This window comes from Psychrobacillus antarcticus, from assembly GCF_029533155.1.
GTDB lineage: Bacteria > Bacillota > Bacilli > Bacillales_A > Planococcaceae > Psychrobacillus > Psychrobacillus antarcticus.
Genome location: NZ_JAIZDB010000001.1, coordinates 1 through 56,652, shown reverse-complemented (window position 1 = coordinate 56,652; position 56,652 = coordinate 1). Strand labels below are relative to the sequence as shown.

General features: G+C 38.8%; 71 protein-coding genes, 1 rRNA gene and 2 other annotated features (1 of these 74 only partly in view). Of the genes, 70 read left to right on the top strand and 2 right to left on the bottom strand.

Going from position 1 to position 56,652, the window contains the following annotated elements; genetic code table 11:
- The 68 genes from radA to LDK52_RS00025 all read left to right on the top strand — a co-directional run.
- Window positions 1-587: the final stretch of a DNA repair protein RadA gene (radA, locus tag LDK52_RS00360; protein WP_277583966.1), read on the top strand. Its footprint begins 784 nt before the window's first position; the window shows 587 of its 1,371 coding nt (coding positions 785-1,371); its start codon lies off the left edge, out of view; its stop codon occupies window positions 585-587.
- Window positions 588-784: 197 nt separating this feature from the next.
- A complete protein-coding gene (locus tag LDK52_RS00355; RefSeq protein WP_277583965.1) occupies window positions 785-1,873 on the top strand; it encodes a PIN/TRAM domain-containing protein in 1,089 nt (362 codons plus the stop codon).
- A 66-nt stretch (window positions 1,874-1,939) separates the two neighbouring features.
- The gene (gene ispD, locus LDK52_RS00350) at window positions 1,940-2,632 is read left to right on the top strand and encodes a 2-C-methyl-D-erythritol 4-phosphate cytidylyltransferase (RefSeq protein ID WP_277583964.1); all 693 of its coding nucleotides are present in this window, start codon (window positions 1,940-1,942) and stop codon (window positions 2,630-2,632) included.
- 1 nt (window position 2,633) lies between these two features.
- Entirely contained in the window at window positions 2,634-3,113 is a 480-nt protein-coding gene (gene ispF / locus LDK52_RS00345) for a 2-C-methyl-D-erythritol 2,4-cyclodiphosphate synthase (RefSeq protein ID WP_277583963.1), read from the top strand.
- A gap of 129 nt (window positions 3,114-3,242) precedes the next feature.
- Window positions 3,243-4,706 (top strand): glutamate--tRNA ligase, encoded by a 1,464-nt coding sequence (gltX, locus tag LDK52_RS00340; RefSeq protein WP_277583962.1) that lies wholly within the window; start codon window positions 3,243-3,245, stop codon window positions 4,704-4,706.
- A 60-nt stretch (window positions 4,707-4,766) separates the two neighbouring features.
- Window positions 4,767-4,984, top strand: a binding site (T-box leader).
- Between the two features lie 53 nt (window positions 4,985-5,037).
- Window positions 5,038-5,694 (top strand): serine O-acetyltransferase, encoded by a 657-nt coding sequence (cysE, locus tag LDK52_RS00335; protein WP_277583961.1) that lies wholly within the window; start codon window positions 5,038-5,040, stop codon window positions 5,692-5,694.
- Window positions 5,691-7,091 carry a cysteine--tRNA ligase gene (gene cysS / locus LDK52_RS00330; protein ID WP_277583960.1) on the top strand — a complete coding sequence of 467 codons (1,401 nt, stop codon included), beginning with the start codon at window positions 5,691-5,693 and terminating at the stop codon, window positions 7,089-7,091. Before cysE ends, cysS begins: the two co-directional genes overlap by 4 nt.
- Window positions 7,092-7,095: 4 nt before the next feature.
- Complete coding sequence (locus LDK52_RS00325; RefSeq protein ID WP_407081770.1) at window positions 7,096-7,518, top strand: Mini-ribonuclease 3; 423 nt, start codon at window positions 7,096-7,098, stop codon at window positions 7,516-7,518.
- On the top strand, window positions 7,515-8,285 hold the full coding sequence (gene rlmB / locus LDK52_RS00320; protein ID WP_277583959.1) for a 23S rRNA (guanosine(2251)-2'-O)-methyltransferase RlmB: 771 nt from the start codon (window positions 7,515-7,517) through the stop codon (window positions 8,283-8,285). Before LDK52_RS00325 ends, rlmB begins: the two co-directional genes overlap by 4 nt.
- Before the next feature lie 4 nt (window positions 8,286-8,289).
- Window positions 8,290-8,799: an NYN domain-containing protein gene (locus LDK52_RS00315; RefSeq protein WP_277583958.1), complete on the top strand. Its 510-nt coding sequence runs from the start codon at window positions 8,290-8,292 to the stop codon at window positions 8,797-8,799.
- Window positions 8,800-8,867: 68 nt separating this feature from the next.
- Entirely contained in the window at window positions 8,868-9,509 is a 642-nt protein-coding gene (gene sigH, locus LDK52_RS00310; RefSeq protein ID WP_277583957.1) for an RNA polymerase sporulation sigma factor SigH, read from the top strand.
- 74 nt (window positions 9,510-9,583) lie between these two features.
- Window positions 9,584-9,730 (top strand): 50S ribosomal protein L33, encoded by a 147-nt coding sequence (gene rpmG, locus LDK52_RS00305; RefSeq protein WP_277583956.1) that lies wholly within the window; start codon window positions 9,584-9,586, stop codon window positions 9,728-9,730.
- A gap of 43 nt (window positions 9,731-9,773) precedes the next feature.
- Window positions 9,774-9,959: a preprotein translocase subunit SecE gene (gene secE / locus LDK52_RS00300; RefSeq protein WP_277583955.1), complete on the top strand. Its 186-nt coding sequence runs from the start codon at window positions 9,774-9,776 to the stop codon at window positions 9,957-9,959.
- Between the two features lie 102 nt (window positions 9,960-10,061).
- Window positions 10,062-10,595 (top strand): transcription termination/antitermination protein NusG, encoded by a 534-nt coding sequence (gene nusG, locus LDK52_RS00295; RefSeq protein WP_277583954.1) that lies wholly within the window; start codon window positions 10,062-10,064, stop codon window positions 10,593-10,595.
- A 171-nt stretch (window positions 10,596-10,766) separates the two neighbouring features.
- Window positions 10,767-11,192: a 50S ribosomal protein L11 gene (gene rplK, locus LDK52_RS00290; RefSeq protein ID WP_277583953.1), complete on the top strand. Its 426-nt coding sequence runs from the start codon at window positions 10,767-10,769 to the stop codon at window positions 11,190-11,192.
- Between the two features lie 127 nt (window positions 11,193-11,319).
- Window positions 11,320-12,015 (top strand): 50S ribosomal protein L1, encoded by a 696-nt coding sequence (gene rplA, locus LDK52_RS00285; RefSeq protein ID WP_277583952.1) that lies wholly within the window; start codon window positions 11,320-11,322, stop codon window positions 12,013-12,015.
- Window positions 12,016-12,054: 39 nt separating this feature from the next.
- Window positions 12,055-12,198, top strand: a sequence feature (ribosomal protein L10 leader region).
- Between the two features lie 32 nt (window positions 12,199-12,230).
- Complete coding sequence (gene rplJ, locus LDK52_RS00280) at window positions 12,231-12,731, top strand: 50S ribosomal protein L10 (RefSeq protein WP_277583951.1); 501 nt, start codon at window positions 12,231-12,233, stop codon at window positions 12,729-12,731.
- A gap of 70 nt (window positions 12,732-12,801) precedes the next feature.
- Entirely contained in the window at window positions 12,802-13,164 is a 363-nt protein-coding gene (rplL, locus tag LDK52_RS00275; RefSeq protein ID WP_277583950.1) for a 50S ribosomal protein L7/L12, read from the top strand.
- A gap of 77 nt (window positions 13,165-13,241) precedes the next feature.
- Window positions 13,242-13,862, top strand: a complete 621-nt coding sequence (locus LDK52_RS00270; RefSeq protein WP_277583949.1) for a class I SAM-dependent methyltransferase — start codon at window positions 13,242-13,244, stop codon at window positions 13,860-13,862.
- 209 nt (window positions 13,863-14,071) lie between these two features.
- Window positions 14,072-17,629: a DNA-directed RNA polymerase subunit beta gene (gene rpoB / locus LDK52_RS00265; protein WP_479687882.1), complete on the top strand. Its 3,558-nt coding sequence runs from the start codon at window positions 14,072-14,074 to the stop codon at window positions 17,627-17,629.
- A 139-nt stretch (window positions 17,630-17,768) separates the two neighbouring features.
- A complete protein-coding gene (gene rpoC / locus LDK52_RS00260) occupies window positions 17,769-21,371 on the top strand; it encodes a DNA-directed RNA polymerase subunit beta' (RefSeq protein ID WP_277583947.1) in 3,603 nt (1,200 codons plus the stop codon).
- A gap of 136 nt (window positions 21,372-21,507) precedes the next feature.
- Window positions 21,508-21,756, top strand: a complete 249-nt coding sequence (locus tag LDK52_RS00255; protein ID WP_277583946.1) for a ribosomal L7Ae/L30e/S12e/Gadd45 family protein — start codon at window positions 21,508-21,510, stop codon at window positions 21,754-21,756.
- Between the two features lie 98 nt (window positions 21,757-21,854).
- The gene (rpsL, locus tag LDK52_RS00250) at window positions 21,855-22,277 is read left to right on the top strand and encodes a 30S ribosomal protein S12 (protein WP_277583945.1); all 423 of its coding nucleotides are present in this window, start codon (window positions 21,855-21,857) and stop codon (window positions 22,275-22,277) included.
- Between the two features lie 41 nt (window positions 22,278-22,318).
- Window positions 22,319-22,789, top strand: coding sequence for a 30S ribosomal protein S7 (gene rpsG / locus LDK52_RS00245; RefSeq protein ID WP_277583944.1), 471 nt, complete (start codon window positions 22,319-22,321; stop codon window positions 22,787-22,789).
- Between the two features lie 62 nt (window positions 22,790-22,851).
- Window positions 22,852-24,930: an elongation factor G gene (fusA, locus tag LDK52_RS00240; RefSeq protein WP_277583943.1), complete on the top strand. Its 2,079-nt coding sequence runs from the start codon at window positions 22,852-22,854 to the stop codon at window positions 24,928-24,930.
- Window positions 24,931-25,046: 116 nt separating this feature from the next.
- Window positions 25,047-26,234 carry an elongation factor Tu gene (gene tuf, locus LDK52_RS00235; RefSeq protein ID WP_277583942.1) on the top strand — a complete coding sequence of 396 codons (1,188 nt, stop codon included), beginning with the start codon at window positions 25,047-25,049 and terminating at the stop codon, window positions 26,232-26,234.
- A 92-nt stretch (window positions 26,235-26,326) separates the two neighbouring features.
- A complete protein-coding gene (locus LDK52_RS00230; protein WP_277583941.1) occupies window positions 26,327-27,016 on the top strand; it encodes a response regulator transcription factor in 690 nt (229 codons plus the stop codon).
- A 176-nt stretch (window positions 27,017-27,192) separates the two neighbouring features.
- Window positions 27,193-28,044 carry a sensor histidine kinase gene (locus LDK52_RS00225; protein ID WP_277583940.1) on the top strand — a complete coding sequence of 284 codons (852 nt, stop codon included), beginning with the start codon at window positions 27,193-27,195 and terminating at the stop codon, window positions 28,042-28,044.
- Between the two features lie 98 nt (window positions 28,045-28,142).
- Complete coding sequence (locus tag LDK52_RS00220; protein ID WP_277583939.1) at window positions 28,143-28,904, top strand: ABC transporter ATP-binding protein; 762 nt, start codon at window positions 28,143-28,145, stop codon at window positions 28,902-28,904.
- Entirely contained in the window at window positions 28,894-30,867 is a 1,974-nt protein-coding gene (locus LDK52_RS00215; RefSeq protein ID WP_277583938.1) for an ABC transporter permease, read from the top strand. Before LDK52_RS00220 ends, LDK52_RS00215 begins: the two co-directional genes overlap by 11 nt.
- Before the next feature lie 133 nt (window positions 30,868-31,000).
- Window positions 31,001-32,317: a Na+/H+ antiporter family protein gene (locus tag LDK52_RS00210; RefSeq protein ID WP_277583937.1), complete on the top strand. Its 1,317-nt coding sequence runs from the start codon at window positions 31,001-31,003 to the stop codon at window positions 32,315-32,317.
- 370 nt (window positions 32,318-32,687) lie between these two features.
- Window positions 32,688-32,996, top strand: a complete 309-nt coding sequence (gene rpsJ / locus LDK52_RS00205) for a 30S ribosomal protein S10 (protein WP_067204744.1) — start codon at window positions 32,688-32,690, stop codon at window positions 32,994-32,996.
- Window positions 32,997-33,041: 45 nt separating this feature from the next.
- Complete coding sequence (gene rplC, locus LDK52_RS00200; protein WP_277583936.1) at window positions 33,042-33,671, top strand: 50S ribosomal protein L3; 630 nt, start codon at window positions 33,042-33,044, stop codon at window positions 33,669-33,671.
- 26 nt (window positions 33,672-33,697) lie between these two features.
- Window positions 33,698-34,321 (top strand): 50S ribosomal protein L4, encoded by a 624-nt coding sequence (rplD, locus tag LDK52_RS00195; RefSeq protein WP_277583935.1) that lies wholly within the window; start codon window positions 33,698-33,700, stop codon window positions 34,319-34,321.
- Window positions 34,321-34,605: a 50S ribosomal protein L23 gene (gene rplW, locus LDK52_RS00190; protein WP_277583934.1), complete on the top strand. Its 285-nt coding sequence runs from the start codon at window positions 34,321-34,323 to the stop codon at window positions 34,603-34,605. The genes rplD and rplW overlap by 1 nt, the downstream gene beginning before the upstream one ends.
- A 42-nt stretch (window positions 34,606-34,647) precedes the next feature.
- The gene (gene rplB, locus LDK52_RS00185; protein ID WP_277583933.1) at window positions 34,648-35,478 is read left to right on the top strand and encodes a 50S ribosomal protein L2; all 831 of its coding nucleotides are present in this window, start codon (window positions 34,648-34,650) and stop codon (window positions 35,476-35,478) included.
- Between the two features lie 60 nt (window positions 35,479-35,538).
- Window positions 35,539-35,817 carry a 30S ribosomal protein S19 gene (gene rpsS, locus LDK52_RS00180; protein ID WP_277583932.1) on the top strand — a complete coding sequence of 93 codons (279 nt, stop codon included), beginning with the start codon at window positions 35,539-35,541 and terminating at the stop codon, window positions 35,815-35,817.
- Window positions 35,818-35,837: 20 nt separating this feature from the next.
- Window positions 35,838-36,182, top strand: coding sequence for a 50S ribosomal protein L22 (gene rplV / locus LDK52_RS00175; protein ID WP_093537857.1), 345 nt, complete (start codon window positions 35,838-35,840; stop codon window positions 36,180-36,182).
- A 3-nt stretch (window positions 36,183-36,185) separates the two neighbouring features.
- Entirely contained in the window at window positions 36,186-36,842 is a 657-nt protein-coding gene (rpsC, locus tag LDK52_RS00170; RefSeq protein ID WP_090567835.1) for a 30S ribosomal protein S3, read from the top strand.
- A gap of 1 nt (window position 36,843) precedes the next feature.
- On the top strand, window positions 36,844-37,278 hold the full coding sequence (rplP, locus tag LDK52_RS00165; RefSeq protein WP_277583931.1) for a 50S ribosomal protein L16: 435 nt from the start codon (window positions 36,844-36,846) through the stop codon (window positions 37,276-37,278).
- Window positions 37,268-37,468, top strand: coding sequence for a 50S ribosomal protein L29 (gene rpmC / locus LDK52_RS00160; protein ID WP_093537854.1), 201 nt, complete (start codon window positions 37,268-37,270; stop codon window positions 37,466-37,468). The genes rplP and rpmC overlap by 11 nt, the downstream gene beginning before the upstream one ends.
- A gap of 18 nt (window positions 37,469-37,486) precedes the next feature.
- Complete coding sequence (gene rpsQ, locus LDK52_RS00155) at window positions 37,487-37,750, top strand: 30S ribosomal protein S17 (RefSeq protein ID WP_277583930.1); 264 nt, start codon at window positions 37,487-37,489, stop codon at window positions 37,748-37,750.
- Between the two features lie 43 nt (window positions 37,751-37,793).
- Window positions 37,794-38,162 carry a 50S ribosomal protein L14 gene (gene rplN, locus LDK52_RS00150; protein ID WP_277583929.1) on the top strand — a complete coding sequence of 123 codons (369 nt, stop codon included), beginning with the start codon at window positions 37,794-37,796 and terminating at the stop codon, window positions 38,160-38,162.
- A 35-nt stretch (window positions 38,163-38,197) separates the two neighbouring features.
- Entirely contained in the window at window positions 38,198-38,506 is a 309-nt protein-coding gene (gene rplX / locus LDK52_RS00145; RefSeq protein ID WP_277583928.1) for a 50S ribosomal protein L24, read from the top strand.
- A gap of 23 nt (window positions 38,507-38,529) precedes the next feature.
- Window positions 38,530-39,069: a 50S ribosomal protein L5 gene (rplE, locus tag LDK52_RS00140; RefSeq protein ID WP_093537853.1), complete on the top strand. Its 540-nt coding sequence runs from the start codon at window positions 38,530-38,532 to the stop codon at window positions 39,067-39,069.
- Window positions 39,070-39,087: 18 nt separating this feature from the next.
- Entirely contained in the window at window positions 39,088-39,273 is a 186-nt protein-coding gene (locus LDK52_RS00135; RefSeq protein WP_093537852.1) for a type Z 30S ribosomal protein S14, read from the top strand.
- Between the two features lie 30 nt (window positions 39,274-39,303).
- Window positions 39,304-39,702: a 30S ribosomal protein S8 gene (rpsH, locus tag LDK52_RS00130; protein ID WP_090567854.1), complete on the top strand. Its 399-nt coding sequence runs from the start codon at window positions 39,304-39,306 to the stop codon at window positions 39,700-39,702.
- Between the two features lie 30 nt (window positions 39,703-39,732).
- A complete protein-coding gene (gene rplF / locus LDK52_RS00125; protein WP_277583927.1) occupies window positions 39,733-40,272 on the top strand; it encodes a 50S ribosomal protein L6 in 540 nt (179 codons plus the stop codon).
- Window positions 40,273-40,302: 30 nt separating this feature from the next.
- Window positions 40,303-40,662 (top strand): 50S ribosomal protein L18, encoded by a 360-nt coding sequence (rplR, locus tag LDK52_RS00120; RefSeq protein WP_277583926.1) that lies wholly within the window; start codon window positions 40,303-40,305, stop codon window positions 40,660-40,662.
- Between the two features lie 21 nt (window positions 40,663-40,683).
- Window positions 40,684-41,184: a 30S ribosomal protein S5 gene (gene rpsE / locus LDK52_RS00115; RefSeq protein ID WP_277583925.1), complete on the top strand. Its 501-nt coding sequence runs from the start codon at window positions 40,684-40,686 to the stop codon at window positions 41,182-41,184.
- Between the two features lie 15 nt (window positions 41,185-41,199).
- Window positions 41,200-41,382 carry a 50S ribosomal protein L30 gene (gene rpmD / locus LDK52_RS00110; RefSeq protein WP_093537848.1) on the top strand — a complete coding sequence of 61 codons (183 nt, stop codon included), beginning with the start codon at window positions 41,200-41,202 and terminating at the stop codon, window positions 41,380-41,382.
- Between the two features lie 32 nt (window positions 41,383-41,414).
- A complete protein-coding gene (rplO, locus tag LDK52_RS00105; RefSeq protein WP_277583924.1) occupies window positions 41,415-41,855 on the top strand; it encodes a 50S ribosomal protein L15 in 441 nt (146 codons plus the stop codon).
- Window positions 41,855-43,147, top strand: coding sequence for a preprotein translocase subunit SecY (secY, locus tag LDK52_RS00100; RefSeq protein ID WP_277583923.1), 1,293 nt, complete (start codon window positions 41,855-41,857; stop codon window positions 43,145-43,147). The genes rplO and secY overlap by 1 nt, the downstream gene beginning before the upstream one ends.
- A gap of 65 nt (window positions 43,148-43,212) precedes the next feature.
- Window positions 43,213-43,866 (top strand): adenylate kinase, encoded by a 654-nt coding sequence (locus LDK52_RS00095; RefSeq protein WP_277583922.1) that lies wholly within the window; start codon window positions 43,213-43,215, stop codon window positions 43,864-43,866.
- Window positions 43,867-44,304: 438 nt separating this feature from the next.
- Complete coding sequence (gene infA, locus LDK52_RS00090; protein ID WP_016429904.1) at window positions 44,305-44,523, top strand: translation initiation factor IF-1; 219 nt, start codon at window positions 44,305-44,307, stop codon at window positions 44,521-44,523.
- A 40-nt stretch (window positions 44,524-44,563) separates the two neighbouring features.
- Entirely contained in the window at window positions 44,564-44,677 is a 114-nt protein-coding gene (rpmJ, locus tag LDK52_RS00085) for a 50S ribosomal protein L36 (RefSeq protein WP_003247619.1), read from the top strand.
- A 23-nt stretch (window positions 44,678-44,700) separates the two neighbouring features.
- A complete protein-coding gene (gene rpsM, locus LDK52_RS00080) occupies window positions 44,701-45,066 on the top strand; it encodes a 30S ribosomal protein S13 (RefSeq protein WP_277583921.1) in 366 nt (121 codons plus the stop codon).
- A gap of 25 nt (window positions 45,067-45,091) precedes the next feature.
- Window positions 45,092-45,481, top strand: coding sequence for a 30S ribosomal protein S11 (gene rpsK / locus LDK52_RS00075; protein WP_277583920.1), 390 nt, complete (start codon window positions 45,092-45,094; stop codon window positions 45,479-45,481).
- A 134-nt stretch (window positions 45,482-45,615) separates the two neighbouring features.
- On the top strand, window positions 45,616-46,560 hold the full coding sequence (locus LDK52_RS00070) for a DNA-directed RNA polymerase subunit alpha (protein ID WP_277583919.1): 945 nt from the start codon (window positions 45,616-45,618) through the stop codon (window positions 46,558-46,560).
- Between the two features lie 53 nt (window positions 46,561-46,613).
- Entirely contained in the window at window positions 46,614-46,994 is a 381-nt protein-coding gene (rplQ, locus tag LDK52_RS00065; protein WP_277583918.1) for a 50S ribosomal protein L17, read from the top strand.
- A 447-nt stretch (window positions 46,995-47,441) separates the two neighbouring features.
- Window positions 47,442-48,290, top strand: coding sequence for an energy-coupling factor ABC transporter ATP-binding protein (locus tag LDK52_RS00060; protein ID WP_277583917.1), 849 nt, complete (start codon window positions 47,442-47,444; stop codon window positions 48,288-48,290).
- The gene (locus LDK52_RS00055) at window positions 48,266-49,135 is read left to right on the top strand and encodes an energy-coupling factor ABC transporter ATP-binding protein (RefSeq protein WP_277583916.1); all 870 of its coding nucleotides are present in this window, start codon (window positions 48,266-48,268) and stop codon (window positions 49,133-49,135) included. Before LDK52_RS00060 ends, LDK52_RS00055 begins: the two co-directional genes overlap by 25 nt.
- Window positions 49,135-49,932, top strand: coding sequence for an energy-coupling factor transporter transmembrane component T family protein (locus LDK52_RS00050; protein ID WP_277583915.1), 798 nt, complete (start codon window positions 49,135-49,137; stop codon window positions 49,930-49,932). The genes LDK52_RS00055 and LDK52_RS00050 overlap by 1 nt, the downstream gene beginning before the upstream one ends.
- 15 nt (window positions 49,933-49,947) lie before the next feature.
- Entirely contained in the window at window positions 49,948-50,697 is a 750-nt protein-coding gene (gene truA / locus LDK52_RS00045) for a tRNA pseudouridine(38-40) synthase TruA (RefSeq protein ID WP_277583914.1), read from the top strand.
- Between the two features lie 166 nt (window positions 50,698-50,863).
- Window positions 50,864-51,301, top strand: coding sequence for a 50S ribosomal protein L13 (gene rplM, locus LDK52_RS00040; RefSeq protein WP_277583913.1), 438 nt, complete (start codon window positions 50,864-50,866; stop codon window positions 51,299-51,301).
- 22 nt (window positions 51,302-51,323) lie between these two features.
- The gene (rpsI, locus tag LDK52_RS00035; RefSeq protein WP_277583912.1) at window positions 51,324-51,716 is read left to right on the top strand and encodes a 30S ribosomal protein S9; all 393 of its coding nucleotides are present in this window, start codon (window positions 51,324-51,326) and stop codon (window positions 51,714-51,716) included.
- A gap of 182 nt (window positions 51,717-51,898) precedes the next feature.
- Window positions 51,899-52,612, top strand: a complete 714-nt coding sequence (locus LDK52_RS00030) for an N-acetylmuramoyl-L-alanine amidase (RefSeq protein ID WP_277584095.1) — start codon at window positions 51,899-51,901, stop codon at window positions 52,610-52,612.
- Window positions 52,613-52,690: 78 nt separating this feature from the next.
- Window positions 52,691-53,743 (top strand): Mrp/NBP35 family ATP-binding protein, encoded by a 1,053-nt coding sequence (locus LDK52_RS00025; protein ID WP_277583911.1) that lies wholly within the window; start codon window positions 52,691-52,693, stop codon window positions 53,741-53,743.
- Window positions 53,744-53,773: 30 nt separating this feature from the next.
- On the opposite strand, the gene gerD is transcribed toward LDK52_RS00025, so the two are convergent.
- Window positions 53,774-54,358 (bottom strand): spore germination lipoprotein GerD, encoded by a 585-nt coding sequence (gene gerD / locus LDK52_RS00020; RefSeq protein WP_277583910.1) that lies wholly within the window; start codon window positions 54,356-54,358, stop codon window positions 53,774-53,776.
- A gap of 133 nt (window positions 54,359-54,491) precedes the next feature.
- Between gerD and LDK52_RS00015 the strand changes: the two genes are divergently transcribed.
- Window positions 54,492-55,169, top strand: a complete 678-nt coding sequence (locus LDK52_RS00015; RefSeq protein WP_277583909.1) for a KinB-signaling pathway activation protein — start codon at window positions 54,492-54,494, stop codon at window positions 55,167-55,169.
- 49 nt (window positions 55,170-55,218) lie between these two features.
- Here the strand turns inward: LDK52_RS00015 and LDK52_RS00010 are convergent, their stop codons facing one another.
- Complete coding sequence (locus LDK52_RS00010) at window positions 55,219-55,878, bottom strand: hypothetical protein (RefSeq protein ID WP_277583908.1); 660 nt, start codon at window positions 55,876-55,878, stop codon at window positions 55,219-55,221.
- 297 nt (window positions 55,879-56,175) lie between these two features.
- Between LDK52_RS00010 and LDK52_RS00005 the strand changes: the two genes are divergently transcribed.
- Window positions 56,176-56,652: ribosomal RNA gene (locus LDK52_RS00005) — 16S ribosomal RNA — on the top strand; the annotation flags it as partial.

Below are 56,652 nucleotides of genomic sequence, written 5' to 3'. Positions count from 1 at the left end.
AAATTGCCATTTTTGAAATGGTTCAATCTGGATTAAAAGAAGTACTGAATCCATCTGAATTATTTTTGCAGGAGAGATCTCATGGGGCGGCAGGTTCCGCAATTGTTGCCTCTATGGAAGGTACTAGACCTATTTTAGTAGAGATTCAAGCGCTATTGACACAGTCTAGCTTTAATTATCCGAAACGTATGGCTACTGGCATTGATCAAAATCGTGTTTCATTATTAATGGCGGTACTGGAAAAACGCATGGGGTTACTGCTCCAAACGCAAGATGCTTATATAAAAGTGGCGGGAGGGGTAAAATTAGACGAACCTGCAATCGATTTAGCCGTCCTAGTAAGTATCGTATCTAGTTTCCGAGATACAGGGGTTACACCGACAGACTGTTTTATCGGTGAAATTGGTTTAACTGGAGAAGTGAGAAGGGTGTCTAGGATTGAACAGCGTGTGCAAGAGGCTGCCAAGCTAGGCTTTAAAAGAGCAATTATTCCCGCTTCTAATTTAGGTGGTTGGGATTATCCCAAAGGTATTCAAATTATAGGAATTGAAACAGTTAACGAAGGGATGAAAGAGGCATTTTCTTAATAAAAACCTGAGTAAATGTTTTACCGTCTAGTTTCAGTGCCCAGCCCTTCGCGTGCTTTAGAATTGTAATAAAGGCAGAGAACACCTATATTACAATTCTTTTGTCACTTGAAAGGGCTTGAATGGGCATCTGTGCTTGTCTGATTAGACTTATTGTGAAAGATGGAAGTATAATAAAATAAATGGAGGTGGCATACTTGTTAAAATGGATTATTCAAATTGCTTTTGTGTTAATAGGTGGAACATTGGGTTTACTATTCTTACCGCACTTATACGAGCTTTTTAATTTATCTAACAACCCTTGGATTCACAATCCGTATATATCTGTTTTAATTGGAGCGATTTTGTTATATGTTACTGCGTTATTCATGACCGACTACTTAGTTAACTTTATCAAGTGGATGGAAGAACGGTTATTAAAAGCGCCAATTGGAGACTTGCTATTCGGAACGCTAGGTCTAGTTATTGGATTAATCGTTGCCTTTTTCCTTGGTTCTGCGGTTAATAATTTCGCTATACTGGGTATTGGATCGGTTGTGCAGGTATTATTGTCTATCGTTTTGGGATACTTAGGTTTCCAAGTCGGTTTTAAAAAGCGAGACGAGCTTCTTCAAGTTTTTACTCCTTCCAAACAGAATAGCAGTAAAAAGAAAACGGTGGATGAGGATAACCAAGAATTGAGTCTAGGAACATATAAATTGTTAGATACTAGTGTTATTATAGATGGCCGTATCGCTGATATTTCGGTAACAGGATTTATCGAAGGAGTTTTTGTCGTTCCTCAATTCGTTTTGACTGAGTTACAGCATATTGCCGATTCTTCAGATACGCTTAAGCGTACAAGAGGACGCCGGGGATTAGATGTCCTTAAAAAACTACAAACGGAACGAGCTTCTGCCGTGTTAATCGTGGAAGAAGACTTTGAAGACATCCAAGAGGTCGATTTAAAACTAGTTCGTCTAGCTAAAAAGATGAATGGGATCGTTGTAACGAATGACTTCAATCTAAACAAAGTTTGTGACCTACATCAAGTACGGGTTTTAAATATTAATGACTTAGCTAATGCGGTAAAACCTGTCGTTATTCCCGGGGAAATAATGCATGTTGTTGTTATTAAGGATGGTAAAGAACACAATCAGGGCGTCGCATATCTAGATGATGGAACAATGATTGTTGTGGAAGGCGGTAAAGCATATATTGGACAGGCTATAAATGTAGAGGTGACAAGTGTACTTCAAACGTCGGCTGGTCGGATGATATTTGCAAAACCACAAGACTCGAAATAACGAAGAGGGGTTGTTTCCTTTGCAAAAGGAATACGCCCTTTTTCTATGTGATGGAGGTTCATTAACATGGAATATACTGTTTTATTGCCAGCTGCAGGAAGTGGAAAACGAATGGGTGCTAGTCAAAATAAGTTATTTTTAGAACTGCGTAATATTCCTATTTTGATACATACTTTACGAGTATTCGACAGAGATCCTAATTGTGAACAAATAGTATTGGCCGTGAAAAAGGAGGAACAAATATTCATTGAACAGTTACTAAATGAATATCGCATTACAAAAGTTGCTGCAATTGTAGAGGGTGGTGACGAGCGTCAGCATAGTGTATATGCTGCATTAAAAGCTGTTACATCTAAAGGGATAATACTCGTTCATGATGCTGCACGGCCATTTATTCATCAGGAAGTAATCCAACAATTAGCCGAAGTTGCAAATGCTACTGGAGCAGCGGTTGCAGCGGTCCGGGCAAAAGATACGATGAAAAAAGTGGATAATGGTATAATTCAAGAAACGGTCGATCGGGAAAGTTTATGGATCATTCAAACGCCCCAAGCATTTCATTATGCATTATTAGAAAAAGCAGAAAGATTAGCGAAAGCTGAAGACTTTCTTGGGACAGATGAAGCAATGCTTGTAGAAAGATTAGGAGAGCAAGTTCATATTGTTGAAAGTACCTATGATAATGTGAAAATGACAACGGGTGAAGATCTTCTTTACGGAGAGGCTATATTAAATAAGCGGGAGCAGGAGGAACAATAAGATGATGCGAATTGGACAAGGATTTGATGTACATGAGTTTGCGGATAACCGTCCGTTAATAATAGGGGGTATCGAGATTCCTTACGAACGAGGGTTAATTGGTCACTCAGATGCAGATGTACTTCTACATACAATTACAGATGCGGCCTTGGGAGCGATTGGAGAAGGGGATATCGGCAAACATTTCCCAGATACAGACCCAGATTTTAAAGATGCAGATTCAGCAAAGCTACTGGAGCATATTTGGAAACTAGTAGATGCTCGTGGATATAAATTAGGGAATATTGATTGTACAATTATTGCGCAAAAGCCTAAAATGGCCCCATATATCGAAACGATTCGTACGCGTGTAGCTGAGTTACTTCAAGCAGATGTTTCTCAGATAAATGTAAAAGCTACAACAACTGAGAGACTTGGATTTACAGGTCGCGAAGAAGGAATAGCTTCAATGGCGACCATATTGCTTCTAAAGAAGGACTAACTTTAAAAAACATATAGGCAATGGTAGAATGAATAAAGTTTACACATAATTCGGCAAGCTCAATTCAAAGTCTGGATACAAACTTTCCAAGGCGAATTTGAATTGAATGAAAACTAGGAGGAAATACTTATGACACAAGAAGTTCGCGTACGCTACGCGCCAAGTCCAACAGGATTTTTGCATATTGGAGGAGCACGCACAGCATTATTTAACTACCTATATGCACGTCACCATAATGGTAAATTTATCGTTCGTATTGAAGATACCGATATTGAGCGTAATGTAGAAGGTGGCGAGTCATCGCAACTTGAAAACTTAAAGTGGTTAGGAATCGACTATGATGAATCTGTAGATATTGGTGGGCCTTATGCGCCTTATCGTCAAATGGAACGTCTAGATATATATACAAAGCATGCAGAAGAAATGTTGGAAAAAGGACATGCCTATAAATGTTTCTGTTCTTCAGAAGAGCTAGAAGTGGAACGTGAAGTACAAAAAGAAAAAGGTATTGCAGCTCCTATGTACAATGGTAAATGTCGTCATTTGTCGAAAGAAGAAGTACAAGCAAAAGTAGACGCAGGGCAAGGCTACACGGTTCGTATGTGTGTACCAGAAAATGTGACGTATACATTTGAAGACTTAGTTCGTGGGTCGGTTACTTTTGAATCTAAAGACGTTGGTGACTGGGTGCTAGTGAAAGCTAATGGGATTCCAACTTATAACTACGCGGTAGTATTAGATGATCACTTTATGGAAATCTCTCATGTATTCCGCGGGGAAGAACATTTATCAAATACACCAAAACAATTAATGGTCTTTGATGCATTCGACTGGGCCTATCCTAAATACGGTCACATGACATTAATCATCAATGAAAATCGTAAAAAACTTTCAAAACGTGATGAGTCAATCATCCAATTTATTACACAATACAAAGATCTTGGTTATTTACCGGAAGCGATGTTTAATTTCTTTGCATTATTAGGTTGGTCTCCTGAAGGGGAAGATGAAATCTTCACTAAAGAGGAATTCATTAAAACATTCGATGTGTCACGTCTTTCTAAATCACCATCGATGTTCGACAAACAAAAACTTACTTGGATGAACAACCAATATATTAAACAGCTTCCACTTGAAAAAGTAGTAGAGCTAGCACTACCACATTTACAAAAAGCAGATTTACTACCAACAGAACTATCAGAAGACAAACTTACATGGGCAACAAAGCTTATTGCGCTTTACCATGATCAAATGAGTTTTGGCGCTGAAATCGTCGAATTATCTTCATTATTCTTTGATCACGAAATTGCATATACTGAAGAAGCGACAGAAGTGTTAGCTGGAGAGCAAGTTCCTGAAGTAATGGCTGCATTTAAAGCGCATCTAGAGGGATTAGAAACATTTGAAGCGACTGAGATTAAAGCTTCCATTAAAGCAGTGCAAAAAGAAACAGGACATAAAGGGAAAAACCTTTTCATGCCAATTCGTGTAGTAACAACTGGTCAAATGCACGGTCCAGAATTAGCGGATGCAATCAGTTTGATCGGTAAAGAGATAGTAATCGCTCGCGTTGCCAAATTTGCAAAACAATAAGATTGACTTTCCCCTAACTAGGTGTGAAAATGGTGTTACAAATTCGAAAACAAAATGAATAGCAAAGCGAAGACGAGGAGAAGTAAGTAACGCACGTTCTTTAGAGAGGACCATCACCGGCTGAAAGTGGTCTGAGCCCATGAGTTACTGAATTGCACCTTTGAGCGTCATGCCGAACTTTTAAGTAGGCTGAACGAATCATCTGCGTTAAAGATGATAAGTGGGAAAGTATTCGTACTTTCCAATCAGAGTGGAACCGCGCTAATTGCGTCTCTGTCTATATTTATAGACAGAGACTTTTTTTATGTGGAAAAAGGAAGGGGGCAATTTTGTGTTCAAACGGATGAAAGAGGATATTGCAGTAGTATTTGAACAAGATCCAGCAGCAAATAGCAAACTAGAGGTAGTATTAACATACGCAGGCCTACATGCAATTTGGAGTCACCGTATTGCACACGCATTATTTAAAAAGAATTTCTTTTTCTTAGCGCGTGTCGTGTCACAAGTTAGTAGATTTTTTACAGGTATCGAAATTCACCCAGGGGCAACAATTGGGAGAAGATTTTTTATCGACCATGGTTCAGGTGTTGTCATCGGAGAAACGTGTGAAATTGGAGATGATTGCACGATCTACCAAGGTGTCACACTAGGTGGTACCGGGAAAGAAAAAGGCAAGAGACATCCCACTCTTCACAATAATGTGCTAGTTGCTACAGGAGCAAAAGTATTAGGATCGATTACAATTGGCGAAAATAGCAAAGTTGGAGCAGGGTCGGTTGTATTAAAAGATGTACCCACGAATTCAACTGTTGTTGGTATTCCAGGTGTAGTCGTAATTCAAAATGGTGTAAAGGTGAAGCGGAACCTTGATCATCAGGACCTACCTGATCCGTTTGCTGATCGATGTAGAGAAATGGAAGCTAGAATAGAAGTGCTTCATAAAGAAATCGACCGTTTAACGAAAGAAAAGGAGAGAAATTGGTCATGACAATCCAAATTTTTAATACATTAAAGCGTGAAAAAGAACCATTTATTCCACTTGAAGAAGGCAAGGTCAAAATGTATGTATGTGGACCAACTGTTTATAATTATATTCATATAGGAAACGCCCGACCTGTAATTGTATATGATACGGTAAGAAAGTATCTGCAATATCGTGGGTATGATGTCACATACGTTTCTAACTTCACAGATGTGGATGACAAAATTATTAAAGCGGCAAATGAATTGGGAGAAGAGGTCTCCGAGCTTACAGAACGTTTTATTAGCGCCTATTTTGCAGATGTGGAGGCACTTGGTTGTAATCGAGCAGATTCACATCCCCGCGTAACCGATCATATGGATCAAATTATTGAATTTATAAAAGTATTAGAGGAAAAAGACTATGCATACGAATCACAAGGAGACGTATATTACCGGACGAGAAAATTTGATGGATATGGTAAGCTTTCTCATCAATCTGTAGACGATTTAAAAGTCGGAGCAAGAATTGAAACAGGCGTGAAAAAAGAAGATGCATTAGATTTCGCACTTTGGAAAGCAGCAAAACCAGGAGAAATCTATTGGGAAAGTCCTTGGGGGAAAGGTCGTCCAGGATGGCATATAGAATGCTCTGTGATGGCGCGCGAAATACTAGGAGATACGATTGATATTCATGCAGGAGGACAGGATTTAACCTTCCCACACCATGAAAATGAAATTGCGCAGTCAGAAGCTAGAACCGGTAAGACATTTGCGAGATATTGGATGCATAATGGATATATAAATATAGACAACGAAAAAATGTCGAAATCACTCGGAAATTTTGTATTAGTGAATGATATTCGTCAGCAAATCGACCCGCAAATTCTACGTCTTTTCATGCTAAGTGTTCATTATCGAAACCCGATTAACTACTCAAAAGAATTGGTGGAGCAAGCGGAAGCAGGTTTGGATCGTATACAAACTGCTTATGATAACTTAGTTCATCGCTTGAGTACGACTGCGAACTTAGGAGATCACGATGATATTTGGTTACAAAAAATTGCTGATGTAAAAGTACAATTTGAAACAGCGATGGATGATGACTTCAATACAGCAAATGGAGTCGCAGCTATTTTTGAGTTGTCGAAACTTGCGAATACGTATTTACAAGAAAAGCAAACTACTGAAGCTATATTGAAACAATTTATCTCCGTTATGGATGTACTAACGGCTATCCTTGGACTAACGTTTGCTAAGGAAAAAGAAGTGTTGGATGAAGAAATTGATGCATTAATTGAAGAACGTAATCAGGCACGAAAGGATCGTAACTTTGCCCGTGCCGATGAAATTAGAGATCAATTAAAAGAGCTAAATATTATTTTAGAAGATACTGCACAGGGTATCCGATGGAAAAGAGGATAAACTTGTGGGAAATTTTAAAATATCCGATGTAAAACAATTAAATTCTTTAGCGCTGGCCTATATGGGTGATGCTGTTTTCGAACAAGTTGTTCGGGAACACCTCATCCGCTCAGGGCGGGTTCGACCAAATATTTTACACAAAGAAGCTACTAGCTATGTATCGGCAAAAGCACAAGCAATGATTGTAAGAGAAATGCTAGATAAAGAGTTTCTTTCAGAAGATGAACAAGCAATCCTTCGAAGAGGGCGTAATGCAAAGTCAGGGTCAGTCCCAAAAAACACAGATGTTATTACTTATCATCATAGTACAGCGTTTGAAGCGGTCGTTGGGAGTCTATACTTGAGTGATCAAACGGAGCGTTTACAAGAAGTGTTACAGTTTTCGATCAGCTTTATCGATGAACAGAAAGGGGCGCAAAATAAATGATAGAGAAAAACGATCAAACAGAGCAAACTGGAGAACTTATCGCGGGTAAAAATCCAGTAGTCGAAGCCCTACGTGCGGGTAGAGATATGAACAAGGTTTGGCTTGCGGAAGGTATTCAAAAAAGCGGCGTAAAAGAAATTATCCAATTAGCTAAAGATGCTGGAATAATTGTGCAGTTCGTACCAAACAAAAAGCTAGATAACTTAACCGATGCAAACCACCAGGGGATAGTAGCTTCCGTCGCCGCTTACCGTTACGCGGAATTAGACGATTTATTTGATCTTGCAGCTAGTAAACAAGAGGATCCTCTTTTCATTATTTTAGATGAACTTGAAGATCCTCATAATCTTGGCTCTATTATGCGAACTGCTGATGCGGTAGGGGCGCACGGAATTATTATTCCGAAAAGAAGAGCAGTAGGCCTTACAGCGGTAGTTGCAAAAGCATCCACGGGAGCAATTGAACATATTCCAGTCTACCGTGCGGTTAACTTGGCACAAACGGTCGATGAGCTTAAAGAGCGTGGTGTTTGGATTGCGGGAACGGACGCAACGAAGTCTACTGATTATCGAAATATGGATGCGACACTTCCACTTGCCCTTATTATTGGTAGTGAAGGAAAAGGAATGAGTCGACTGTTAAAAGAAAAATGTGATTTTCTTTACTATTTGCCAATGGTCGGTCATGTAACGAGTCTGAATGCATCGGTAGCGGCCTCGGTTTTGTTATATGAAATATGGCGCGTAAGAAATCCTTTAAAAGGGTAAGAAGATGCAAATTCTACTTGTCGATGGATATAATATCATCGGCGCATGGAGCGAGTTAAGGGAATTAAAGGAAGTAAAGTTACTAGAAGCTAGAGACCGCTTGATTGAGCTGATGGCAGAATACAAAGCATATACAGGTGTCCGAGTGATTGTGGTCTTTGATGCGCACTTAGTACCTGGAATTGAAAATAAACAGAAACGATACGACGTAGAAGTTATTTATACGAGAAAAAATGAAATTGCAGATGAACGTATTGAAAAGTTAACGAAAGAATTGAGTAGTAGAAGAGTTCAAATTTACGTAGCTACATCCGATCTGACCGAGCAGCGGATTATATTTGGTCAAGGGGCACTAAGAAAATCAGCAAGAGAATTGGAAATAGAGATGTTGACAATTTCCTCCAAGATAACAAAAAAAGTGAAGAGTATTCAAGATGATAAGCCCGTTTCTAATATTCCATTAACAGCAGAAATTGCCGAAATTTTCGAAAAATGGCGACGGGGAATGAAATGATTCATTGACGCTATAAAATTCCTTCCTGTATACTTGGAATAATATTCTTGTTAGCTGAGGTGACTTCATTGGAAAAGACAGAGCAGAATCTACAATTAGATAGTTTACTAGATGAAGAGCTTGTGGAGTTAGTTCATCAAGGAAACACTGAAGCGCTAGATTTTTTAATAACAAAGTACCGTTCTTTTGTCCGTATGAAAGGGAGATCATACTTTTTAATAGGGGCCGATAAAGAAGATATCCTTCAAGAAGGCATGATCGGATTGTATAAGGCGATTAGGGATTTTAGAGAAGAGAAACTTACTTCTTTTCGAGGGTTTGCAGAATTATGTATTACTCGACAAATAATAACCGCTATTAAAACTGCTACCCGTCAAAAACATATTCCGCTAAATTCCTATGTCTCATTGGACAAACCTATATATGATGAGGAATCTGATCGAACATTGATGGATATGATTGCTGGGTCGGTTATAGATGATCCTGAGGAATTAATCATCAATCGAGAAGACTTTGATTACATGGAAGGTAAGATGGCCGAGATACTAAGTGAGCTTGAAAAGCAGGTACTCGCTTTATATTTAGATGGTCAATCTTATCAAGAGATTTCCATAGAATTGAATCGTCATGTAAAATCAATTGACAATGCACTGCAACGAGTGAAGCGTAAACTAGAACGCTATATGGAGATTGGTAGTCATTATGCATAACTGGGATTTTGTTGACATGATCTGTGTAAGATGATAATCTTTAAAAAGACTTATACACTAAAAAAGGTGATAATATGGCAAAGAAGACTGTGTTAAGCTGTGTTCAATGTGGCAACCGTAACTATACGATTCCTGCATCTAAAGAGAGTGAAATTCGAATTGAACGTAAAAAGTATTGTTCATATTGCAATGCACATACACTTCATAAACAAACAGTGTGAATAGGAAAGTAACATAGATATTTTGTGTGGGGGTTTAGCTAAAATGGCTAATGTTGGTGGTTTTTTTAAGAATGTAATGAGTGAAATGAGAAAAGTAAGTTGGCCTAGACGTAAAGAGCTTACTAAATATACTGTAATTGTAATTGCTACTGTCGTAGCGGCAGCAATATTTTTTACTGTAGTAGATTTAGGTATCTCTGAGTTGTTCCGTTGGTATTTAGCGTTATAATAAGTAGCATGTAAATATTTGAAAATAGCCCGTCTTATTAAACGAACGGGTTTTTTTATTTGTCTTGAGAAAAGGAGGCGACGGACGATTAGTCCTGACACTATGGAAAAAAATTGGTATGTTGTTCATACGTACTCTGGGTATGAAAACAAAGTAAAAGCAAACTTAGAAAAACGAGTAGAAACAATGGGTATGTCGGATAAAATATTCCGTGTATACATACCTGAACAAGAGGAAACGGATTTTAAAGACGGCAAAAAACGTGTCGTTGTTAGAAAAACATTTCCTGGATATGTTTTTGTAGAACTTATCATGACAGACGATGCTTGGTATGTAGTTAGAAATACACCGGGTGTAACTGGATTCCTTGGTTCTTCTGGTGGCGGAACAAAACCAACGCCTTTAGCTCCGGAAGAAGTACAATCTATGCTGAAACAAATGGGAGACGCTGATCGTGTCGTAGAAGTAGACTTTACGGTTGGAGAATTGGTTGAAGTATTAGAAGGCCCATTTGCCCACTTCCAAGGTAAAGTAGAAGTGATTGACATAGATAAAGGTAAAGTAACTGTTTCTATAGATATGTTCGGTCGCGAAACTAATATGGAACTAGATTTCGAACAAGTCATTAAAATATAATTTGTGTTTCCACTTGCTAAAGTTTGAAATTAGTGATATCATTTCAAAGGTCAGACTGAAAATGGGTCTGTATTAATTTTTCTAATGTTATCAGCGCAGAGCTGAGAGGCAGATATTTGAGTGGGAGGGGCAACCCAATTACCACATCACGGACTTAAGGAGGTGTGTCTCGTGGCTAAAAAAGTGATTAAAGTTGTTAAATTACAAATTCCTGCTGGTAAAGCAAATCCAGCACCGCCGGTTGGTCCAGCATTGGGTCAAGCAGGTGTTAACATCATGGGATTCTGTAAGGAGTTCAACGCACGTACTGCTGATCAAGCAGGTCTAATCATTCCGGTTGAAATTTCTGTATTTGAAGATCGTTCATTTACTTTCATTACAAAAACTCCGCCGGCAGCAGTGTTACTTAAAGTAGCAGCAGGAATTCAATCTGGATCAGGTGAACCAAACCGCGTAAAAGTGGCGACAGTGAAACGTGAAACAGTTCGCGAAATCGCAGAACAAAAAATGCCAGATTTAAACGCAGCATCTGTTGAAGCAGCTATGTTAATGGTTGAAGGTACTGCACGTAGCATGGGTATTACGATCGAAGACTAATACTTGATGTGCATTTTGATATGACGCATTGTTTTTTGGGAGGTTGTAGTTGTTCATAAAGGATAACTACAACCTTTACACGTGGGAGGTTTATTCCGCTAAAACCACTTCAAGGAGGACATTTATAATGGCTAACAAAGGTAAAAAGTTACAAGAATCAGTTAAATTAGTAGAAGCTACAAAATTATACTCAGCTAAAGAAGCTGTTGAGCTTGCAAAAAAAACAAGCACAGTTAACTTCGATGCAACTGTAGAAGTTGCTTTCCGTTTAGGGGTCGATACTCGTAAGAATGACCAACAAATCCGTGGAGCAGTAGTTCTTCCAAACGGAACTGGTAAAACTCAACGCGTATTAGTATTCGCTAAAGGTGAAAAGCTAAAAGAAGCAGAAGCTGCTGGAGCAGATTATGTGGGTGATACTGAATTTATTAACAAAATCCAACAAGGATGGTTTGACTTCGATGTAATCGTTGCTACACCTGACATGATGGGTGAAGTTGGTAAAATTGGTCGTGTACTTGGACCAAAAGGTTTAATGCCAAACCCTAAAACTGGTACAGTTACATTTGATGTAACAAAAGCTATCGAAGAGATTAAAGCTGGTAAAGTAGAATACCGTGCTGACAAAGCAGGGATCATTCACGCTCCTATCGGTAAAGTTTCTTTTGAAGACGACAAATTAGTAGAAAACTTCTTAGCTGTATTTGAAGTAATTCAAAAAGCTAAGCCAGCTGCATCTAAAGGGATTTATATGAAGTCGGTTAATATCACGACTACTATGGGACCAGCTGTAAAAGTTGATGCTCAATCAATTAAAAAATAATTGACAATTTAAGATCTGTCTGTTAAGATGATTTTTGTTGTTAAATATACATTTGTACCGAAGACAGTAGGAGCGGAAAATTGCTTAATTTCCTACCGAGGACAAGTAAATTCAGATTCTTTTAAGATGATGACTTTCTGCCTCTGTGTCTATTCGTAGATCAGAGGCTTTTCTTTTGTCGGTATAAATGGCCAATTCTTATAGGAGGTGCCAAGATGAACAAAGCAATCGAAACAAAAAAAGTGCAAGTTCAAGAAATTGCTGAAAAGTTTAAAGCAGCTGCTTCCGTAGTAGTTGTTGACTATCGCGGTTTGAACGTTGCGCAAGTAACAGAACTACGTAAACAACTTCGTGAAGCTGGAGTGGAATTCAAAGTTTATAAAAACTCCCTTACACGCCGTGCAACTGAAGTTGCAGGAGTTGACGGGATTAACGAAAGCCTTGTTGGTCCAAACGCAGTAGCATTTTCTTACGAAGACGTAATTGCGCCAGCTAAAATCATTAATGATTTTGCTAAAAAGAACGAAAAACTTGAGATTAAAGTTGGAATCATCGAAGGAACTGTAGCATCTGCTGAAGATGTGAAAGCATTAGCAGAACTTCCATCACGCGAAGGACTACTTTCTATGCTTCTTTCAGTACTTCAAGCTCCAATGCGCAACTTTGCGCTTGCAACAAAAGCTGTTGCAGAACAAAAAGAAGAACAAGGCGCATAATTTATTACGCGGCTTAAATACTACAAACAGGCTTGTAGCCTAAAATTATCCATAATAGGAGGAAAATAAAATGAATAACGAACAAATCTTAGAAGCTATCAAATCAATGACAGTTCTTGAATTAAACGACTTAGTAAAAGCAATTGAAGAAGAATTCGGTGTTACTGCTGCTGCTCCAATGGCAATGGCTGCTGGTGGCGGAGCTGCTGCTGAAGAAGAAAAAACTGAGTTTGATGTAATCCTTACATCTGCTGGAGATCAAAAAATCAAAGTAATCAAAGCGGTTCGTGAAATCACTGGTCTTGGATTGAAAGAAGCTAAAGAATTAGTTGACAACGCTCCTAAAGCAGTAAAAGAAGCAGTTTCTAAAGACGAAGCAGAAGCTTTCAAAACACAACTTGAAGAAGTTGGCGCAGGCGTAGAAGTTAAGTAATTTTTGTACAATTCGAAGAAAAAAGCTCGTCAGTAAACGACGGGCTTTTCTTCGTATGTATTATGGAGGGTGATTTGGTGTCTGATCATTATTACTCTAGGAAACCTCAAACGGAAAGTAAACCGCGCTATTGGAATTTTACATTGCTCGGGCATAATTTTCGGTTTGAAACAGATGCTGGTGTATTTAGTAAGAGCGAAGTAGATTTTGGCTCCCGTGTATTAATCGATGCTTTTGAAGCGCCAGATCTAGAAGGTTCAATTTTAGATATAGGTTGTGGATATGGGCCGATAGGTCTCTCTATTGCAAAAGTAAATGAGGGAAGAACAGTTCATTTGGTAGATGTTAACACACGTGCAATCCAACTTGCAGAAAAAAATGCTGCTGCTAACGGGATACAAAATGTACGAATCTATGAAAGTGATGGATTGTCAGCGGTTGACACTGCGAACTTTGCGGCTATTATAACTAATCCACCGATTCGTGCTGGAAAAGAAACTATTTTCCGTTTCTATGATGAATCCTATGAAAAGTTAGTTTCAAAGGGAGAATTGTGGGTTGTGATTCAAAAGAAACAAGGGGCACCATCAACTTTTAGTTATTTAGAAGAGATTTTTGGTCAAGTAGATGTTGTAGATAAGCTTAGAGGTTATTGGATTATCAAAGCTACAAAGATTGACTTGACAAAATCGCTATGATATTATAAGAAAATGCAAAATTATTATTTTGAGGACGTATGCCCTTTTGAATAAAAATAATAGAAATGGGTATACTGGCCGAGAAAAAGTTTGGTTAATCGAAAATGAGCTCTTGTTAAGAACTCGTTTTCTTTTTGTCTTTCGATATCATACACCAAAATGTTCATATCGAAAAGACCTAATATCGCTTTAATTGAGGGGTGAATGAGTTGACAGGTCAACTAGTTCAATACGGACAACACCGCCAGCGCAGAAGTTTTGCGCGTATTAGTGAGGTGCTGGAACTTCCGAATCTGATCGAAATTCAGACGGTATCTTATGAATGGTTCCTTGAGGAAGGTTTACGTGAAATGTTTAAGGATATTTCACCAATCGAGGACTTTACAGGCAATTTATCACTTGAATTTGTCGACTATAGTTTAAATGAACCGAAGTATTCGGTCGACGAATCGAAAGAACGTGACACAACATACGCAGCACCACTACGCGTAAAAGTACGTCTCCATAACAAAGAAACGGACGAAGTGAAGGAACAAGATGTATTTATGGGTGATTTCCCATTAATGACTGAAACTGGAACTTTCGTTATAAACGGAGCTGAGCGCGTAATCGTATCTCAGTTAGTCCGCTCACCAAGTGTTTACTTCCATGATAAAACAGACAAAAACGGTAAAAAAGGTTTTGGGTCGACAGTTATTCCAAACCGTGGTGCTTGGTTAGAATATGAAATCGATGCAAAAGACGTAGTCTATGTTCGTATAGATCGTACACGTAAATTACCAGTTACTGTTTTACTTCGCGCATTAGGCTTTGGTACAGATCAAGAAATCATCGATTTAATCGGTGACAATGAATATTTACGTAACACGCTAGAAAAAGATAATACAGAAACGTCTGAAAAAGCGTTACTGGAAATCTATGAGCGTCTACGTCCAGGTGAACCACCAACAGTGGAAAGTGCAAAGAGCTTGCTATACTCTCGCTTCTTTGACCCAAAACGCTATGATTTAGCGAATGTTGGTCGTTACAAAATGAATAAAAAACTGGATATTAAAAACCGTTTATTTAATCAAACAATAGCTGAAACGCTAGTGGATCCGGAAACGGGAGAGATTTTAGTAGAAACTGGTACGTTAATTGATCGTCGTGTACTAGATCGTCTAATTCCTCATCTTGAAAAAGGCATCGGCTTCAAAACGTTATCTCAAGTAGGTGGTGTTTTAGATGACGATATTACAATCCAAATGATTAAAATTTATGCTCCAAATGATGAAGAACAAAAAGAAGTTAACGTTATAAGTAACGCGTATGTGGAAACAGAAGTAAAAAATATTACGCCAGCTGATATCGTTTCATCTGTTGGATACTTCTTTAACCTTTTGTTCAACGTTGGGAACACAGATGATATCGATCATCTAGGAAACCGTCGTTTACGTTCTGTAGGTGAGTTACTACAAAACCAGTTCCGTATTGGCCTTTCACGTATGGAGCGTGTGGTACGCGAGCGTATGTCTATTAACGATACGCAATCCATTGTCCCACAACAATTAATCAATATACGTCCAGTTATTGCATCTATCAAAGAATTCTTTGGTAGCTCTCAATTATCTCAGTTCATGGATCAAACAAATCCACTTGCTGAGTTGACACATAAACGCCGTCTATCGGCGCTTGGACCCGGTGGTTTAACACGTGAGCGTGCTGGATTTGAAGTACGTGACGTCCACTACTCTCACTATGGTCGTATGTGTCCAATTGAAACACCTGAGGGACCAAACATCGGGCTTATTAACTCGCTTTCTAGTTTTGCGAAAGTGAATAAATTTGGATTTATTGAAACACCATATCGCCGTGTTGACCCGGAGACTGGGTTAGTTACATCACGTATCGACTATTTAACTGCGGATGAAGAGGATAACTATGTGGTAGCACAAGCGAACTCTCCATTATCTGATGAAGGAGCATTCCTTAAAGAAGAAGTAGTAGGTCGTTTCCGTGGAGATAATACCGTGTTTAGAAAAGATCAAATTGACTATATGGACGTTTCGCCGAAACAAGTTGTTTCTGCCGCAACAGCATGTATTCCGTTCTTGGAAAACGATGACTCCAACCGTGCTCTTATGGGAGCGAACATGCAACGTCAAGCTGTTCCATTATTAAATCCAGAAGCTCCATTCGTTGGAACTGGTATGGAGCATGTGAATGCTCGTGACTCAGGAGCTGCAGTTATTGCAAAATACGATGGTATTGTTGAACATGTTGAAGCAAAAGAAATTCGTGTTAGACGTATTGAAGAAGTGGATGGAAAAGAAGTTAAAGGAGATTTAACATCTTATAAAATTCATAAATTTGAACGTTCGAATCATGGTACATCTATAAATCAACGTCCAATTGTAAAAATTGGTGATCGTGTTAAACCTCTGGATATGCTTGCAGATGGTCCTTCTATGGAACAAGGAGAGCTTGCTTTAGGACGTAATGTACTAGTAGCTTTCATGACGTGGGATGGATACAACTATGAAGATGCCGTTATTATGAGTGAACGTCTAGTGAAAGATGATGTATATACTTCGGTGCATATTGAAGAGTATGAGTCAGAATCACGTGATACAAAACTTGGACCAGAGGAAATTACGAGAGATATTCCAAATGTCGGAGAAGATGCATTACGCAACTTGGACGACCGTGGAATTATCCGTATTGGTGCGGAAGTTCGTGACGGAGACATTCTTGTTGGGAAAGTAACGCCTAAAGGTGTTACCGAACTTACAGCTGAAGAACGTTTACTACACGCAATCTTCGGTGAAAAAGCTCGTGAAGTTCGTGATACTTCTCTTCGCGTACCTCATGGTGCCGGTGGGATTGTATTAGACGTAAAAGTATTTAATCGCGAAGATGGCGATGAGTTATCTCCAGGTGTTAACCAATTAGTTCGTGCTTATATCGTTCAAAAACGTAAAATCTCCGTTGGGGATAAAATGGCAGGGCGTCATGGTAACAAAGGGGTTATCTCGCGTATTCTTCCTGAAGAAGATATGCCATTCCTTCCAGACGGCACACCAGTAGATGTCATGTTAAATCCACTTGGGGTACCTTCTCGTATGAACATCGGGCAAGTCTTAGAGCTTCACTTAGGTATGGCTTCTAAAATCCTTGGTATTCATATGGCATCACCAGTATTTGATGGTGCTAACGAAGAAGATGTTTGGAGCACAATGGAAGAAGCAGGTCTTAATCGTGACGGTAAAACAATCCTTTATGATGGACGGTCAGGTGAACCATTTGATAACCGTGTATCTGTAGGGGTTATGTATATGATTAAACTTGCGCATATGGTAGATGATAAGTTACATGCTCGCTCTACTGGACCTTATTCACTCGTTACGCAACAGCCTCTTGGAGGGAAAGCGCAATTTGGTGGTCAGCGTTTCGGGGAGATGGAAGTGTGGGCACTAGAAGCTTATGGTGCTGCTTATACGTTACAAGAAATTTTAACAGTAAAATCCGATGACGTTGTGGGACGTGTGAAAACATACGAAGCAATCGTAAAAGGTGAAAGTGTACCAGAGCCTGGAGTTCCTGAATCATTCAAAGTATTGATCAAAGAACTACAAAGTTTAGGTATGGATGTTAAGATGCTTTCAATCGATGAAGAAGAAATTGAGCTTCGTGATTTAGATGAAGACGATGATATTCCAGCAGCTGATGCACTTGGTATTTTACCAATCGCAACAGAGCAAGAACCCGTTACTACAGTAGAAAAATAAGAAAAGCGTAATTGCGCTTAGATTTAACAATAAAAGTCGGACAGGTGATGCCTGTCCGTATTTCCGTATAAAATTGCATAATGCAGAGCTACTTGGAAAAGTCTTTTAAAAGACACAAGACTAAAGGGAGGTAGGCTCCTTGATAGACGTTAATAATTTTGAGTATATGAAAATTGGTTTAGCTTCACCAGATAAAATCCGTTCATGGTCTTATGGAGAAGTAAAAAAACCTGAAACAATTAACTATCGTACGTTAAAACCTGAAAAAGATGGTTTATTCTGTGAACGCATTTTCGGTCCTACGAAAGACTGGGAATGTCATTGCGGGAAATATAAACGAGTCCGTTATAAAGGTGTTGTGTGTGATCGTTGTGGAGTAGAGGTAACTCGTTCAAAAGTACGTCGTGAACGTATGGGCCACATCGAACTAGCTGCTCCTGTATCACATATTTGGTATTTCAAAGGTATCCCAAGTCGTATGGGTCTGATTTTGGATATGTCTCCAAGATCACTAGAAGAGGTAATTTACTTTGCTTCTTACGTAGTAATTGAGCCAGCAGACACGCCTCTTGAAAAGAAACAATTGCTTTCTGAAAAAGAGTACCGTGCATATCGCGATAAGTTTGGAACTAAGTTCCAGGCTGCAATGGGTGCAGAAGCTATCAAGCGTTTACTTTCAGAACTTGATTTGGAAAGTGAAACAGAACATTTAAAAGAAGAGTTGAAAACAGCTCAAGGTCAACGTCGTACGCGTGCGATTAAACGTTTAGAAGTTGTAGAATCTTTCCGTAACTCAGGAAACAAACCTGACTGGATGATTTTAGACGTTCTACCAGTAATTCCTCCAGAATTACGTCCAATGGTTCAATTGGATGGTGGACGCTTTGCGACATCAGATTTAAATGATTTATATCGTCGTGTGATTAACCGTAATAACCGTTTAAAACGTCTATTGGATCTTGGTGCACCTAGTATCATCGTTCAAAATGAAAAACGTATGTTACAAGAAGCTGTTGATGCTTTGATTGATAACGGTCGTCGTGGCCGTCCAGTAACAGGACCGGGTAACCGTCCGTTGAAATCACTTTCACATATGCTAAAAGGGAAACAAGGTCGTTTCCGTCAAAATCTACTTGGTAAACGTGTTGACTACTCTGGTCGTTCGGTTATCGTAGTAGGACCAAACTTGAAAATGTATCAATGTGGACTTCCAAAAGAAATGGCAATTGAACTATTCAAACCATTTGTGATGAAAGAACTTGTTGAACGTGGTTTAGCCCACAACATTAAGAGTGCAAAACGTAAAATTGAGCGTATGCATGCGGAAGTTTGGGATGTATTAGAAGATGTGATTAGAGAGCACCCGGTTTTACTTAACCGTGCCCCTACTCTTCACCGTCTTGGTATCCAAGCATTCGAACCAACATTAGTAGAAGGTCGCGCAATTCGCCTTCACCCTCTAGTATGTACAGCATATAATGCTGACTTTGATGGTGACCAAATGGCTGTTCACGTACCTTTATCAGCAGAAGCGCAAGCGGAAGCTCGTTTACTAATGCTTGCAGCACAAAACATTTTGAACCCGAAAGATGGAAAACCAGTAGTTACACCATCTCAAGATATGGTTTTAGGAAACTATTACTTAACACTTGAGCGTAAAGGTGCAATGGGCGAAGGTTCAACATTCTATGGTCCAGAAGAAGTGCTAATTGCATATAATACTGGTCATGTACATTTGCATACACGTATTGCGATATCAGCAGCATCTGTAAAAAACCAAACATTTACGGAAGAACAAAATAAGCTACTATTGCTTACAACTGTAGGTAAAGTAATTTTCAATGAAATTCTTCCAGAAACGTTCCCGTACATCAATGAACCGACAGATTTTAATCTACAAATTGAAACACCGAAGAAATATTTCGTTCCAACCTATACAGATGTGAAGAAGCATATCGATGCTATGGAACTTGTAGAGCCATTCAAGAAGAAAATCCTTGGAAATATAATTGCGGAAGTGTTTAAACGTTTCCATATTACAGAAACGTCGAAAATGCTTGACCGTATGAAAGCACTAGGATTCAAATATTCTACTAAAGCTGGTATTACAATTGGTATCTCTGATATAGTCGTACTTCCAGACAAAGGTGAAATTCTTGAAGAAGCACAAAGTAAAGTAGATAAAGTTATTAAGCAATTCCGTCGTGGTTTAATCACGGAAGAAGAGCGTTATGCTAGTGTTATTGGACACTGGAGTAAAGCAAAAGAAGTTATTCAGGAAAGACTGATGAAAACACTAGATCACATGAACCCGATCTACATGATGGCTGACTCAGGTGCCCGTGGTAATGCATCCAACTTTACTCAACTTGCAGGTATGCGCGGACTTATGGCCAATCCGGCTGGTCGAATTATCGAACTTCCGATCAAGTCATCATTCCGTGAAGGTTTAACAGTACTTGAATACTTCATCTCTACACATGGTGCTCGTAAAGGTCTTGCCGATACAGCACTTAAAACTGCCGATTCAGGTTACTTAACTCGTCGTTTAGTAGACGTTGCGCAAGATGTAATCATTCGTGAAGAGGACTGTGGAACGGACCGTGGATTGTTTATTGGTTCGCTTATGGAAGGTACGGAAGTAATTGAAGAGTTTGGTGAGCGTATTGTCGGTCGTCATGCGAAGAAAACAATCTTCCATCCTACTACAAATGAACTGATTTTAGAAAAAGACGAATTAATTACACAAGATGTAGCTCGTGTTATTGAAGAAGCAGGTATTAACGAATTAACAATTCGCTCAGCATTTACTTGTAATACAAAACATGGTGTTTGTAAAAAATGTTACGGCTTGAACTTAGCTACTGGAGACACAGTTGAAGTAGGAGAAGCAGTTGGTATCATTGCAGCTCAATCAATTGGTGAACCAGGTACTCAGTTAACGATGCGTACATTCCATACAGGTGGGGTTGCTGGAGACGATATTACACAAGGTCTTCCGCGTATCCAAGAGATCTTTGAAGCTCGTAATCCTAAAGGGCAAGCTGTTATTTCCGAAATTTCAGGTACTGTTACTGAAATTGAAGAAATTAGAGAAGGTCAAAAAGAAATTACAATTCAAGGTAATGTAGAAACTCGTAAATATTTGGCGCCATATAATGCACGTTTAAAAGTTCAACTAAACGATACAATGCAACGTGGTCAGGTTCTTACTGAGGGTTCTATAGATCCGAAAGAATTGTTGAGAGTTAAAGATGTTTCGACTGTTCAAGAGTACTTATTAAAAGAAGTACAAAAAGTTTACCGTATGCAAGGGGTAGAAATTGGGGATAAACATATCGAAGTAATGGTACGCCAAATGCTTCGTAAAGTACGTGTGATTGAAGCGGGAGAAACTGACCTACTTCCAGGATCACTATTAGATATCCATCAATTTGCTGAAGCGAACAAGGAAGCAGTTTTAATAGGTAAAATTCCTGCAACTTGTCGTCCAGTTATCCTTGGTATTACAAAAGCTTCTCTTGAAACAGAATCATTCTTGTCTGCTGCATCATTCCAAGAAACAACTCGTGTCTTAACAGACGCTGCGATTAAAGGGAAACGTGATGAATTGTTAGGCTTGAAAGAAAACGTAATTATCGGTAAACTAGTTCCGGCTGGTACAGGTATGCAACGTTATCGTCAAATTAAAATTACAGCCAACGAAGCGGATAATAAAAAAGATTTAGTTAACGCAGAGTAAAAAAAGTGAATATTAGGGAGTATCAAATTTAATTTCTCCCTAATATTTTCATGATTACTGTTGACACTTTTTTCAATGAATGATAATATATTTAAGGTTGATAGTTATTTGACTTGTACCTTTGGAGGATATGCAAATGTCTTATGAAAAAGTGAAGCAAGCGAAAGAAACAATCATAGGTACAAAGCAAGCAGTAAAAGCAATGAAAAAAGGGCTTGTCAACGAAGTTTATATTGCACTAGATGTAGAAGAAAGAATCATTGAACTAGCACGACTAACAGCTGTAGAAAACAATGTTTCGATTAACTATGTTGAGTCTAAAGTAGATCTTGGTAAGGCTTGTGGACTACGCTTAGCGGCGTCAGTAGTAGCTATTACTGTGTAACAGTTTTTGTGTAAAGCACAAAGACTTTGTTTTTACCCCAAAAATGAACCACCTGGATGTGTGGTATTAACAAGAACAAATGAAGGGAGGAATTATCGATGCCTACAATTAACCAATTGATACGTAAGCCTCGTCAATCCAAAATCACGAAATCAAAGTCTCCTGCACTATCAAAAGGTTATAACAGCTTCAAAAAAGCTGGTACTAATCTTAACTCTCCACAAAAACGTGGGGTTTGTACTCGTGTTGGTACTATGACGCCGAAAAAACCTAACTCAGCACTTCGTAAATATGCGCGTGTACGTTTAACTAATACGTTAGAGGTTACTGCTTATATTCCAGGAGAAGGACACAACCTACAAGAACATAGTGTTGTACTTATCCGCGGAGGAAAAGTAAGAGATTTACCAGGAGTACGTTACCATATCGTACGTGGTGCTCTTGATACTGCTGGAGTTACTGGTCGTATGCAAAGTCGTTCACTTTATGGTGCAAAACGCCCTAAAGCAGCTAAGAAATAATTTAATTAATAATTTGACATTCGTCGAAAGGAGGAAAACACATGCCTCGTAAAGGTCCTGTTTCCAAACGTGACGTGTTACCAGATCCAATTTATAATTCAAAACTAGTAACTCGTTTAATCAATAAAATGATGGTTGACGGTAAAAGAGGTACTTCTCAAAAAATTCTATACGGAGCGTTTGAACTTGTAAAAGAACGTTCTGGTAAAGATGCACTAGAAGTATTTGAAGCTGCTCTAACTAATGTAATGCCAGTTCTAGAAGTTCGTGCTCGTCGTGTTGGTGGTGCTAACTACCAAGTGCCGGTTGAAGTACGTACTGACCGTCGTTCAACACTAGGTCTTCGTTACTTAGTAAACTATTCACGTCTTCGTGGAGAAAAAACGATGGAAGAACGTTTAGCTAACGAAATTCTTGATGCATCTAACAATACTGGATCATCAGTTAAGAAACGTGAAGATATGCACAAAATGGCTGAAGCTAACAAAGCATTCGCTCACTATCGTTGGTAAAATCTTTTTTAAATTTACTATAAAATCCTACTCTAATCCGACTATGGAAGGAGAAATACAATATGGCTAGAGAGTTCTCCTTAGAAAAAACACGTAATATCGGGATCATGGCTCACATCGATGCTGGTAAAACAACTACTACGGAGCGTATTCTTTATTACACTGGTAAAATCCACAAAATCGGGGAAACTCATGAAGGTGCATCACAGATGGACTGGATGGAGCAAGAACAAGAACGTGGAATCACTATTACTTCAGCTGCAACAACAGCTGCTTGGGATAATCACCGTGTAAATATCATCGATACACCTGGACACGTAGACTTCACTGTTGAAGTTGAACGTTCACTTCGTGTACTTGATGGTGCGGTTACAGTACTAGATGCTCAATCTGGTGTTGAACCACAAACAGAAACAGTATGGCGTCAAGCTACAACTTATGGCGTACCACGTATTGTTTTCATCAACAAAATGGATAAAATGGGTGCTGACTTCCTATATTCTGTAGGAACTCTTCATGACCGTTTACAAGCTAACGCTCATCCAATTCAATTACCTATCGGTGCAGAAGATGAATTCAACGGAATTATTGACTTAATTACGATGAAAGCAACTATGTATCCTAATGACTTAGGAACTGATATGGAAGAAATAGAAATTCCAGAAGAGTACAAAGCTCAAGCTCAAGAATACCGTGACAAACTAGTTGAAGCGGTTTCTGAACTTGACGAAGACTTAATGGATAAATATTTAAATGGTGAAGAAATCACGAACGAAGAATTAGTAAGTGGTATTCGTAAAGGTACCCTAAACGTAGAATTCTATCCAGTAGTGTGTGGTACTGCATTTAAAAACAAAGGCGTTCGTAAAGTACTTGACGCAGTTGTTGCATACCTTCCATCACCACTTGATATTGCTGCTATGGTAGGAACTGACCCAGATAGCGAAGAGGAAGTTTTACGTCATTCAGATGATTCAGAACCTTTCTCTGCATTAGCATTTAAAGTTATGACTGATCCTTATGTTGGTAAATTAACATTCTTCCGTGTATATTCTGGTACGTTACAAGCCGGATCATACGTTCAAAACTCAACAAAAGGTAAGCGTGAGCGTGTAGGACGTATTCTACAAATGCATGCAAACTCTCGTTCAGAGATTACAGAAGTACATTCTGGAGATATAGCTGCAGCTGTAGGTCTAAAGGATACTACTACTGGTGATACACTGTGTGATGAAAAAGCTTTAGTAATTCTAGAGTCTATGGTATTCCCAGAGCCGGTTATTTCTTTATCAGTTGAGCCAAAATCTAAAGCTGACCAAGATAAAATGGGTGCTGCTCTTGTAAAATTAGCAGAAGAAGATCCAACATTCCGCGTTCATACAGACCAAGAAACTGGTCAAGTTATTATCGCTGGTATGGGTGAGCTTCACCTTGATATCTTAGTTGACCGTATGCGTCGTGAATTTAAAGTAGAAGCTAACGTAGGTGCTCCTCAAGTATCTTACCGTGAAACTTTCCGCGCTTCAGCAAAAGTTGAAGGTAAATTCGTACGTCAATCAGGTGGACGTGGTCAATTCGGACACGTTTGGATTGAATTCTCTCCAAACGAAGAAGGAAAAGGCTTTGAATTTGAAAACGCTGTTGTCGGTGGGGTAGTTCCACGTGAATACATTCCAGCTGTTGAGGCAGGTCTTCGTGACTCACTTAACAATGGTGTACTTGCTGGATATCCATTAATCGATATTAAAGCAAAACTTTACGACGGATCATATCATGATGTTGACTCGAATGAGATGGCCTTCAAAATTGCTGCTTCTATGGCATTGAAAAATGCTGTATCTAAAGTAAATCCAGTAATTCTTGAGCCAATCATGAAAGTTGAAGTTGTTATTCCTGAAGAGTATTTAGGAGACATCATGGGTGATATCACTTCACGTCGTGGACGCGTTGAAGGTATGGATGCTCGCGGTAACGCACAGGTTGTACGTTCAATGGTTCCGCTTGCAGAAATGTTCGGATATGCAACGTCTTTACGCTCTAATACGCAAGGACGCGGAACCTTCTCAATGACATTCGATCATTATGAAGATGTTCCAAAATCAATTTCTGAAGAAATCATCAAAAAAAATAAAGGTGAATAATTGAATTTTCACCAAAATTAAAGTATAACTATTTTGTAGACTATGAAAGATAAGGGACTATTTGTCCCTTCCTTTTGTAATAAAAAAACATACAATTACTGAGGAGGACTTCTCTAATGGCTAAAGAAAAATTTGATCGCTCGAAAACACATGCTAACGTTGGTACTATCGGACACGTTGACCATGGTAAAACAACACTTACTGCTGCTATCGCAACAGTTCTTTCTAAAAAAATGGGTGGTACAGCTAGATCATACGCTGACATCGATAACGCACCTGAAGAAAAAGAACGCGGAATCACAATCAATACTTCACACGTTGAGTATGAAACTGCTGCTCGTCACTATGCGCACGTAGACTGCCCAGGACATGCTGACTATGTTAAAAACATGATCACAGGTGCAGCGCAAATGGATGGCGGGATCTTAGTAGTATCTGCTGCTGATGGCCCAATGCCACAAACTCGTGAACATATTCTTTTATCTAAACAAGTAGGTGTTCCATACCTAGTTGTATTCATGAACAAATGTGATATGGTAGACGACGAAGAATTACTTGAATTAGTAGAAATGGAAATTCGTGACCTTCTTTCTGACTACGATTTCCCAGGCGACGACATTCCAGTAATTAAAGGTTCTGCACTTAAAGCTCTTGAAGGCGAACCAGAATGGGAAGAAAAAATCATTGAATTAATGGACGCTGTAGATAGCTATATCCCAACTCCAGAACGTCAAACTGACAAACCATTCATGATGCCAGTTGAGGATGTATTCTCAATTACTGGTCGTGGTACAGTTGCAACTGGACGTGTTGAACGTGGGCAAGTTAAAATTGGTGACGTTGTAGACATTATCGGTATTACTGAAGAACCAAAATCAACTACTGTAACTGGTGTTGAAATGTTCCGTAAACTTCTTGACTATGCTGAAGCTGGAGACAACATTGGTGCTCTTCTTCGTGGGGTTGCTCGTGAAGATATCCAACGTGGACAAGTTTTAGCTAAACCAGGTACAATTACTCCACATACAGACTTCAAAGCTGAAGTTTATGTTCTTTCAAAAGAAGAGGGTGGACGTCATACTCCATTCTTCTCAAACTACCGTCCTCAGTTCTACTTCCGTACAACTGACGTAACTGGTGTTTGTAACTTACCTGAAGGCGTAGAAATGGTTATGCCTGGAGATAACATCGAAATGACTGTATCTCTTATCTCTCCAATCGCTATCGAAGAAGGTACTAAATTCTCTATCCGTGAGGGTGGACGTACTGTTGGCGCTGGTGTAGTTGCTACTATTACTAAGTAATCTATAACTCTTTATTATAAAACCATCTCGTGACGACGAGATGGTTTTTTTTATGCCTAAAATTGTGTACACTGGTAAAAGGGGTGTATAAAATGCAAAAAATTATGTTAATAGAAGACGATATTTCAATTTTTAATTTAATTAAAGATAAATTTCTTCACTGGTCATTTGAAGTAATTGGCCCAACTAATTTCCAACAAATACTTCCTACTTTTTTTGAAGAGAAACCACAGTTAATAATTATTGATATTCAGCTTCCGGCGTATGATGGTTTTCATTGGTGTCGAGAGATTCGTAGACATTCGAAGGTTCCTATTATCTTTCTTTCTTCTAGGGACCATTCAATGGATATGATTATGGCGATGCAAATGGGTGCAGATGATTTTGTTCAAAAGCCTTTTAATATGGAAGTCTTATTAGCAAAAATCCAAGCAATACTTCGAAGAACATATGATTATGGAGAAGAACAGTCAGATATCGTTCATTGGAACGGCGCAGTCATAGATTATTCTAGAAGTACTATTTCCAAAGAAAATCAAGAGGTTGAACTTACTAAGAATGAGTTGTTTATCGTAAGAATTTTAGTCCAGTCATTGGATAAAATTGTTTCTAGGGATGAGCTCATGAGAAAGCTATGGGATGATGAAAGGTTTGTAAATGACAATACCCTTTCAGTCAATGTCAATAGATTACGATTAAAACTAGATCAAATTGGGTTAGAGGAAGTCATTGTGACCAAAAAGGGGCTAGGATATATTGCCATAACAAAGGAGGAGTTATGAGGCTCTTTTTAATATATATTAAAGAACGATTTGCATGGATTTTATTTTTTAGCTTTTTGCAGCTATGGCTCAATTTTCTCCTGACAATAGACGTGACCTTTACTAATACTTCTATTCTGTATATGAATGGTACCAATCTACTTTTATTTTTAATATTCTTTTTATGGAGATATTTTATGGAAACAAAGTTTATTAAAAATGTTTTAAAGGTCAATCGTGGTAACTCGACGTTCGATCAGCTTATAGCTAGACTACCTGACGGACAATCCTTTTTTGATAAGATGATGATGGATGAGATACAAGAACTTATTCATACAGGAAAACAAGAGCTCGATGATTCACATATAGTTTCTCTAGAAGAGAAGGACCAGACACTTTCTTGGATACATGAGATGAAAACACCGCTTACGAGTATGAAGCTAATGATAGATAATATAGAGGATTCTATCCTTAAGGAACAACTTGAAGTAGAATGGCTAAGGTTGCATTTGCTTTTAGATCAACAGCTTCATAAAACACGTCTGCCATTTATTGAGAAAGACAACGTTATAGAAAAAGTAAATCTGCAAAAAGTTATATTCCGGGAAATTAAAGAACTGAAGCCATGGTGTATGCAACGGAATATTGGGTTTGACACCGAAGGGTTAGATAAAACAACACTTACTGATCATAAGTGGCTAGCATTCATTGTAAGGCAGATCATATCAAACGCTGTGAAATATAGCAAAGAGCACACGGAAATTCATATAAGTACAACAACAGACAATTTGGGTCATCTAGTCCTTTCTATAAAAGACCAAGGGGTAGGAATATCACAAGCTGACTTGCCTAGAATTTTTGAAAAGTCTTTTACCGGTAGGGTGGGGAGAGAAAGTGCTGCCTCTACTGGAATGGGGCTATACTTAGCTAAGAATTCTGCCGAAAAACTTGGGATTAATATAAACGTTACTTCCGAGATAGGGACTGGTTCTACATTTACCTTACAATTCCCCATACAAAATGAGATGCAAGAAATACTAGGTAGGTGACGAAAATGTCATCTGCTTTCTTTGTTTGTCATCTAAAACGAACGATTTTTCTTGAAGTAATGGGTAAAATGAAGTTAATAAAAGGTAGGAGGTAGACCATGGTTATTTTACGAGGTCGAAAGATTAAAAAAGTATTTGGCAAAAAATCCAATACTCAAGAAGTGTTAAAAGATATTGACATAGAAGTACGTGAAGGTGAATTTGTTGGGATCATGGGACCTTCGGGCTCAGGTAAAACAACGCTATTAAATGTCTTAGCTTCAATTGATAAAGTTACATCTGGAATAATTGAAATTAACAATAATAATCTTCAAAAAATGAAAGAACAGAAGCTTTCCAAATTTAGAAGAGAACAGCTTGGTTTTATCTTTCAGGATTACAATTTGTTGGATACGCTAACAGTTAAAGAAAATATTTATCTTCCATTATCTGTAGGGAAAACTCCTAAAACTGTGTCAGAGAAAAAGATAAAGGAGATAACCGATCTTTTAGGAATTAATGATATCTTAAACAAATATCCCAGTGAGATATCTGGTGGACAAAAGCAAAGAACATCAGCGGCAAGGGCACTAGTCGGTAATCCCTCTATTGTATTTGCAGATGAGCCTACTGGAGCTCTAGATTCCAAGTCTGCTACTGCATTGTTAAGTAATTTGGAAAAAATCAACAAAGAAAAGAAAGTTACGATTATGATGGTAACACATGACTCTGTAGCTGCTAGTTTTTGCTCACGTGTTCTATTTTTAAAGGACGGACAGATATATTCTGAGTTGTATAAAGGTGACAAGGATCGCAAACAATTTTTCCAAGAGATCATGAATACCCAAGGTGTATTAAGTGGTGATGGCTATGACGCTTAATCAATTGGTTTTAAGAAGTATGAGGAAAAATATAAAAAGTTATTATCTCTACGTTTTTGCTTTAGTATTCAGTGTTTCATTGTATTATTCTTTTGTCACTTTACAGTACAATCCAGCAATTGTTAATGAAATCGGTACTGGTAGATCTTCAGCTGCGTTAAAAGCAGCTTCCTATTTATTATTATTTATCGTAACTTTCTTTGTACTCTACGCTAATAAGCTCTTCATGAATAGACGGAGTAAGGAAATCGGTTTATACCAGCTAGTCGGTATGTCCAAGAGCCTAGTGGCTAGACTAATAGCAATTGAGAACATTATTCTTTGGTTCAGCGCTATTGTCATCGGTGTATTAGTAGGTTTACTTACCTCAAGAATATTTGTAATGATTCTCTTAAAAATAGTAGAGAAGGATGCATTTGTAGAGCTCTCATTTTCTATAGAAGCACTGATGATGACTGTAGTTGTATTCTCAGTACTTTTATTGATAGTAATTTTGCAAACTGCAATAAGAATTAAAAGAGTAACTCTACTTGCTCTAATTACAACAACTGCAGTCGCAGATGAAAGGGTGAAAAAATTTAATGCCTTTCAGATGTTTTTAGGATTTGTAGGACTTATTTCTATAGGGTATGGCTACTATTTATCGACGACAATATTAGATAATCTAAACGTCACTCCTAATGTACTGTTATTCAAAATGGTTTCTATTCTTGCTTTAACGGTTGGTGGAACATATTTTGTATTTCGTTTCTCGGTAGCATTAATCTTAAACTTTGTAAGAAAAAGTAAAAAAGGTTTGATGTCTATCCAAGATGTATTATCTTTATCAACAATCATGCATCGAATGAAGGCCAATGCCATGTCTCTGACTACTATCACGGTATTGTCCGCGTCTACACTAGCGATATTAACATTCACCTACATCTCCTACTATTCCGCGGACTCAGTGGCAATGGAAGCGGTACCTTATGATTATATAATGTATGAGGATACTGGCTTTGAATTAGTTGAAGAATTTGATAAAGAAGGAATTCAATATACGAGGTATGATATTGATTTACTAGCAGTTCCAGCGGATGTCCGTCCTTTATTGGTCAAGGAAGCTGCATTAAATAAAACTATATCCACCGAGCTAGGTGTACAGGTTGTAAGCCTAAAGGCGATTCAAAATAAGCTTCCTAATCTTCATTTACAAGAAGGGGAGGGTTATATACTTGGTTATAATAGTTTGAGTGCAGAAAACATAAGAATAGAAGCACAAAAATCTATCCAGTTCAATACTTCCGCAGGTGAAGAAGAAATATTTATTAAGGAAGTTACAGAGGATCTACTATTACCTAATTATCACTATTATGGCTTTACAGTCGTAGTGGCAGACTCCTATTTTCAAAAGCTACTTCATGACCCTCTAACAAAGAACCAAAAAGTTGTTGGTATGGAATTGAAGGAAGAAAATCAATTAATAAAGGCGCAAGAAGTATTTGAAGCAAATAAAGTATCAGTAGAAATGCCTATTCCAGGTAATGACCTAGCAACAAATACGGTCAGTGTAGAATCACAGGAAAACTATCGCTTAAATATGTTAGATTCACTTGGAATGACTATTTTTATAAGTGGATTTTTAGGTTTAGCGTTTTTAATCGCAACGGGTAGTATTCTGTACTTCAAACAAATGTCTGAAGCGGATGAAGAAAAAGGAACCTATAACATTTTACGCAAAATGGGCTTCACTACTAATGAGATTATGAGTGGAATCCGCCGTAAGCAGTTGTTCAACTTCGGCTTCCCGTTAATAATAGGCTTAGCGCATAGTTATTTTGCAGTAAAATCGGGATGGGTTTTATTTGGCACCGAGTTGGTTGCTCCCTTATTGATAACTATGGGTGTATATATTGTTCTTTACTCCATTTTCTCAATTCTATCTGCTGGATATTACCGGAAAGTAGTAGAAGACGCACTATAAACAAGAAACCTGATTTCCAATTGGAAATCAGGTTTTTTTATACATAATGTAAGTCTAGACTATTGACATTTCGGTTAGAAAATTATAAACTTCTACCTATTAGCAATCTAGTGTAAGAAAGTGAGTGTTTTATATGAATGCCGTAATAATAGCAGTAGTAGTCATGTTAGTATTGAGTTTACTTCGTATTAACGTCGTATTCTCGTTAATTATAGGTGCCCTTGTAGGAGGGCTTACAGCGGGCTTGTCCGTTGCAGAAACAATTGATGCATTTACAGGTGGGCTAGGAGCTGGTGCGACTATAGCGCTTAGTTATGCACTGCTAGGGGGCTTTGCTATTGCTATCTCTAAGACGGGTATTCCCGAGTTGTTAGTGGTGGCAATTTTAAAGATGGTAAAGAGTAAGGGTGACTCGGACAAAACGGGACTTGTTAAAGCTCTAGTGTTCTTATTACTACTGATGATGGCTGTGTTCTCACAGAACTTAATCCCAATACATATCGCTTTTATCCCGTTGTTAGTACCTCCAATCTTAAAAGTGTTGAATTTGTTAAAAGTGGATCGTAGATTGATCGCATGTATTTTGGCGTTTGGTTTAATTACTCCGTATATGTTTATCCCATATGGGTTTGGTGCAATTTATCAGGACATCGTTGCTACTCAGATGGGACTATCAGGTTTAGAGATAGTATTAAGTGATATTCCAAAGGCGATGGCTGTTCCTGCTCTTGGAATGGTATTTGGTTTAGTAATAGCATTTGTTATGTATCGTAAACCGAGAAACTATAAACAAGAAGCAGTAGAAGTAAGTGAATTAGACGTACAAGTTAAAACCAGTAGTATTATCTATACAGTGATCTCTTTAATAGCAGCGTTGGTTGTTCAGGTAGCAACAGATTCTATGATTGCAGGAGCACTAGCTGGTATCGTTGTTCTTTATGTTAGTGGTGCCCTAAAAAGGAAAGAAGCAGATGTACTTCTAACAGAAGGAATGCGAATGATGGCGTTCGTTGGCTTCGTAATGATTACAGCAAATGGATTTGCAGCGGTCATTAATGCTACAGGGCATGTAGAAAGCCTTGTGGAAGCATCTTCAAGTTTATTAAAGGGTAATGTGAGTGTTGCGGTATTAATCATGTTAATCATTGGATTAATTGTAACGATGGGAATAGGTTCATCATTTGCTACTATACCTATAATAGCTGCCATCTATGTACCACTAGCTATGGAACTTGGATTAAGTCCATTAGCGACAATTGCTTTAATAGGTACAGCAGGAGCTTTAGGGGACGCGGGCTCGCCAGCTTCCGACTCAACGCTCGGGCCGACTGCAGGATTGAACGTAGATGGACAGCATAACCATATATGGGATACTTGTGTACCGACCTTTATAGCCTATAACATTCCTCTTGTACTTTTCGGGTGGATTGCAGTAGTGTTTGTTCTATAGTAATAGTAAGAAAGGATATCTCTATTGAAGAGATGTTCTTTTTTGTTGAGGTAAATGATTATATAGAAGGGTCATATATTCACAAAATATAATATCACTTATCAGTTGCTTTTTCCTTTGAAATTTTATATACTAGAAAACGGCTTAGAAAAACATATGTATTATGAAAAAAGTAATGCGGTTATAACATTTTAAAAAGTTTCGTAAAAACACTTGCGAAATCTTTTTTTATTGTTTATAATGTTAAATGTTGGTCTTTGACTGCGATGAAGCGAGAGGTTACCGACACACCCGGCCGCTTTGCCATGGCGAGTGTACGGAAAATTTTCGTGGAGAATGTCTAGAAAATAGGCGAAAAGGAGGGAAAGTAATGGCAAAACAAAAAATTCGTATCCGTTTAAAAGCGTATGATCATAGAATTCTTGATCAATCTGCTGAGAAAATTGTTGAAACTGCTAAACGTTCAGGTGCAAGTGTATCGGGTCCGATTCCACTTCCGACTGAAAGAACTGTTTATACGATTCTTCGCGCTGTTCATAAGTATAAAGATTCTCGTGAGCAATTCGAAATGCGTACGCATAAACGTCTTATCGATATCGTTAACCCAACACCACAAACTGTTGATGCGTTAATGAAGCTTGATTTACCATCTGGCGTTGATATTGAAATCAAACTTTAATGGTAAAAAATAAAGAAATACAAATTAACATAGGAGGTGTGACAGATGACCAAAGGAATCTTAGGTAGAAAAATCGGTATGACGCAAGTATTTGCTGAGAACGGTGACTTAATCCCTGTAACTGTTATTGAAGCTACTCCAAACATAGTACTTCAAAAGAAAACAGTTGAAACAGACGGTTACGAAGCTATTCAGTTAGGTTTTGAAGACAAGCGAGAAAAGCTTTCTAACAAACCTGCTAAAGGGCACGTAGCAAAAGCAAGCACTGCTCCTAAGCGCTTCATTCGCGAGTTCCGCGGATTGGATACAGCTAATTACGAGGTTGGTCAAGAAGTCAAGGTAGAAAGTTTTGCAGAAGGCGATGTAATTGATGTAACAGGTGTAACTAAAGGTAAAGGTTTCCAAGGTGTTATTAAACGCCACGGACAATCTCGTGGACCAATGGCCCATGGATCTCGTTATCACCGTCGTCCAGGTTCAATGGGGCCAGTTGCTCCGAACCGTGTATTTAAACAAAAGAAATTACCTGGTCAAATGGGTGGAGTTACAGTAACGATCCAAAACTTAGAAATCGTAAGAGTGGACGCTGAACGTAACCTATTATTAGTAAAAGGTAATGTTCCTGGTTCTCGTAAATCATTAGTAGTTGTTAAAACTGCTATTAAATCGAAATAATTTTCTAAAGAAAGGAGGAAACAGGAATGGCAAAAGTATCATTATTCAATCAAGCAGGATCTTCAGTTGGTGAAATCGAATTAAACGATAAAGTTTTCGGTATTGAACCAAATGAATCTGTCTTATTTGAAGCTATCATTTCTCAACGCGCTTCACTTCGTCAAGGTAATCACAAAGTGAAAAACCGTTCTGAAGTTGCTGGTGGTGGACGTAAACCATGGAAACAAAAAGGAACTGGACGTGCTCGTCAAGGTTCTATCCGCTCTCCACAATGGCGTGGTGGTGGTGTTGTTTTCGGACCGACTCCACGTAGCTACAGCTTTAAATTACCTAGAAAAGTACGTCGTTTAGCTCTTCTTTCAGCTCTTTCAACAAAAGCTAGAGAAGAAAGCATCGTAGTACTTGAAGGTTTAGCATTTGATGCACCAAAAACAAAAGACTTTTTGAAAGTGTTATCTAACCTTTCAATCGATAAAAAAGCGTTATTTGTAACTGCTGATTTAGATGAAACAGTAGCATTAGCTGCTCGTAACATCCCTGGAATCACAGTTGTGTCTGCAACAGGCATTAACGTTTTAGATTTAATCGGTCATAACAAACTTGTAATGACTAAAGCAGCAGTAGAAAAAGTAGAGGAGGTGCTTGGATAATGGAAGCACGTGATATTATTAAACGTCCGGTCATTACCGAGCGTTCTTCTGAAGTAATGGCAGATAAAAAGTACACTTTCGATGTAGACACTCGCGCCAACAAAACTCAAGTTAAATACGCTATTGAAGAAATTTTCGGAGTAGATGTTGAAAAAGTGAACATCATGAACTACAAAGGAAAATACAAGCGCGTAGGTAAATTTGGTGGGTATACGAACAAGCGTCGTAAAGCGATAGTTACGTTAACTGTAGAAAGCAAAGAAATCGAGTTATTCGAAATCTAATCCTTATTAAAAGGAATTAATAATCCAGAAGGAGGGAATAACATGGGTATTAGAAAGTATAAACCAACGACAAACGGACGTCGTAACATGACTTCATTAGATTATGCAGAGATCACAACTGACAAACCAGAAAAATCTCTACTTGCACCTGTGAAACGTAAAGGCGGCCGTAACAACCAAGGTAAAATTACTGTTCGTCATCATGGTGGTGGACATAAACGTCAATACCGTATTATTGATTTCAAACGAAATAAAGATGGTATACCAGGACGCGTTGCTACTATTGAGTATGATCCAAACCGTACTGCAAATATTGCATTAATCAATTATGCAGATGGGGAAAAACGTTACATCCTAGCTCCTAAAGGCTTAGAAGTGGGAATGACAATCGTGTCAGGACCAGAAGCTGATATAAAAGTAGGGAACGCTCTTCCACTAATAAATATTCCAATGGGTTCTACTATCCATAATATCGAAATGAAACCAGGTAAAGGTGGTCAGTTAGTTCGCTCTGCTGGTACATCAGCTCAATTACTTGGTAAAGAAGGTAAGTATGTAATTGTACGTTTACAATCTGGTGAAGTTCGTATGATCCTAGGTGTTTGCCGCGCAACTATCGGTGAAGTAGGAAACGAACAACATGAACTTGTGAACATTGGTAAAGCGGGTCGTAATCGTTGGTTAGGTAAACGCCCAACTGTACGTGGATCTGTAATGAACCCGAACGATCACCCACACGGTGGTGGTGAAGGTAAAACTCCAATTGGACGTAAATCTCCAATGTCTCCATGGGGTAAACCAACTCTTGGCTACAAAACTCGTAACAAGAAAAACAAATCCGACAAATTTATCATTCGTCGTCGTAAAAAATAAAGTGGTTTTACTACGGTTCACAGATAGAGCCGTGGTGTTATCACGGAGGGAGGTTTCAGCATGGGACGTAGCTTGAAAAAAGGACCTTTCGCAGATGATCATTTATTGAAAAAGGTCGATGCACAAAAGGACTCTGAGAAAAAACAAGTGATTAAGACTTGGTCTCGCCGTTCTACAATTTTCCCTACTTTTATCGGGTTAACAATCGCTGTATATGACGGACGCAAACATGTTCCTGTATACGTAACTGAAGATATGGTAGGTCATAAACTTGGCGAGTTTGCACCAACACGCGCTATAGGAAGTCATGGTTCTGATGACAAGAAAACTAGACGCTAATTTGAGAGGAGGTCATTCAAATGTCACAAGCAAAAGCTATTGCTAAAACAGTGCGCATTGCCCCTCGTAAGGTACGATTAGTCGTTGATTTAATCAGAGGTAAGCAAATCGGTGAAGCAGTTGCAATTTTAAAACTAACTCCAAAAGCAGCATCACCTGTTGTTGAGAAAGTATTGAAATCTGCTGTTGCCAACGCTGAGCACAATTATGATTTAGATGTTAATAACCTAGTTGTTTCTGAAGTCTTTGTTGATGAAGGTCCAACGTTAAAACGTTTCCGCCCACGTGCGATGGGACGCGCAAGTGCTATTAACAAACGTACTAGCCACATCACAATCGTGGTATCAGAGAAGAAGGAGGGATAATTCGTGGGTCAAAAAGTACATCCTATAGGATTACGAGTAGGCATCATTCGTGACTGGGAGTCAAAATGGTACGCTGGTAAAGACTATGCAACTCTACTACACGAAGACTTGAAGATCCGTAAGTACATCGAAACTCGTTTGAAAGAAGCTTCTGTTTCTACTGTAGAAATTGAACGCGCTGCAAAACGTGTTAATGTTACAATTCACACAGCTAAACCAGGTATGGTAATCGGTAAAGGTGGTACGGAAGTGGAAGCACTTCGTAAGCACTTGAACGATTTAACTGGTAAACGTGTACACATAAATATTGTAGAAATAAAACGAGCTGACTTAGATGCTAAATTAGTAGCAGAAAGTATTGCACGCCAATTAGAAGGCCGCGTATCTTTCCGTCGTGCTCAAAAACAAGCAATTCAACGCACAATGCGTTCTGGGGCTAAAGGTATTAAAACTCAAGTATCTGGACGCTTAGGCGGCGCTGACATTGCTCGTGCTGAACATTACAGTGAAGGAACTGTACCACTTCATACATTACGTGCTGACATTGATTATGCACATGCTGAGGCTGACACAACTTATGGTAAGCTAGGCGTTAAAGTATGGATTTATCGTGGTGAAGTCCTTCCAGTTAAGAAGAACTCTGAGGAAGGAGGCAAATAATATGTTAATGCCTAAACGCGTTAAATATCGTCGTGAACACCGTGGGAAAATGCGTGGTGAAGCAAAAGGCGGCAAAGAAATAGCATTCGGCGAATACGGTTTACAAGCAACTGAAGCAAGCTGGATTACTAGTCGTCAAATTGAAGCATCTCGTATTGCAATGACACGTTACATGAAACGTGGCGGTAAAGTATGGATTAAAATATTCCCGCATAAACCATATACGAAAAAGCCTCTTGAGGTTCGTATGGGTTCAGGTAAAGGTGCTCCTGAAGGATGGGTAGCAGTTGTAAAACCTGGAAAAATAATGTTTGAAATAGCTGGCGTTTCTGAGGAAGTTGCTCGTGAAGCATTAAGATTAGCAGCACATAAGCTTCCGATCAAATGTAAAATAATCAAACGTCAAGAAATTGGTGGTGAATCTAATGAAAGCTAATGACATCCGTGACCTTACTACTGCAGAAATAGAACAAAAGGTAAAATCACTGAAAGAAGAGCTTTTCAACCTTCGCTTCCAATTGGCGACTGGTCAATTAGAAAACACAGCTCGTATCCGCGAAGTTCGTAAAGCTATCGCGCGTATGAAAACTGTGGTTCGTGAAAGAGAAATCAGTGCAAACAACTGATAAAGGAGGTTTTCTGGCATGACTGAGCGTAATCAACGCAAAGTATACACTGGCCGTGTTGTTTCAGATAAAATGGATAAAACAATTTCTGTTTTAATTGAAACTCAAAAGAAGCACAGATTATACGGTAAAGCTGTTAAGTATTCTAAGAAATTTAAAGCTCATGATGAGCAAAACGAAGCCCAAATCGGAGATATCGTCCGTATCATGGAAACTCGTCCGCTATCAGCTACTAAACGCTTCCGTCTATTGGAAGTTATAGAAAAAGCGGTTATTATCTAATAATAAGTTCGGGACTAATTAATTCCGAAGGGAGGTTACCTAAGTGATCCAACAAGAAACTCGCATGAAAGTTGCAGACAACTCAGGTGCACGTGAAGTTTTAACTATTAAAGTACTTGGTGGTTCTGGACGTAAGACTGCTAATATCGGCGATATCGTCGTATGTACAGTTAAGAAAGCAACACCAGGTGGCGTTGTCAAGAAGGGTGACGTCGTTAAAGCTGTAATCGTTCGCACTAAAAGCGGCGTACGCCGTAAAGACGGGACATATATCAAATTTGATGAAAATGCTTGCGTGATTATCAAAGACGATAAAGGCCCGCGTGGAACACGTATTTTTGGACCAGTTGCTCGTGAATTACGCGATAGCAACTTTATGAAAATCGTATCTTTAGCTCCAGAAGTTCTTTAATTACATGAAAGTGCCAATCAAGGAGGTGCGACAGAATGCATGTTAAAAAAGGCGACAAAGTAAAGGTTATCTCAGGTAAAGACAAAGGTAAAACAGGTGTTGTTCTTACTTCTTTTCCTAAGAAAGACCGTGTGTTAATTGAAGGTGTAAACATCATCAAAAAACATATGAAGCCAAACCAAGCTAATCCGCAAGGAGGAATTGTAAGCCACGAGGCTGCAATCCACGTATCGAATGTTATGTTAATCGACCCAAAAACTGGCGAGCCGACTCGCGTAGGTTCAAAAATGGAAGATGGCAAAAAAGTTCGTGTTGCGAAAAAATCCGGTGAAATTATTAAATAAGTAAAGAGAAGGGAGGTACACACATGAACCGCCTAAAAGAAAAGTATCTTAAGGAAGTTTCTCCTGCTCTAATGAGCAAATTTGAATATAAATCAGTAATGCAAGTACCTAAAGTTGATAAAATAGTTATCAATATGGGTGTTGGTGATGCTGTTTCTAATACAAAAGCGCTTGACGCAGCTGTTGAGGAATTACAAATCATTTCAGGACAAAAACCTGTAGTTACTAAAGCTAAAAAATCGATCGCTACATTCCGTCTTCGTGAAGGTATGCCAATCGGTACAAAAGTCACTCTACGTGGAGAACGTATGTATGACTTCTTGGATAAATTAATCGCTATTTCTCTTCCGCGTGTACGTGACTTCCGTGGTGTTTCTAAAAAAGCATTCGACGGTCGCGGTAACTACACTCTTGGAATTAAAGAACAATTAATCTTCCCTGAAATTGATTATGATAAAGTTTCGAAAGTACGCGGTATGGACATCGTAATTGTAACAACTGCGAATTCTGACGAAGAAGCTCGTGAGTTATTAACACAATTCGGTATGCCATTCCAAAAGTAAAATAAGGGAGGCGAAAACGTGGCTAAAAAATCAATGATCGTTAAACAACAACGTACGCCAAAGTTCCAAGTGCAAGCATACACACGCTGTGAGCGTTGTGGACGTCCGCACTCTGTATATCGTAAATTCAAGCTTTGCCGTATTTGTTTCCGTGAACTTGCATACAAGGGGCAAATTCCTGGCGTTAAAAAAGCAAGCTGGTAATCCCCTATAACTGGGAAGGAGGTAAATGTAATGACAATGTCAGATCCAATTGCAGATATGCTTACACGCATTCGTAATGCTAACATGGTTCGTCACGAGAAATTAGAAGTTCCTGCTTCAAACCTGAAAAAGGAAATCGCTGAAATATTAAAGCGCGAAGGTTTCATCCGTGATGTTGAATATGTAGAAGATAGCAAACAAGGAATCATCCGCATCTTCTTAAAATATGGTCAAAACGATGAGCGTGTTATTACTGGTTTGAAACGTATTTCAAAACCAGGTCTACGCGTTTACGCTAAAACAAACGAAGTACCTAAAGTATTGAATGGTTTAGGAATTGCTTTAGTTTCTACTTCAAATGGTTTATTAACAGATAAAGAAGCTCGCGCTAAACAAGTCGGCGGAGAAATCGTAGCTTACGTTTGGTAATAATCAACAAACGAATGGAGGTGCAACAAAATGTCTCGAGTAGGTAAAAAACCAATAGAGGTTCCTGCAGAAGTTACTGTAACAGTTAGCGCTGAAAACACAGTAGTTGTAAAAGGACCAAAAGGTGAATTAACAAAATCATTTAACCAAGATATTAAAATTGAGCAAGAAGGCACTGTTATAACTTTAGTGCGTCCTTCAGATTCAAAAGAACACCGTACAATTCATGGTACAACTCGCGCTTTGCTAGCTAACATGATTACGGGTGTATCTCAAGGATTCGAACGTGGATTAGAATTAATTGGGGTAGGTTACCGTGCACAATTACAAGGAACTAAGCTTGTACTTAACGTAGGTTTCTCTCATCCAGTTGAATTCAATCCTGAAGACGGACTAGTAGTTGAAGTTCCTACAAACACAAAAATTATCGTTCGCGGTATTGATAAAGAACGTGTTGGTGCTTTAGCATCTAACATTCGTCAAGTTCGTCCACCAGAGCCGTACAAAGGTAAAGGTATTCGTTACGAAGGCGAAGTTGTACGTCGCAAAGAAGGTAAAACAGGTAAATAATGCTTTTCGCATTAGAAAGGAGTGACCACTGTGATTACGAAACAAGACAAAAATCAAGTTCGTAAGAGACGTCATGTACGTGTTCGTACAAAAATCACGGGTACTACTGAACGTCCTCGTTTAAATGTATTCCGTTCAAATAAACATTTATATGCACAACTTATCGATGATACTAAAGGTGTTACAATCGTTAGTGCATCTACTATGGATAAAGATTTCACTGGAACAGTTGGAAATGTTGAAGCTGCTAAAGTAATCGGTGAAACAATTGCAAAACGCGCTACAGAAAAAAACATCAAATCTGTTGTATTTGACCGTGGCGGTTACTTGTATCATGGACGTGTTAAAGCGTTAGCTGAAGCTGCACGTGAAAATGGCTTAGAATTTTAAGAAGAAGGAGGGACATATCTCATGCTTGCGATTGACCCAAACAAATTTGAACTTGAAGAACGCGTAGTAACGATTAACCGTGTTGCTAAAGTTGTAAAAGGTGGACGTCGTTTCCGTTTTACTGCATTAGTAGTAGTCGGTGACAAAGACGGGCATGTAGGATTTGGTACTGGTAAAGCACAAGAAGTTCCAGATGCTATCCGTAAAGCTGTTGAAGACGCGAAGAAAAACTTAATAGAAGTACCAAGAGTTAAAGGTACTACTCCTCACCTAGTCGTTGGACATTTTGGTGCTGGATCTATTCTAATAAAACCTGCAGCACCTGGTACAGGAGTTATTGCTGGTGGACCGGTTCGTGCAGTACTTGAATTAGCTGGTATTACTGACATTCTTTCTAAATCACTTGGTTCTAACACACCAATCAACATGGTACGTGCTACAGTACAAGGTTTAACTCAATTAAAACGTGCTGAAGACGTTGCTAAATTGCGTGGTAAATCAGTAGAAGAACTGTTAGGATAAGGGGGGGAAATTACAATGGCAACTAAATTAGAAATTACCCTTACTAGAAGCTTGATTGGTACTAAACCAACTCAACGCAAAACAGTAGAAGCTCTTGGATTACGTAAAATGCATCAAACAGTTGAGCACCAGGACAATGTCGCTATTCGTGGCATGGTTAAAAAAGTAGCTCATCTAGTAACAACTAAAGAAATTTAAGGTTTATTTTAAGAATAAGGAGGTGCCACCATATGAAACTTCATGAGTTAAAACCATCAGAAGGATCTCGTTCTTCACGTAAGCGTATTGGACGTGGAATCGGTTCTGGAACTGGTAAAACATCAGGTAGAGGTCATAAAGGTCAGAATTCTCGTTCAGGCGGAGGCGTTCGTCCGGGATTTGAGGGCGGTCAAAACCCGTTATTCCGTCGTTTACCAAAACGCGGATTTACGAATATTAATCGTAAAGAATTCGCAATTGTGAACCTTGACACATTAAATCGTTTCGAAGAAGGCACAGAAGTTACACCTGCTTTATTAATCGAAACAGGTGTTGTGAGCAGTGAAAAATCTGGTATCAAGATTCTAGGCAATGGAACACTTGAGAAGAAGTTAACTGTAAGAGCTCATAAATTCTCTGCATCAGCAAAAGAAGCAATTGAGAACGCTGGCGGATCAACAGAGGTGGTTTAATGTTTCAGACAATCTCCAACTTTATGCGTGTGAGAGATATTCGAAATAAAATCATTTTTACATTATTGATGTTAATCGTCTTCCGTATTGGGACATTTGTTCCGGTACCTTACGTCGATGCCAATGTTTTAAAACAAACAGACCAAATGGGTTTGATTGGTTTCCTTAATACATTCGGCGGTGGAGCCCTTGCTAACTTTTCTATTTTAGCGATGGGTATCATGCCTTACATCACCGCATCTATCATTGTACAACTACTACAAATGGATGTTGTTCCGAAGTTTACTGAGTGGGCGAAACAAGGTGAAGTTGGAAGACGTAAACTTGCACAATTCACTCGTTACTTCACAATTGTGTTAGCTTTTGTTCAAGCAATTGCTATGTCATACGGTTTTAACCGCATGTATAGTGGTTCTTTAATAAAAGAAGAAGGTGTAGTGACATACTTAGTAATTGCAATTGTTTTGACAGCCGGGACTGCATTTTTAATGTGGTTAGGAGAGCAAATTACCTCTAAAGGTGTTGGTAATGGTATTTCCATTATTATCTTCGCTGGTATTGCTGCTGCCATTCCAAACGCAGTTAACCAAGTGTACGCACAACAAATTCAAGGTGCAGGAGATGCACTGTTTATCAATATTGTAATAGTACTTTTACTTTTACTAGCAATTGTCGCAGTAACAGTTGGAGTAATTTACGTTCAACAAGCGTTGCGTAAAATTCCAATTCAATATGCGAAGCGTGTTTCTGGAACTACCCAAACGGGTGGCCAACAGACCCACTTGCCTTTAAAAGTTAATGCTGCGGGAGTAATTCCGGTAATCTTTGCTTCAGCGTTTCTTATGGCGCCGCAGTCACTCGTATTATTCTTTGGTCAAAACAGTACGACCGATGCTATTACGAGAGCATTAGATTATACACAACCTATTGGTATGACAATTTATATTGCTTTAATCGTTGCGTTTACTTACTTCTATGCGTTCATTCAAGTGAATCCAGAGAATGTAGCAGACAATTTGAAAAAGCAAGGTGCGTATATTCCAGGGATTCGTCCAGGGATCAATACACAGAACTACTTAACTACCGTTTTGTATCGTTTAACGTTTGTTGGAGCAATATTCTTAGCTGTCATTTCAATCATGCCGATGCTATTTGTGAAGTATGCGGATCTTCCGCAGTCAGCGCAAATTGGCGGAACAAGTTTGTTAATCGTAGTTGGGGTTGCACTCGAAACGATGAAACAGCTAGAGTCCCAACTAGTTAAACGTCATTATAAAGGCTTTATGAAATAAGGAAGGTTTTTAGGAACGTTGATGTTCCTAAAAATCGACTATATAGTCCTGGGGGGCATTTTCGTATGAATATCGTTTTAATGGGTTTACCTGGTGCTGGTAAAGGTACACAGGCAGACAAAATTGTTGAGAAGTACGCAATCCCTCATATTTCTACAGGCGATATGTTTCGTACAGCTATTAAAGATGGTACGGAACTAGGTTTGAAAGCAAAATCGTTTATGGATCAAGGTGCTTTGGTACCTGATGAAGTTACGATTGGTATTGTCCGCGAAAGATTGAGTAAACCAGACTGTGAAAAAGGATTCCTACTTGATGGTTTCCCTCGTACAGTTCCTCAAGCAGAAGCACTTGATGCTTTACTTTCGGAACTAGATAAATCTATTAAGCATGTGCTTAATATTCAAGTAGAACAAGAAGAATTGATCAAACGTCTAACAGGTCGACGCATTTGTAAAGAATGTGGAACTGCTTATCATTTAGTCTTTAATCCACCTGCTACAGATGGAGTATGTGACAAAGATGGTGGAGAGCTTTATCAACGTGCTGATGATAATCCCGAAACGGTAACTAACCGTCTGGAAGTAAATATGAAGCAAACACAACCTTTGCTCGACTTTTATGAAGACAAAGGTGTTTTATCTAATATCGATGGACAGCAGGATATAAAAGTGGTATTCGCTGATCTTGATGCTCTGTTACAGGGCAACCGCATATAATTGCCCGGTGCCTGTCGCAGATGACTGAATACCCGGGTAGTATGCAAGAACGAAAATGTTTTTATCGAGAGCTGCAAAAGCATATTGCGCCCGGTATACGTTCGGAGGAAAAGAAATGCATCAAAAGCGGGGACTCCCTTGTCCACGTGCATTTAAAATACTTACGAGGTATAATGGGTTTCGTGGAAGCATCTGTGTAACGAACGGGTACTATGGAACTCATCCAACACATTCGTACGAACATGTTGACATGAGGGAGACGGTCTACTCCGTGGATTGCTAAAAGCGAAACCTTACGAGTGTCTTTCGAACATCTCTCATGATTTCCAAACATATGCTTGAACGAATAGTTTCGTTCCTTTTGAGGCTATACTAACAGCAAATTACGTTTGAGCATTGATGAGAACCTGATTTGTATATAGAAGGGAGACAGGGTTGATGGCGAAAGATGATGTAATTGAAGTCGAAGGAACAGTTGTTGAGACTTTGCCAAACGCGATGTTTAAGGTAGAATTAGAAAACGGTCATACGATACTTGCGCATGTATCGGGTAAAATTCGTATGCATTTCATCCGTATTTTACCTGGAGATAAAGTCACAATTGAACTTTCTCCTTACGATTTAACTCGCGGTCGTATTACGTACCGTTTTAAATAATAATCTTTTGCACTCCGGACTACTAAGGAGGTTAGGTTAGATGAAAGTGAGACCATCTGTAAAACCGATCTGCGAAAAATGTAAGGTAATTCGCCGACGCGGTAAAGTAATGGTAATCTGTGAAAATCCTAAACACAAACAAAGACAAGGATAATAAGAAGGAGGTGCACGACACATATGGCACGTATTGCTGGTGTTGACATTCCACGCGACAAACGCGTTGTTATTGCATTAACATACATTTTCGGTATTGGTAAAACGACTTCTCAAAAAGTATTGGTGGAAGCTGGTATTTCTGAAGAAACACGTGTACGTGATCTTACAGAAGAAGAACTAAACAAAATCCGTGAACAAATTGGTGTATATAAAGTAGAAGGTGACCTTCGTCGTGAAGTATCACTAAACATTAAACGATTGATGGAAATCGGTTCATTCCGTGGTATCCGTCATCGTAGAGGCTTACCAGTACGCGGACAAAATACGAAGAACAATGCACGTACTCGTAAAGGTCCACGTAAAACAGTAGCTAACAAGAAAAAATAATCGGTAAAGGAGGTTTCTTCCTAACATGGCACGTAAACAACAAACACGTAAGCGTCGTGTGAAAAAGAATATCGAATCCGGTATTGCTCACATTCGCTCAACATTTAACAACACAATTGTGACTATCACAGACATGCAAGGAAATGCACTTTCATGGTCAAGTGCTGGAGCTCTTGGATTTAGAGGTTCTCGTAAATCTACTCCATTTGCTGCACAAATGGCTGCAGAAGCTGCTGCAAAGACTTCAATGGAACATGGCATTAAAACTTTGGAAGTAACAGTTAAAGGACCAGGTGCTGGTCGTGAATCGGCGATTCGCGCACTACAAGCTGCAGGTCTAGAAGTTACAGCAATCAAAGACGTAACACCAGTACCACATAATGGTTGCCGTCCACCAAAACGTCGTCGCGTTTAATAGGTGATACTCAACTTGTTTGAGAACATCATTTATTGTACAGACTGAGGTTGTATTAACAGCAATCAGTTAACGATCGAATTCATGATGGAAAGAACCTATACATTCGATGTTTTGAGGGAGGGTAAATTGGAATGATCGAAATCGAAAAACCAAAGATTGAAAGTGTAGAAATCAGCGAAAGTGCCAAGTTTGGTAAATTTGTTGTAGAACCGCTAGAACGTGGCTATGGAAATACTTTGGGAAATTCTTTACGACGCATCCTTCTGTCTTCTTTACCAGGAGCTGCAGTTACTTCTATTCAAATTGATGGTGTTTTACACGAGTTTTCAACTATTGAAGGCGTAGTGGAAGATGTAGCATCTATTATTATGAATGTGAAAAAACTAGCTTTGAAAATCTACTCTGACGAAGAAAAAGTCATTGAGATTGATGTTAAAGGTGAGGGAACGATTACTGCTGCTGACATTACACATGACAGTGACGTAGAAATTTTAAACCCTGAGCTCTATATTGCTACAATCAGCAAAAATGGTCATTTCCGCATGCGTATGTACGCAGGTCGGGGCCGTGGCTACACTCCTGCTGTTCAAAACAAACGTGAGGATCTTCCTATCGGCGTAATCCCGATCGACTCTATTTATACTCCAGTTTCACGCGTGAATTTCCAAGTGGAAAATACTCGTGTTGGACAAATGTCCAATTTCGATAAACTGACACTTGATGTGTGGACAGATGGCAGCACAGGTCCTAAAGAGGCGATTTCTCTTGGAGCGAAAATTTTAACAGAGCACTTGAATATTTTTGTAGGGATGACTGATGAGGCACAAACAGCTGAAATCATGGTCGAAAAAGAAGAAGATCAAAAAGAAAAAGTTTTAGAGATGACTATTGAAGAACTTGATCTTTCTGTTCGTTCTTATAATTGCTTAAAACGCGCTGGTATTAATACTGTACTTGAGCTTGCAAGCAAATCAGAAGACGATATGATGAAAGTAAGAAACCTTGGACGTAAATCTTTAGAAGAAGTAAGAGCGAAGTTAGATGAGCTTGGCTTAGGATTACGTAAAGAAGACTAAACGAGTTTTGATATAGCGAGACTTGAATTATTCACCAAAGGAGGGAAACATCCATGGGTTACAGAAAACTTGGACGTACAAGTTCTCAACGTAAAGCGATGTTACGTGACTTAACAACGGACCTAATTATAAATGAACGTATTCAAACTACTGAAGCACGTGCAAAAGAATTACGTTCGGTTGTTGAAAAAATGATCACTTTAGGTAAACGCGGAGATATCCACGCTCGTCGTCAAGCTGCGGCTTACATTCGTCGTGAGATCGTTGCTTCTACTGATGCAGAAGGCAACGAGACAACAATCTATGCTTTACAAAAATTGTTTGATGATGTAGCACCACGCTATGCTGATCGTCAAGGCGGTTACACTCGTATTATGAAAGTTGGACCTCGTCGCGGAGACGGAGCACCAGTAGTAGTAATCGAATTAGTTTAATTTAATTTTTGGTGCTTATACACCTAAAAATTAAAGCCTCCGGCGGATGTCACAGATTTTGTAAAGAGTGAATTGCACAAGTGCAATTCACAATCTGGACGCAATACGCCGAGGCGAATTTGATTTAATAATTTCAGACGTTTATTCGTCTGCCAAATTGAAGAGGGTATTTGGTGGGATACTACCGCCCTCTTTTTTTCAAACAAATTTATACGACAATTTAAAAGCAGAGTGTTATGATGAGCGGACTTATTTGGATTTTTAATCTCTAGAAGTAGCGTCTCGTCTAGCTCTACGCACCTCATTTTTCTGATTGGTCTTGAGCAACCAATCTTGAAATAAGTTATAGAAGAGCGCATTTCTCAAAATGAGGTGCGCGCTTTTTTAATTTCATGTAAAATGATGTAGAATATTAGCACAGCTGAGTGGAGCAGAGGAGGTAATGGTTTGAAACGCGAAGTTATTTCTTTACAGGAAGTTACATTTACATATGCCGAGGAAGATACAAGTGTACGGCCAGCGATACAGAGTATGTCCTATACTATCAATGAAGGTGAATGGGTGGCGATTGTGGGCCATAATGGTTCAGGCAAATCGACATTAGCAAGATTAATGAATGGTCTTCTATTTCCTCAGACGGGAACGGTACGAGTTTTTGGAGAACCATTAAATGAACATAATTTATGGGACACTCGCTCTAAAATGGGAATGGTTTTTCAAAATCCAGATAACCAATTCGTAGGAGCAACCGTACAAGATGATGTAGCATTTGCATTAGAAAATAACGGAATCCCTTTTGAGGAAATGGTAGAACGGGTGCAAGCCTCTTTAGTAAAAGTGAAAATGAATGACTTTATGAATAGTGAGCCTCATCATCTATCAGGGGGGCAAAAACAAAGAGTTGCCATTGCAGGAGCTATTGCTCTTCAACCGAGAATTTTATTGTTAGACGAAGCAACTTCGATGTTAGATCCACAGGGGAGAGAAGAAGTCTTACAAACAGTGCGCCAGTTGAGAGCGGAAACTGACTTAACGGTTATTTCTATTACGCATGATTTAGAAGAAGCACTTCTTGCCGACCGTGTGATTGTTATGAATCAAGGCGAAAAGTATGCGGAAGGTTCACCCCAAGAAATATTTGAGCGAGGACAAGAGTTAATCGATTTAGGATTAGATCTTCCTTTTGCGATGAATATGTCTAGACTACTACGAGCACAAGGTGTGCAAATTGTAGCAGACCACATGTCAGAAGAAGAGTTGGTGAATGATTTATGGACATCTCACTTCAACAAGTAAGTTACGCATATGCCAAGGATACGCCATTTGAAAAAAGAGCTTTATACGATGTAGATTTACTTATTCCCTCCGGTTCTTACCAAGCTATCATCGGTCATACAGGTTCGGGGAAATCTACCGTTCTACAGCATTTAAATGCTTTGCTCAAGCCTACAGAAGGTGTTATTCGCATTGGTAGCACAGTAGTAGAAGCAGGTAAAAAGAATAAAAAACTAAGAGAGCTTAGACAAAAAGTAGGAATCGTTTTTCAATTTCCTGAGCATCAATTGTTTGATGAAACAGTACTCAAGGATATCATGTTTGGACCTATGAACTTTGGAGTACCTGAAGAGGAAGCAAGACAACGTGCAATAGAGTTAGTCCGGTTACTTGGTTTGCCAGAAGAGGTAATGGAAAAGTCTCCGTTTGACTTGTCTGGAGGCCAAATGCGAAGAGTTGCCATAGCGGGAGTTCTCGCGATGAATCCGGAAGTATTAGTACTGGATGAACCAACTGCTGGCCTTGACCCGAGAGGCCGTAAAGAAATAATGGAGCTATTTTATAGACTCCATCAAGAAAAAGGTTTAACGACCGTACTTGTAACGCATAGCATGGAAGATGCCGCTAGATATGCAGATCGAATCGCTATTATGCATAATGGGAAATGCGTGCTGCAAGGGCTGCCGATGGAAATATTCTCTGATGAGGATCGTTTGTTGGATTATCGTTTAGAATTGCCTCAATCTATTAAGTTTCAAAAGAAAATAGAAGAGATGATGAACGAAAAATTACCGACACTTTGTTTAACAGAAGAGACTTTAGCTGAAGAACTAGCACGCCTGTTGAAAAAGGAGCGTGAAGTCTAATGCTTGAAAAAATGATATTTGGTCGTTATATTCCTGGAGATTCTTTTATTCATCGTTTGGATGCCCGCGCGAAACTGATTTTCGTGTTCTTGTTTATCATGGTTGTCTTCATCGCAAATAACTGGATTACTTATGGAATATTACTACTGTTTACTTTTTTAATTATACGACTATCGAAAATTAGGCTTTATTTTTTGATTAACGGTTTAAAACCCGTTGTTTTTTTAATCATATTTACCTTCTTATTACATCTGTTTTTCACTCGAGAAGGTCCAATTATCTTTGACTGGAAGTTCATAACGATCTATGAGGAAGGGTTGAAGCAAGGTATTTTCATATCTATCCGCTTTACCGTACTCGTTGTGTTAACATCTATTCTTACGTTAACTACGACACCTATTTCCATAACAGATGCATTAGAAATCTTGTTGAATCCATTAAAAAAATGGAAGCTTCCTGTACATGAATTGGCTCTGATGATGTCTATTTCGTTAAGGTTTATACCAACTTTAATGGATGAAACAGATAAGATAATGAAAGCGCAGATGGCCAGAGGTTCTGATATGACAACAGGTAGTATGAAGGAGAGAATGAATGCAATTGTCCCACTTCTAATACCTTTGTTTGTTAGCGCATTTAAACGTGCAGAGGATTTAGCTACTGCAATGGAAGTGAGAGGCTATAAAGGTGGCGAAGGTCGTACAAGGTATAGAAAGCTAGAATGGGTTACGAGAGACACGCTAATCATCCTCTCCCTTGTCGTACTAGCTGCAATACTAGTTTACTTAAGAAACTGATAAGGAGGAGTTAGCGTGAGACTTCGAGCGATTATTAGTTATGATGGCAGTCAGTTTTCCGGTTATCAGGTTCAACCGGGAAAACGAACAGTTCAATTGGAAATAGAACGTGTCTTAGAAATAATTCATAAGGGCACCATTGTGAAAGTCGTTGCTAGTGGAAGAACAGACGCTGGTGTCCATGCAACAGGACAAGTTATTCACTTTGATAGTCCACTAACATTTCCGTTAGATCGTTGGAGCACCGCATTAAATGTTCAATTGCCTAGGGATATTCGTATTTTGTCGATAGAGCAGGTATCTGATGATTTTCATGCTAGATATCATGCGGTTGGAAAGACATATCGTTATATTTGGTCACTTAGTGAAATACATAGTCCATTTGAGCGTGATTTTTCCGTACATGCAGATCGATACAAACCAGATATCCCATTAATGCAAGTAGCAGCTCAATATCTTTTGGGCACCCATGATTTCTCCAGTTTTTGTGCAGCTAAAACGAATGTTAATGATTTTGTGAGAACTATTTATTCTATTGATTTTGAAGTGAAGAAAGAAACACAACAACTTCATATGATTATTAGTGGAAGTGGTTTTTTATATAATATGGTGCGTATTATTGCGGGAACTTTATGGGAAGTAGGCATTCGAAAAAAAAGTGTAGAGAGTATTCCAAAAATCCTCTCGTCGTGTGCTAGAAAGGAAGCGGGGAAAACTGCTCCAGCACACGGTTTATACCTCGAAAAAGTAGCATATGGTGAATGAAACAACATCACCAGGTGTTTTACGAAAAACACTTGACTAATTGTTCTTTTCGGGGTACGATAATGTATGGTATTTCTTAACCCCACAATATAAGCCCCGAAACTTATTGGTATGAGGATATAGAAAATTTTAGAACGATTATGATTGAATTAGGAGGACAAAATACATGCGTACAACATTCATGGCTAAAGGTCACGAAGTAGAACGTAAATGGTTAGTAGTAGACGCTGAAGGCCAAACTCTTGGTCGTCTAGCTTCAGAAGTTGCAGCTATTTTACGTGGTAAAAACAAACCAACATTCACACCAAACGTTGACACAGGTGATCACGTGATCATCATCAATGCTGAAAAAATTCATTTAACTGGGAACAAGTTAAATGATAAAATTTACTACCGTCACACTCAATTCACTGGTGGACTTAAACAACGTACAGCTTTAGAAATGCGTACTAAGTACCCAACGAAAATGCTTGAGTTAGCAGTAAAAGGAATGCTTCCTAAAAACTCTTTAGGATCTAAAATGTATACTAAACTAAACGTTTATGCTGGAGCAGAGCATCCACATGCAGCACAACAACCAGAAGCATATGAGCTTCGCGGATAATAATTAAGAGGAGGACAATCACTTGGCACAAGTTCAATATATCGGCACTGGTCGCCGTAAAAGTTCAGTAGCACGTGTACGTTTAGTACCGGGCGAAGGAAAAATCGTTATCAACAAACGTGACGTAGCAGATTACGTACCATACGAAACTTTACGTGAAATCATTAAACAACCATTAGTAACTACTCAAACTTTAGGTAGCTACGATGTACATGTAAATGTTAATGGTGGTGGATTCACAGGACAAGCGGGAGCAATCCGTCATGGTATTGCACGCGCACTACTTACAGTAGATCCTGATTTCCGTCCAGCATTGAAATCAGCAGGATTCTTAACACGTGATCCACGTATGAAAGAACGTAAAAAACCAGGACTTAAAGGCGCTCGTCGTGCACCTCAGTTCTCAAAACGTTAATATTATATTTTCAGTTCAAAGCACTTCTCGAGATTTCTCGGGGAGTGCTTTTTTTATTTTTATTAAAAAAGATTTGTATAGAAATTGGTGGAGTGAATATTTATAGCTCGAAAATACGTGGACAATTCTAATCATACTATTTGTCCCTTGTACGTATAATGAGTGAAAAAGGAGCGATAAACCTGAAAAAGTGGCTAATTATCTTGGTTTTATTTTTGATATCCCTTCTTGCAGTTGTGTATGGAACAAAAGCGAGTGATGTTGGTTTCTTCCTACCCGAACCATTGAGTGGAGTAAAGATTGTCATTGATCCGGGCCATGGAGGGATAGATGGTGGGGCTAGTAGTGGGGAGACTATCGAACGAGATATTACGCTTTCCATGTCCCTGAAGTTAGAGAAAAAGTTAAAATCGCAGGGTGCAACGGTGATTATGACGCGCAGTAAAGAAGGTGACTCAATTGCGGAGCATAGACCAGATGAGGATTTTCCGACCACAAGAGCTAGGAAGGTTGCTGACCTTTTGCTGCGTGAAGAAATTATGAATAACTCAGAGGCGGACTTAATCATAAGTATGCATGTGAACGCAGTTCCAGAGGAAAGATGGAGAGGTGCTCAGGTTTTCTATCATGCTGATGGACACGAAGGAGGTCAACTGTTAGCTAAATCGATTCAGGGATCTATTCGAAAGAATATCGGTAACACAGAGCGAGAAGCACTTTCGATTAAACAAGTGTATATCTTAAAGAAAGCAAATGCTCCGGCAGTGTTAGTAGAAACAGGTTTTTTAAGTAATAATGAGGAGAGAGAATTACTAAAGTCTGAAAAGTATCAAAAGCAAATGGTGGAAGCCATTTCAAAAGGTATAGCTCAATATGTGGAAGAAAATATTTACTAAGACTAGCAAACGGATGTAGACACTCAGGTTATGGTATACTATAGTGCGAATAGTGAAACTTAAGGGGAGTGTCTACAGATGATTAATGAGCAACAAGTTCGTGCTTTGCTAGGAGCATTAAACGACCCGTTTTTACATAGAACACTAGAAGAAACGAACGGGATTTCGGAAGTGTCTATTAAAGAAGAAAAAAAACATGTTAGTGTAAAATTAGCTATAGCTAAAATAAATTCAGCAGAACAAATGCAACTACAAGGAAAAGTTGTAGAAGTATTAAAAGAGGCTGGAGCAACAACGGTAGGTATTCGTTTTGAAGAACTACCAAAAGAAGTACTGGAGCAATTCCGAGGGAAAACAAAAGAAAGTGATAACGACAACCTTCTATCCCCAAATAGCAAAGTGAAAATTATTTCTATTGCTTCTGGTAAAGGTGGCGTTGGTAAATCCACTGTATCCGTTAACTTAGCGGTAGCACTTGCTCGTTTAGGTAAAAAAGTAGGACTTGTAGATGCAGATATTTATGGATTTAGTGTACCAGATATGATGGGTATAAAAGACATCCCACAAATAATAGAAGACCGCATCATCCCAGTGGACCGCAAGGGTGTTAAAGTAATCTCCATGGGCTTCTTTGTAGAGAACAATACACCCGTTGTATGGCGTGGACCAATGCTTGGTAAAGTGTTAGACCAATTCTTCAAGGATGTGGAGTGGGGAGAGCTAGACTATTTACTACTAGATTTACCACCAGGTACTGGAGATGTCGCTTTAGATATTCACCAAATGCTACCTTCATCAAAAGAAATCGTCGTAACAACACCACATCCGACAGCGGCTTTCGTTGCGGCTAGAGCAGGGGCAATGGCACTTCAAACAGATCATGAAATTCTGGGAGTAATAGAAAACATGTCTTGGTACGAATCAAAATCCACTGGTGAAAAAGAATTTGTATTTGGTAAAGGCGGCGGACCAAAGCTTGCAGATGAACTACGTACAGAATTACTTGGTCAATTGCCATTAGGGCAGCCAGACTGGAATGACATCGATTTCGCTCCATCAGTTTATGGAGAAACACATAATACTGGGAAAATTTATTTAGAAATTGCACAAAAAATTATTGAAAAAGCATAAAAAAGAGGCCGTTTCCATAGAGGAGCGGCCTTATTTTCCTTCTGCTTTCTTTTTCTCTTCCTCAGAAGAGCCTCCTCCCGCGCCTTTTTCAGTTTTGCCTCCAGCCTCTTCTATTAACTTCTGCCACTTAGTTTGCAGCATCGGACTTTGGATAGTTTCTTCTACAACCTTTTGCATTTCTTTTCGCATATCGCTGGATTCCAATACCTTGGCTAATTCTTTTTTCATCTCAGCAGAACCAAAAAAGGTTTCTAAATCCTTTAAATAAGTCGGATCCTTCATTAAGGCTTTCATCAATTCCTCTTGCTGCTTGACCATACTCTTAGCCATAGTCTCTGAAAATTTCGGGTCCGAGTAAACTTCCTTCCAAAAGTCCTCTGCCTTTTTTGAAAGCATTGTCTCTTCAACAGATTTCTTCACTTGTTCACTGTCTATTACTAGGAGCTCCTTAAATTGAGGATCTGACAACAATGTTCGAATAGCTTTTTTCCCATCTTCTGTTTGCAATGCATCGATAAACATTTTCTTATTCTCCTCATAAGAAGGCTGCGCAGCAGGAGAACTACAACTAACGAGAAGTCCAATACTCATTAATAAAAGTACAACGTATTTCATAACTATCACCGCCTTTCGATTATTGTTCACATTTGGTTTGGAAATATGTATAGTCAGTAGGAAGAAATAGATTTTTCTTAAAAGGCTTGTTACAATTTATACAGGAAATAGAAAAGATGGAGGAAATCTCGCAGTGACTATTCGAAATTGGTTTAAATTCTTTCTAAATGCCATGTTAATTGGTGGTTTAATAACAGGTATTCTTGGTTTATTTATACGTTGGGATGATGCTTTTGCAAAATATTTTGAAGCGGGACAATGGAGTGAATTCTTTGCAGCATTTGCGTTTATGGTAGCAATGGGCTTTACAATAAGTGTAATTGCACAAATGGGTTTCTTTGCCTATCTAACCATTCACCAAATGGGAGTGAATATTTTTAGAACCCTTACTTTATGGAACTGGGTGCAATTATTAATTATTGCATTTGTTATTTTTGATTTGATCATGTTCCGTTTTAGACCAAATGCAGAAACTACCGACCAAATATGGCTATACGGTATATTGCTTACGGTCTTAATCATTACATCAGCAGTAGTAGCAATTGTTAAAGCGAATCTGACGAAAAAGCATGCGCTTATATCTGCTTTGTTTTTTATGATAGTAATCTCAACTCTGGAATGGCTTCCGGTATTGATGGTACAAGCAGACAATGTAGATAGTTGGGTTACGCTATTATTGTTCCCTATTCTGGCGGTGAATGCATACCAATTACTGGCTCTGCCAAAATACAATGCGCAGTCAGAAGTCGATCGTTTGAAATTAGAAGATCGTAGGAAAAAAAGAAGAGAAGCAGTATCGGCTAAGAACTAATAAAAGTTGCCCTGACTACAAGTCAGAGCAACTTTTTTAGTTAAAGAGATTATTCGGGATATGTTTTTGTTTTTACTTTTAACCCGAAGATATTTTGTTCAATGGTTATAATTTCTTTAGACTGAACAAACTTTTTCAGTTGTTGTATATCTACCCGTTCTTCTTGATGGAGAGGAATAGTGAGAATATCTCCTTTTTCAAGTGAGGGAACTTTATCAGACCAGTACTTACTAGAGCTGAGTAAATTTACTTTCTGTTCCCAAGCCTTTTTTTGCAATTCAATAGGAAACTCATAATCCATTGATCTAAACCAGAGTGGTCTTTCTCCAATTGCTTGTTCGAATCGTTCAACTTCTTGTTCAAACAAAGTCGGACTTTCTATATAAGTTGCTCCATTTTTACCTAAGAGACTAATAGGTATGTTTTTTTCTTTCATGACCTCTATAATCTCCTCAGAGCGTTCAATCCATTCAATACCTATAAAAAAATGTGGGTAAGGAGCCTGTATATCTGTTACAAACTGTTCTATATCTTCCTTTCCAAACGTTAAATCTACCGTAATTGTATTCCCATACGAACCTTTCGAAATAACAGTAGGCTTTTCTGTAAGTTGAAAAACAGGGAGCAGCGAAGAGAAATTCTTTGGTACATTAAACAAAATAAACAATAAAAATATCAGTAAACCAACCAACAAAGCTTTTGTTTTCAAAGAAACACACACCTTTTCAAATCGTTTTAATTAATTTTATGATTTAGTGTTGACATTAATGTTAAAAAGATGTTAAGATACAAAGGTCGCTGAAACAAGACGACAACTTAAACAACATGAACATTGAAAACTGAACATGCAAAACGTTAAGACATACAGCTTTTCGACTAACCTAGTTAGTTCGATAGCAAAACAATTTTTGACATCATTTAATGATGATGCCAGCAAAACAAATGAGCTTTTAAACTAGTTCTAATTTGTTGCCTTTCGAAATGCTTCGCAAATCGGAAGTCAACTATTATGGAGAGTTTGATCCTGGCTCAGGACGAACGCTGGCGGCATGCCTAATACATGCAAGTCGAGCGAATGACGAAGAAGCTTGCTTCTTCTGATTTAGCGGCGGACGGGTGAGTAACACGTGGGCAACCTGCCCTGTAGATTGGGATAACTCCGGGAAACCGGGGCTAATACCGAATAATCCATTTCCTCTCATGGGGAGATGTTAAAAGACGGTTTCGGCTGTCACTACAGGATGGGCCCGCGGCGCATTAGCTAGTTGGTGAGGTAACGGCTCACCAAGGCGACGATGCGTAGCCGACCTGAGAGGGTGATCGGCCACACTGGGACTGAGACACGGCCCAGACTCCTACGGGAGGCAGCAGTAGGGAATCTTCCACAATGGACGAAAGTCTGATGGAGCAATGCCGCGTGAGTGAAGAAGGTTTTCGGATCGTAAAACTCTGTTGTGAGGGAAGAACAAGTACGAGAGTAACT

What these genes read in the sequence shown, in the direction of transcription:
- tuf (WP_277583942.1), top strand. Translation starts at nt 25,047, where the DNA reads ATGGCTAAAGAAAAATTTGATCGCTCGAAAACACATGCTAACGTTGGT.
- rplL (WP_277583950.1), top strand. Translation starts at nt 12,802, where the DNA reads ATGAATAACGAACAAATCTTAGAAGCTATCAAATCAATGACAGTTCTT.
- rplQ (WP_277583918.1), top strand. Translation starts at nt 46,614, where the DNA reads ATGGGTTACAGAAAACTTGGACGTACAAGTTCTCAACGTAAAGCGATG.
- LDK52_RS00070 (WP_277583919.1), top strand. Translation starts at nt 45,616, where the DNA reads ATGATCGAAATCGAAAAACCAAAGATTGAAAGTGTAGAAATCAGCGAA.
- secE (WP_277583955.1), top strand. Translation starts at nt 9,774, where the DNA reads ATGGCTAATGTTGGTGGTTTTTTTAAGAATGTAATGAGTGAAATGAGA.
- LDK52_RS00255 (WP_277583946.1), top strand. Translation starts at nt 21,508, where the DNA reads ATGTCTTATGAAAAAGTGAAGCAAGCGAAAGAAACAATCATAGGTACA.
- nusG (WP_277583954.1), top strand. Translation starts at nt 10,062, where the DNA reads ATGGAAAAAAATTGGTATGTTGTTCATACGTACTCTGGGTATGAAAAC.
- LDK52_RS00220 (WP_277583939.1), top strand. Translation starts at nt 28,143, where the DNA reads ATGGTTATTTTACGAGGTCGAAAGATTAAAAAAGTATTTGGCAAAAAA.
- infA (WP_016429904.1), top strand. Translation starts at nt 44,305, where the DNA reads ATGGCGAAAGATGATGTAATTGAAGTCGAAGGAACAGTTGTTGAGACT.
- rpsK (WP_277583920.1), top strand. Translation starts at nt 45,092, where the DNA reads ATGGCACGTAAACAACAAACACGTAAGCGTCGTGTGAAAAAGAATATC.
- LDK52_RS00315 (WP_277583958.1), top strand. Translation starts at nt 8,290, where the DNA reads ATGCAAATTCTACTTGTCGATGGATATAATATCATCGGCGCATGGAGC.
- rpsM (WP_277583921.1), top strand. Translation starts at nt 44,701, where the DNA reads ATGGCACGTATTGCTGGTGTTGACATTCCACGCGACAAACGCGTTGTT.
- rpmJ (WP_003247619.1), top strand. Translation starts at nt 44,564, where the DNA reads ATGAAAGTGAGACCATCTGTAAAACCGATCTGCGAAAAATGTAAGGTA.
- rplX (WP_277583928.1), top strand. Translation starts at nt 38,198, where the DNA reads ATGCATGTTAAAAAAGGCGACAAAGTAAAGGTTATCTCAGGTAAAGAC.
- rplP (WP_277583931.1), top strand. Translation starts at nt 36,844, where the DNA reads ATGTTAATGCCTAAACGCGTTAAATATCGTCGTGAACACCGTGGGAAA.
- rpsJ (WP_067204744.1), top strand. Translation starts at nt 32,688, where the DNA reads ATGGCAAAACAAAAAATTCGTATCCGTTTAAAAGCGTATGATCATAGA.
- rpsH (WP_090567854.1), top strand. Translation starts at nt 39,304, where the DNA reads ATGACAATGTCAGATCCAATTGCAGATATGCTTACACGCATTCGTAAT.
- rpmD (WP_093537848.1), top strand. Translation starts at nt 41,200, where the DNA reads ATGGCAACTAAATTAGAAATTACCCTTACTAGAAGCTTGATTGGTACT.
- rplA (WP_277583952.1), top strand. Translation starts at nt 11,320, where the DNA reads ATGGCTAACAAAGGTAAAAAGTTACAAGAATCAGTTAAATTAGTAGAA.
- rplW (WP_277583934.1), top strand. Translation starts at nt 34,321, where the DNA reads ATGGAAGCACGTGATATTATTAAACGTCCGGTCATTACCGAGCGTTCT.
- rplC (WP_277583936.1), top strand. Translation starts at nt 33,042, where the DNA reads ATGACCAAAGGAATCTTAGGTAGAAAAATCGGTATGACGCAAGTATTT.
- LDK52_RS00210 (WP_277583937.1), top strand. Translation starts at nt 31,001, where the DNA reads ATGAATGCCGTAATAATAGCAGTAGTAGTCATGTTAGTATTGAGTTTA.
- secY (WP_277583923.1), top strand. Translation starts at nt 41,855, where the DNA reads ATGTTTCAGACAATCTCCAACTTTATGCGTGTGAGAGATATTCGAAAT.
- rplJ (WP_277583951.1), top strand. Translation starts at nt 12,231, where the DNA reads ATGAACAAAGCAATCGAAACAAAAAAAGTGCAAGTTCAAGAAATTGCT.
- rpsS (WP_277583932.1), top strand. Translation starts at nt 35,539, where the DNA reads ATGGGACGTAGCTTGAAAAAAGGACCTTTCGCAGATGATCATTTATTG.
- gerD (WP_277583910.1), bottom strand. Translation starts at nt 54,358, where the DNA reads ATGAAATACGTTGTACTTTTATTAATGAGTATTGGACTTCTCGTTAGT.
- LDK52_RS00230 (WP_277583941.1), top strand. Translation starts at nt 26,327, where the DNA reads ATGCAAAAAATTATGTTAATAGAAGACGATATTTCAATTTTTAATTTA.
- fusA (WP_277583943.1), top strand. Translation starts at nt 22,852, where the DNA reads ATGGCTAGAGAGTTCTCCTTAGAAAAAACACGTAATATCGGGATCATG.
- rlmB (WP_277583959.1), top strand. Translation starts at nt 7,515, where the DNA reads ATGATAGAGAAAAACGATCAAACAGAGCAAACTGGAGAACTTATCGCG.
- rpmG (WP_277583956.1), top strand. Translation starts at nt 9,584, where the DNA reads ATGGCAAAGAAGACTGTGTTAAGCTGTGTTCAATGTGGCAACCGTAAC.
- rplM (WP_277583913.1), top strand. Translation starts at nt 50,864, where the DNA reads ATGCGTACAACATTCATGGCTAAAGGTCACGAAGTAGAACGTAAATGG.
- rplE (WP_093537853.1), top strand. Translation starts at nt 38,530, where the DNA reads ATGAACCGCCTAAAAGAAAAGTATCTTAAGGAAGTTTCTCCTGCTCTA.
- rplD (WP_277583935.1), top strand. Translation starts at nt 33,698, where the DNA reads ATGGCAAAAGTATCATTATTCAATCAAGCAGGATCTTCAGTTGGTGAA.
- rpsL (WP_277583945.1), top strand. Translation starts at nt 21,855, where the DNA reads ATGCCTACAATTAACCAATTGATACGTAAGCCTCGTCAATCCAAAATC.
- LDK52_RS00025 (WP_277583911.1), top strand. Translation starts at nt 52,691, where the DNA reads ATGATTAATGAGCAACAAGTTCGTGCTTTGCTAGGAGCATTAAACGAC.
- rplV (WP_093537857.1), top strand. Translation starts at nt 35,838, where the DNA reads ATGTCACAAGCAAAAGCTATTGCTAAAACAGTGCGCATTGCCCCTCGT.
- LDK52_RS00225 (WP_277583940.1), top strand. Translation starts at nt 27,193, where the DNA reads ATGGAAACAAAGTTTATTAAAAATGTTTTAAAGGTCAATCGTGGTAAC.
- rpmC (WP_093537854.1), top strand. Translation starts at nt 37,268, where the DNA reads ATGAAAGCTAATGACATCCGTGACCTTACTACTGCAGAAATAGAACAA.
- LDK52_RS00215 (WP_277583938.1), top strand. Translation starts at nt 28,894, where the DNA reads ATGACGCTTAATCAATTGGTTTTAAGAAGTATGAGGAAAAATATAAAA.
- rplB (WP_277583933.1), top strand. Translation starts at nt 34,648, where the DNA reads ATGGGTATTAGAAAGTATAAACCAACGACAAACGGACGTCGTAACATG.
- ispF (WP_277583963.1), top strand. Translation starts at nt 2,634, where the DNA reads ATGATGCGAATTGGACAAGGATTTGATGTACATGAGTTTGCGGATAAC.
- rpsQ (WP_277583930.1), top strand. Translation starts at nt 37,487, where the DNA reads ATGACTGAGCGTAATCAACGCAAAGTATACACTGGCCGTGTTGTTTCA.
- LDK52_RS00095 (WP_277583922.1), top strand. Translation starts at nt 43,213, where the DNA reads ATGAATATCGTTTTAATGGGTTTACCTGGTGCTGGTAAAGGTACACAG.
- LDK52_RS00050 (WP_277583915.1), top strand. Translation starts at nt 49,135, where the DNA reads ATGCTTGAAAAAATGATATTTGGTCGTTATATTCCTGGAGATTCTTTT.
- rplO (WP_277583924.1), top strand. Translation starts at nt 41,415, where the DNA reads ATGAAACTTCATGAGTTAAAACCATCAGAAGGATCTCGTTCTTCACGT.
- LDK52_RS00055 (WP_277583916.1), top strand. Translation starts at nt 48,266, where the DNA reads ATGGACATCTCACTTCAACAAGTAAGTTACGCATATGCCAAGGATACG.
- cysS (WP_277583960.1), top strand. Translation starts at nt 5,691, where the DNA reads ATGACAATCCAAATTTTTAATACATTAAAGCGTGAAAAAGAACCATTT.
- ispD (WP_277583964.1), top strand. Translation starts at nt 1,940, where the DNA reads ATGGAATATACTGTTTTATTGCCAGCTGCAGGAAGTGGAAAACGAATG.
- rpsE (WP_277583925.1), top strand. Translation starts at nt 40,684, where the DNA reads ATGCTTGCGATTGACCCAAACAAATTTGAACTTGAAGAACGCGTAGTA.
- gltX (WP_277583962.1), top strand. Translation starts at nt 3,243, where the DNA reads ATGACACAAGAAGTTCGCGTACGCTACGCGCCAAGTCCAACAGGATTT.
- rplF (WP_277583927.1), top strand. Translation starts at nt 39,733, where the DNA reads ATGTCTCGAGTAGGTAAAAAACCAATAGAGGTTCCTGCAGAAGTTACT.
- rpsG (WP_277583944.1), top strand. Translation starts at nt 22,319, where the DNA reads ATGCCTCGTAAAGGTCCTGTTTCCAAACGTGACGTGTTACCAGATCCA.